This is a genomic window from Arthrobacter ginkgonis, assembly GCF_039540195.1.
Lineage (GTDB): Bacteria > Actinomycetota > Actinomycetes > Actinomycetales > Micrococcaceae > Zafaria > Zafaria ginkgonis.
Genome location: NZ_BAABEO010000018.1, coordinates 1 through 57,671 on the forward strand (window position 1 = coordinate 1; position 57,671 = coordinate 57,671).

Consider the following 57,671-nt stretch of genomic DNA (forward strand, 5'->3'; position numbering starts at 1 on the left):
ATCCCCGGCGAGGGCCACCGGGCGGCCGAACTGAACGGCCACGGGCCCATCGACGACGCCTCCGCCCGCCGCCTGGCCGCCCAAACCCCCACCTGGACCCGCCTCTACGCCACACCCGGATCCCTGGCCGTGGTCGGCATGGACCACCACCGCTACCGCCCCACCCCCGCCCAGCGCCGCGCCCTCTGGGCCGCCGACCAAACCTGCCGCTTCCCCGGCTGCCGCCGCAACGCGCTGGCCTGCGAACCCGACCACGTCCACGAACACCACCACGGCGGACCCACCGAACTGGGCAACCTCGCCAGCCTGTGCCGCAAGCACCACACCTACAAGACCCTCGGCCTCTGGAAAACCCGCATCGGAGCGGACCGCACCCTCGAATTCACCTCACCCGCAGGACGCACCTACCGCACCGACCCACCCCTGCCCTGGCAAGACACCGGCCACCACCACGACCCACCCCAGGACACCCAGCCCCACGATGCGCCAAAACATCACCAACCCCCAACACGGCAGCACCACGCCACCACGTCACGGCACGAGAGTGGAGACTTCGCCCTCCCCGGCGAGCGCCCATCCGCTCAAACCGCCACCCCGCGGCCCGCACCCCGAACCGCATCCCGCCGCACCGGATGGGACTCCCCCGACACCGACGACGGCAGTGCCGAGACGCCACCGTTCTGAACTCATCAGGGTTGGAAGTGGCAGAAAAACGACGGAAACGGCGCCGCCTGCAGGTCCGCGCAATGGCGGGCCGGCGAAACTCGGTGTTCGGGGAGGCTGCGTCAGGAAGCAACCTTCACGATCCGGTTGAGCAGGGCGGCCGCACCGTCTGGGTCCTCCCCGGGGCCGATGAGGAAGGCGACATCGCACAACGCAGTGCCCGGGTCATTGGATCTGCCAGGCTTCTCGGCAACCACGGCACTGGCGTGGACGTCGTAGCGTACGCCGTTGAGCCGAATGACGTTGGTGAGCAAGACGCTGAACCTGCTGCAGGTGGCGTTGACCTCATGTGCCGGAATGAACATGAAGAACCCCTCGTCCACGAACCTGCCAAGCACCTGCCCGGACGGGCTGATCACCTTGCCGGCGAGCGTGCCGCCAAACGCCAGACCGCCAGCTTCGAAGGCGCCGAAGCCCGTGACGGTGAACCGTGCCTCGAGCCTGCCGCCATTGTCGGCGGTTGCGGTGGCCGGTCCCGTTTTCACGATGGCCTTCGCCGAGGGCTTGTTCACGGAATGGCTCGAGGCGGATGCGCTCGATGGGTGGGTGGACGGGGACGACGCGGCGGCGGCCGGAGCGACGCCCAAGGCAAAGGTGATGGCGAGTGCGGCAACGGTGGATGCGCGTTTCCTGGGCATGTCTTCCTCCTGCGGAACCGGCGCGTCACCGCGCCTGAGAGTGCCAGAAAGTTCACGATGGATGACACAGGCCAATTGCGTCGGCCTGGAATTGCCCGACGGGTGGATACGTTAGGACGCAGGCGAGCGGTCGGCGCCATCGAAGGCTTTGATGGTTCCTTTCAGCAAGGGCTCCGCGGTAGCGCCAAAACACAGCCCGGCCAGGTCTTCGCGGCTGAAGGTCTCCTCGATCCGCAGAATGGCGCTGGCGCTTTCCCAAACCCCATCATTGTCCAGGTCGGTGGATATCACGTGGATCGAGGTGGGGACCTTGCTGTTCTTCACCCATCCAATGACATTTGCCGTGCCGATTCTGGATCCGGATCCCTTGACTACGGAGACACACAGGATCTCGGCGGATCCGTGCTTGCCGGTCTTCCTGCCCTTGTAGTCCAGGATGTCGTAGCGCAGGGAGCCCTGCGCATCGACCACCCTGCCAATCGGGGTCCTGTCCCGGGCCTCGATCTTGAAGCGCGCCGTGAATTGCCCGGCAGGCGCGCCTGCCCGGTTAACGAAGGTTTCAATGACCGCATCATTGGTTTTTATCGCATCGAAGCTGGCTCCGGATGCCGGCACCGCCGCCGGTGCGATGAGAGCGACGACGGCGCCAACTGCGGCGAAGATCTTGCGCATGCCCTACCCCTCACTTGCGGACTGTACCTCGGGTGAAAGTGTCCACAAGCTATCCGCAGGTACCGGCGGCCACCAGAGTGGCCGCTACTCTAATCGCCTGCAGTTATCCGGTCGTTCCCGCCCACACGTCGTCGACGGACACGACGAGCGACGCCGGACTCGCGCCGCTGCTGAAGTAGCTGTAGAACCCCATCGTTCCCGCGGCCTGGAGGCCCGCGGTGGAGTCGGTCGTGGTGATCTGCCATGTGGTCGGCTCGGGCGTGCCGAGCTTCCACACCTTCGCCCGGATCGTGGTCGGCGACGCACCGACCACCTGGAGTCGGAGGCGCAGCCGGTTGCCGCTCGCGAAGGCGAGCCCCGGCACCGTGATGGCGCGCAGCGTCGTCGTGCTTCGCCGCACCTGCAGCTGCACGCTGCCGCCCGACGCGACGACGGCCCTCGCGCCATACTCCGCGGTCCCGACCCGCCGCCCGAGAACCCCGAAGTAGAGGCTGCCGCTGGCTGGCCGGGCAAAGCTGACGGTGGCGCTCAACTCGGTGTCCTGGCTGGAGACGCCGTTGAGGAACGCGTATCGGGTGGCGCCGGCAGGCGTTGTGACCCTGGCGCTGCCGCCGTTGACGGCGAAGTTCGCCGCGGTCCCGGAAAGTGTCCACGCGCCGCCCGTCTCCGCCGCGCCCAAACCGTTGGCGACCGTGCGGCCGAAGGAATCGGACGCGAGGAGTCCGCTCAGCTTGGCGACCTCGGACGCGGCGAGCGCGAACGCACCGACGCAGTACGCGATGGAGATCGTGGTGCTCGGGGCGGCCGGAGCCTCGCCCACTCCCTGGCAGTTGGAGACGAACCCGGTGCTCTTGAGGGAGATCGTGCTCAGCCCTGTCCAGGCCCGTGTCACGACGGGCAGGTAGGTGTCCCGGTCAAGTACCCCGGTGCGGATGCCATAGGCCATCGCGTAGACGAACAGGGCCGTTGCGCTGGTCTCTGGCGCGGGGTACAGCGACGGACTGAGCAGGCTGCTGCGCCACATGCCGTCGCTGCCCTGCAGCGGCACGAGCCGGGCCGCCATTTTCTGCAGCATCGATCGGTATTCGGCGTACTGCGGGTCCGCGGGCGGGACAGCCATGAGCATCCGGGCCATCGCGCCGATCACCCAGCCGTTGCCCCGCGCCCACAGCACCTTATGGCCGAGTGCGTCGCGCTGGGCCACGTACCTGCAGTCCCGCCACCACAGGTTCTCGGTTGGGTCGAAGAGCCCGTTGGCCGTGCATCCGGGCCGGACCGGCGTCTCGCCGTCGTTCTTGAGGAACGTGTAGAACTGTGCGGGCTTGGCCTGGTACGCGGAATTGCCGGTGCGGTTCGCCCACCGCGGCCACAGCGGGAGCCCCATGAACATCGAGTCCACCCACCAGTAGCGGTTCGCGGGCAAGGCGAGATCCTGGCGCATGAAGGCATCGGAGGGCGCGAGGTTGGCGCTGACCCCGAGGTCGACCGAGTCGTACCAGACCTGGATCGCCGCGCGGCTGTCGGGGTTGGAGGTGGGGCTCTCGGGGGCGTCCGCGATCCACCCGTTGCGATCTCCCCAGGATTGCAGCCACTGACGGTACTTCGGGTCCGCGGTCTGTCGGTAGAGCGCGTCGACACCCATGAAATACGGGGTCCACCTCCACCCGGCATCCGCGGTCGCGCCGCCGCCGTTCGCATAGAAGTAGTCGATCGCCGACCTGGCCGCCTGCACGACTGACGAGCGCGAGGGCAGGGCCGTCGCGACGGCCGGGGACGCGGCGCCGACGGCCGGCATGCCTCCCAGCAGCAGCGCCGCGGAGGCGGCAAGGACCACGAACCCCCGGAAGGCCGATCGTCCCTTCCGGAGACGGCTGGACTTTTCCGGGACGGACACCGGCCGGGTCGGTGGCATGGTGGTCGGTGTCAGGGCGGATGAGGACGGGTGCGAGCGATGGCGCATGACTTCTTCCTTGCAGCAGGAACCAGCGGACCAATGGGCTTGAATGTCGTGCATTTTCCCCAGACGGGCACCACCCTAGGAAGCCGGATCGGTCCGCACAATGCCGCCAGCTTCCCGGCGGTCAGTGGCAGGTGTCCTGGTTTCCTGTCGCAGGGGTGCGTATCGGGGCGGGCGAAAGGTTCTGCCCCGGACACGGAGTCGGGCGCCGCGTCGGCTCGCGCTCGTCATGGCCGGTTTGGGCCGCCCTAGCGTACGGTCGCGGCCGCCCCTAAGGTAAAGCCAAGTCTCCGCGGGAAGGAGGGCATCTCATGGTTCAGGTGGGTCTGGGGCCACTACCCGCAGGGCCGCCGGAAGATCGGTCCGAGGCGCGGCGGAGACGGTGATCCTGCCCAAAGGATCCGCCCCCGGGAGCGCTTCGGGGTCGCCCCGTCCAGCGCCGTCCGCCGTCGCCGCCGGGCCCGTCCCCGGGCCGGCGCACCCGGGCAAGGAGCGGTGGGCGAAGCTCATCGTGTGGGTCTACGCCTTGGCCTGCGTGCTGTCCGTGGCGCTTTGGGCGGCGCATCTGCTGCGCCCCTCCTTCGCCTACTGGCCGACAGTGGTGCTGGGGGCGCTCAACGTCCCGGTGAGCCCCTCGCTGGTCTCGGTGGTGGTGCTGGTCCTGCTCACCGGGGCGCTGCTGAGGCGAAAGCGGGTTGCCCTGGTGGTGGTGGCCCTGTTCGAGGTGGTGGGGCTGCTGGTTTCCGCCGGGGTCCTTGCAAGGGTGTGGGGTTTCGGCCTGGAACCGGCCCCCACCCCGCCGTTGGACGCCTTGGACGTGGCCCTGGAGGTCCTGGGCGTGGTGGTTGCGTTGGCGGCCCTGTGGCTGTGCTGGTGGGTGCGCGAGGCGTTTCCGGCCCGCAGCAGGCCCGGCGCCGGTGCCGCCGCCGCGCTGACCCTGCTGGGCGGGACCGTGGTGTCGGTGGCCCTCACCCACGTGCTGCTTCTTGCCGCCACCGACACCGCCGTGGAGGACTGGACGGTGCTGGGCGGGGCCCTGTTGCGGGCGCTGGGAGTGCGGCCGGAGGGCGCGGGATTCCACCACGCGGTGCCGGAGTGGATCCCCGTGCTGGCCTCGCTGCTGCTGGCGACGAGCCTGGTCGCGGCCGCCTACGTCTTCCTGCGCCCGGTCCGGCGCAACCAGGGCTGGTCCTCCGAGGCGGAGGTCGCCCTTCGAAGGCTGCTGGCAGGCTACGGAGAGCAGGACTCCCTGGGGTACTTCGCGACCCGCCGGGACAAGGAATTGGCCTTCTCGCCGGACGGGCGCGCGGCAGTGGCCTACCGGGTGCTCTCCGGAGTGTGCCTGGCCACCGGGGACCCGGTGGGCGATCCGGCTTCCTGGCCGGGCGCCGTGGCGGCGTGGAAGGCCCGCGCGCGCCTCTACGGGTGGGTGCCGGCCGTGCTGGCGGCCTCCGAAGCCGGGGCCCGGGCCCACGCCGCGACCGGGTTGGCGGTGACCGCCCTGGGGGACGAGGCGGTGCTTCACACCGACCGGTTCTCCCTGGCCAGCACCTCGATGACCGACGTGCGCCGGGCGGTGCGCCGAGCCCGGCGCAGCGGGCTGAGCGTGCGCATCCGCCACCACGGTGAACTCGAGCCCACCGAACTGGCCGCGTTGGGGGAACTGGCCGACGCCTGGCGTGGCGGAGAGCCGGATCGGGGGTTTTCCATGGCCCTGAACCGTTGGGGGGATCCGGCCGACGAGCAGTGCGTCGTGGTGACCGCCCACCAGGAGGACGGCACGGCGGTGGGGTTGCTCTCCTTCGTGCCGTGGGGGCGGCAGGGCCTGTCCCTGGACGTGATGCGCCGGTCCCCCACCGCTCCCAACGGCACCACCGAACTGATGGTCGCCGGACTCATGGACCATGCCCCGGGGCGCGGGATCCGAGCCGTGTCACTGAACTTCGCCGCGTTCCGCAGGGTCTTCGCCGACGCCGAACGCCTGGGGGCCGGCGGCATTACCCGGCTCAACAGGTCATTGTTGGGCTTCTTCGAACGGTTCTTCCAGCTCGAGAGCCTGTACCGCTCCAACGCCAAGTACGCCCCCGAGTGGGTGCCGCGCTACCTGTGCTTCGACGGCGCCTTGGCCCTGGTGCAGGTCGGCATCGCGGCCGCACAGGCCGAGGGCCTGCTCCCCTACCCGTTCGCCCCGCGCCCCACCAGCCACCGCCTCGACGAGGGACGGCTGGACCGGGTGCGCGCCCTGGAAAGCCTGGTGCCCCCGGAAGTTGCGCCCGGTCCGCGCCCCACCCAGCAGACGCGGCACCGGATCCTCCATGCCCGGATGCTCGAAGACGCCGGGCTGGATCCCTACCCGGTGGGCCTGCCCGCCGCCGTCCCGGTGGCCGACGTCGGCACCGCGAACGGCCCCGCAGGTCCCGTGCGGGCCTGCGGGCGAATCCGGGCCCTGCGCAACCACGGCGGCGTGCTGTTCCTGGACCTAACCGATGCCGGAACCACGGTCCAGGCCGTGCTTGAGCGCCAGGCGGTGGGCGCCCGGCAGCTCCGGCTGCTGTCCCAGGCCTTGGACACCGGCGACCTCGTCGTCGTCGACGCCACCCGGGGCAGTTCCCGCACCGGAACCCCGTCCCTGCTGGTCCACCGGCTGACCGTGGCGGCCAAGGCCCTGCACCCGGTGCCGTTCGCCGGGTTCCGGGATCCGGAAGACCGGTCCCGGCGCCGTGCCGGGGACCTGCTGGCACGCACCAAGGCCCTGCAGGTGCTCGTCCAGCGGTCCCGGGCCGTCGCCGCGGTGCGCGCGTTCCTTACCGAGCAGGGCTACCGGGAGGTGGAAACCCCGATGCTCCACACCGTCCACGGCGGGGCCTCCGCCCGCCCGTTCCACACCTTCATCAACGCCTACGGGACGGACCTGACGCTGCGCATCGCCCCGGAGCTGCACCTGAAGCGGCTGCTGGTGGCCGGGGCCGGGCCGATCTTCGAGATCGGGCGCAACTTCCGCAACGAAGGTGCCGATGCCACCCACAACCCCGAATTCACTTCCCTGGAGGCCTACCGCCCCTTCGCGGACTACCGCGACATGCGTGTCCTGACCGAGCGGCTGATCAGGACCGCCGCCACGGCCATCCACGGAACGGCCCGGTTGCCCTTGCGGGACGTCCACCACCCGACGGCGTCCCCGGTGCCCACCGACATTTCCGCGCCCTGGCCGGTGGTCACCGTCACCGAGGCCGTTTCCGCAGCGCTTGGCCGGCCGGTGTCGGTCGACACCGACTTCGACGAGTTGATCGAGCTGGCCCGGGAGCACGGGGTGCGGATCGGCCCGGGCATGGGCCCCGGGGCGGTCCTGGAGGGGCTCTACGCCAAACTGGTGGAACCGGCCACGATCCATCCCACCTTCTACACCGATTTCCCCGCCGAGACCTCCCCGCTCACCGCCCCGCACCGCCGCGCCCCCGGGCTGGCCGAACGCTGGGACCTGGTGGCCAACGGCATGGAGATCGGCACCGCCTACACCGAACTGACCGACCCGGTGGAGCAGCGCCGACGCCTGACCGCCCAATCGCTGAGGGCCGCGGCCGGGGACCCGGGGGCCGCGGAGGTCGACGAGGACTTCCTCCACGCCTTGGAGACCGGAATGCCTCCCTCCGGCGGGCTGGGCATCGGGATGGACCGGCTGGTGATGCTGCTGACCGGCACCACCATCCGCGACGTCATCGCCTTCCCGTTCGCCCGCCCCGCCCGCCACCACGACTGAGGGCGGGCGGGACGGTACGGCTAGCCGAGCGTGAAGGGGGCCTTGGCGGGCAGCGGGTGCTTCTGCTTGAGCGCGGACGGGTCCGCATACGGGGCCACGCCGATGGAGAGCTTGGTGACGTCCAGGTCCGCGTCCTTGATGCAGACCTTGACGGCGGCGACGGCCTTGGCCGGTTCCGGCGAGAGGATGCGGATGTTCAGCTTGCGGGGGGCGAAGTCGGTGGATTCGACGGTGCCCAGGCCGCGCCAGCCCAGGAAGCCGCGCAGCGCCTCGGCGGCCTTGGCCTCGAGGTAGTGGTCGCGCTGGGTTCCTTCCACAGACTTCAGCGCGAACTGGGCGATGACCCAGTGCTGGTCCTCGGGGCGGATCTCGGCGTAGCCGTCCTCGAGGCATTGCTCCACGAAGGCATCCAGCAGGGTCTCACCGGCGTCGGCTGCCACGTCCTTGACCTCCTCGGTCTTGGACTGGTGGCCGGCAATGCCGCGGTTGACGACGAACTGGCCGGTGGCCTCGCCGTCCTCGACGTCGAACCAGGCTTCGCGGAATTCAAGGACGCCTTCGGCGTCGCGGCGGTACAGGCGGGCAATGCTCACGGTGTCTCCCGGATGGTGGGTTGGCTGGTGGGGGGAATGGGGTGATTCTGGGTCTGGGCGCGGCCGGCGGCGAACCAGGCGGCCGCGGTGCCGGAGGAATTCCCGGTGCCGCGTGGCGTTTCGGGGCTGTCCAACTGCTCAGGGCTGTCCAACTGCTCGATGCCGTCGAAGGGGGCCGCCCCGGCGGCCACCCAGGCGTGGACGTCGGCGCAGGCCGCGCGCATGGCCTCGACCAGCGCATCGGGATACTGCTTGGCCAGGATGTGCGCGGCGAACTCGTCCTCGTCGTCGACGTAGGCCTCGCCCCCGGCGTAGAGCAGGACGTCAAGGTCCATGTCGATGGAACTGGCCTCCCACCCGGCCGGGCTCAGCGCACGCCAGCCGAGGTCGGTGGCGATGTCCACGTACACGCGCAGGTTCCGCGGGTGCCCTGCGTCGTAGAAGGTCGCCACCCAGTCCCCGTCGCGCGGGAAGAGGCAGACGGCGTCGGACGCGGCCAGGAAGGCGTGGCCCGGACGGGACACGAGCGATCCGCGCGGCTGGAAGACCCAGTCGCCGTGCCGGTCGGCACCCAGGTACCGGCCGGGCACCACCCAGTGCGCGCCGCCGTCGTACTTCCACGCGCGGGCCACCACCAGGTCCCCCGGCCGCGCACCGGCGGGCTCGCGCGGCAGGCCGCGGGGCGCGCTCACAGCCGCGGGATCTGGCCGGTGGGCGTTTCCTGCCCCGGCAGCGGGCGCGCGAACGGGACCTTGGTGCCGAGCACCTGGGCGACGGTGTCCTGGGCGATCCGCTGGGCGGTGAGGCCAACACGCGCGAGGACCTGGTTGCGGGACCCGTGCTTGAGGAACTCCACGGGCAGGCCCACCTCGTTCAGGGCCGTGTCCACGCCGGCCTCGCGCATCTCCTGCCGGATGCGCGAGCCCACGCCGCCGGCCTTCACGCCGTCCTCGATGCACACCACGATCCGGTGGCGCGCAGCCAGGCCCACGATCGAACGCGGCACGGGCAGCACCCAGCGCGGGTCCACCACGGTGGAGCCGATGCCCTGGGCCATCAGGCGCCCGGCGACGTCCAGCGCCACGGCGGCCATGGAACCGACGCCGACCAGCAGCACGTCCGGATCGCCTTCGCCGTGGCGGGCCAGGACGTCGACGCCGTCGTGGAGCCGCTCCAGGGCCTCGATCTCGTCGCCGACGGACCCCTTGGAGAAGCGCAGCACGGTCGGCGCGTCGGAGATGGCGACCGCTTCGCGCAGTTCCTCGCGCAGCCGGGTGGCGTCGCGCGGGGCGGCCAGGTGCAACCCCGGGATGATCTGCAGCAGCGACAGGTCCCACATGCCGTGGTGGCTGGGCCCGTCCGGGCCGGTGACCCCGGCGCGGTCCAGGACCACGGTGACGCCGGCCTTGTGCAGGGCGACGTCCATCAGGAGCTGGTCGAAGGCGCGGTTCAGGAACGTCGCGTAGACGGCCACCACCGGGTGCAGGCCCCCGAAGGCCATCCCGGCGGCGCTGGCGAACGCGTGCTGCTCGGCGATGCCGACGTCGAAGACGCGCTCGGGATGGCGTTCGGCCATCTCCTTCAGGCCCACCGGGATCAGCATGGCGCCGGTGATGCCCACGATGTCGGGGCGTTCGTCGGCGATGTCGGCGATCTCCTGGCCGAAGACGCTGGTCCAGGACTGCGCGTCCGGGCGCTCCACGGACTCGCCGGTCTCCGGGTCGATGACGCCCACGGCGTGGAACTGGTCGGCCTCGTCGGCCCGGGCCGGCGCGTAGCCGCGCCCCTTCTCCGTCAGGGCGTGGACGATCACGGGACCCGAGTAGCTGCGCGCGTGGGCCAGCGCCTCCTCGACGGCGGCCATGTTGTGCCCGTCGATGGGGCCGATGTACTTCATGCCCAGGTCCTCGAAGAGGCCCTGGGGGGCCCACCAGTCCTTGATGCCCTTCTTGGCCGCATGCAGGCTCTTGTAGGCGAAGCGGCGGGCGGGACCGCCGCTTCGCAGCCTGGCCTTCCACCAGTCCAGGGCGCCCTCGTAGGCGCGGTGGGTGCGGACCTTGTCCAGGGTCTGGCGCAGCCCGGCCAGCTGGTCGGCCAGCCCGCCGATGGTGGGCGCGTAGGAGCGGCCGTTGTCGTTGACCACGATCACGACGCGGCGGTCCTTGTCGGCGGCGATGTTGTTGACCGCCTCCCAGGCCATGCCGCCGGTGAGCGCGCCGTCGCCGACCAGCGCGACGACGTGGCGGTCGCCCTCCCCGGTCAGCCGCCGGGCCCGGGAGACGCCGTCGGCCCAGGACAGGGAGCTGGAGGCGTGCGAGCTTTCGAGGATGTCGTGCACGGATTCCGCGCGTTCGGGGTAGCCGGCCAGCCCGCCCTGCTGGCGCAGCGTGGAGAAGTCCTGGCGGCCGGTGACCAGTTTGTGCACGTAGGACTGGTGGCCGGTGTCGAAGATGACGGAGTCGCTCGGGGAGTCGAAGACCCGGTGGATGCCCAGCGTCAGCTCGACGACGCCGAGGTTGGGGCCCAGGTGCCCGCCGGTCCGGGACACGTTCGCGACCAGGAATTCACGGATCTCCTGTGCGAGGTCCTGCAGTTGGACCATGCTCAGCCCGCGCAGGTCGCGCGGCTCGTGGATGGTCTCAAGCAATGGCACAGGAAGGGTCCTTTCGATCCGTGAAGCGATGGTTAATCCTACCGCCTGCCCGCGGCCGGTCTCCCCGCGGACGCCGCAGGGGCGGGCGGCCGGTGGTCCGGCCGCCCGCCCCTGCGGGTGGTGATCGACGCCTAGGAAGCGGAGATCTGGCGCAGCACGTACTGCAGGATGCCGCCGTTGCGGTAGTAGTCGGCCTCGCCCGGGGTGTCGATGCGCAGGACCGCGTCGAACGTGGTGGCGGTGCCGTCCTCGGCGGTGGCGGTGACCTTGAGCGTCTTCGGCGTGGTGCCGTTGTTCAGCTCGGTGACACCCTCGACCGCGAAGGTCTCGGTGCCGGTCAGGCCCAGGGTCGCGGCGGACTGGCCGGCCGGGTACTGCAGCGGCAGGACGCCCATGCCGATGAGGTTGGAGCGGTGGATGCGCTCGTAGCTCTCGGCGACGACGGCCTTGACGCCCAGCAGCGCGGTGCCCTTGGCGGCCCAGTCGCGGGACGAGCCGGAGCCGTACTCCTTGCCGGCCAGGACCACCAGCGCGGTGCCGGCGGCGGCGTAGTTCTGGGCCGCGTCGTAGACGTAGGCCTGCGGGCCGCCCGCCTGGGTGAAGTCGCGGGTGAAGCCGCCCTCGACGTTGTCCAGGATCTGGTTCTTGATGCGGATGTTCGCGAACGTGCCGCGGATCATCACCTCGTGGTTGCCGCGGCGGGAGCCGTAGGAGTTGAAGTCCTTGCGGTCCACGCCGTTGGCCAGCAGGTACTGGCCGGCCGGGGTGTCGGACTTGAAGGAGCCCGCCGGGGAGATGTGGTCGGTGGTGACCGAATCGCCCAGCTTCAGCAGGACGCGGGCGCCCTGGATGTCCTTGACCGGGTCCGGCTGCGCCTTCATGCCCTCGAAGTACGGGGGCTTGCGGACGTAGGTGGAGTCCTCGGCCCAGGCGAAGGTGTTGCCGGCCGGGGTGTCCAGCGCGCGCCAGCGCTCGTCGCCGTCGAAGACGCCGGCGTAGCCCTTGGTGAACATCTCCTCGTCGATGGAGGAGTCGATGGTCGCCTGGACCTCAGTCGGGTTCGGCCAGATGTCCTTCAGGAAGACGTCGTTGCCGGCCTCGTCCTGTCCCAGCGGGTCGGCCTCGAAGTCGAAGTCCATGGTGCCGGCCAGGGCGTAGGCGATGACCAGCGGCGGGGAGGCCAGGTAGTTCATCTTGACGTCCGGGTTGATGCGGCCTTCGAAGTTGCGGTTGCCCGAGAGCACGGCGGTCGCGGCGAGGTCGTTGGCCTGGATGGCCTCGGAGATCTCCGGCTCCAGCGGGCCGGAGTTGCCGATGCAGGTGGCGCAGCCGTAGCCGACGATGTAGAAGCCGAGCTTCTCCAGGTACGGGGTCAGGCCGGACTTCTCGTAGTAGTCGGTGACGACCTTCGAGCCCGGGGCGACGGAGGTCTTGACCCACGGCTTGGAGGTCAGGCCCTTCTCGACCGCGTTGCGGGCCAGCAGTGCGGCGGCCAGCATCACGGACGGGTTGGACGTGTTGGTGCAGGAGGTGATCGAGGCGATCGACACCAGGCCGTGGTCGAGCGTGAATTCGCGGCCGTCGGCCATCTTCACGTCGATGCCCTTGGACGGACGGCCCAGGCCCAGCGCGTCGGCGTCGCCCGGGGCGTAGGTGTGGATGTCCTTGCGGAACTGGTCCTTGGCCTTGGTCAGCTCGATGCGGTCCTGCGGGCGCTTCGGGCCGGCGATGGAGGGCACCACGGTGGACAGGTCCAGCTCGAGGAACTCGGAGAAGCGCAGCTCGCGGGACGGATCGTGCCAGAGGCCCTGTTCCTTGGCGTAGGCCTCGACGAGGGCGATGTTCTCCTCGGAGCGGCCGGTCAGGCGCAGGTAGTCCAGGGTGATGCCGTCGATCGGGAACATGGCGGCGGTGGAGCCGAACTCCGGGCTCATGTTGCCGATGGTGGCGCGGTTGGCCAGCGGCACCTGGGCGACGCCCTCGCCGTAGAACTCGACGAACTTGCCGACGACGCCGTGCTTGCGCAGCATCTCGGTGATGGTCAGCACGACGTCGGTCGCGGTGGCGCCGGCCGGGATGGAGCCGTTGAGCTTGAAGCCCACCACGCGCGGGATCAGCATGGAGACCGGCTGGCCGAGCATCGCGGCCTCGGCCTCGATGCCGCCAACGCCCCAGCCCAGCACGCCCAGGCCGTTGACCATGGTGGTGTGGGAGTCGGTGCCGACGCAGGTGTCCGGGTAAGCGCGCAGCTTGCCATCGACCTCGCGGGTCATAACGGTGCGGGCCAGGAATTCGATGTTGACCTGGTGCACGATGCCGGTTCCCGGCGGGACGACCTTGAAGTCGTCGAACGCGGTCTGGCCCCAGCGCAGGAACTGGTAGCGCTCGCCGTTGCGCTGGTACTCGATCTCCATGTTGCGCTCGAGCGCCCCGGCGTTGCCGAAGGCGTCGATCTGCACGGAGTGGTCGATGACCATTTCGGCCGGAGCCAGCGGGTTCACGCGCGTCGGGTCGCCGCCGAGGTCCTTCACGGCCTCGCGCATGGTGGCCAGGTCGACGACGCAGGGAACGCCGGTGAAGTCCTGCATGATGACGCGGGCCGGGGTGAACTGGATCTCCGTGTTCGGTTCCGCGTTCTCGTCCCACTGGGCCAGTGCGCGCACGTGGTCCGCGGTGATGTTCGCGCCGTCTTCGGTGCGAAGCAGGTTCTCCAAGAGAACCTTGAGGCTGTAGGGAAGGCTTTGCGCGCCCTCCACGGCGTTCAGCCGGAAAATCTCGTATTCGTTGCCATTGACGTCCAGTACGCCCTTGGCCCCGAAGCTATCCACATTGCTCACAGTGGGACTCCTCTCGCCAGATTCACATCTTTGTTGCCCGTCCGGACGCACCGCCAGTTAGGCGGGCCTTAGCGGCAAGCGTCCGGTTTGGATTGCGGCAGAGCTGTTGCCAGTCTAGCCGCGCACCCTTTTTGCGGACCCCCGCAGGAGGGGATCTCTTGACATCAAAATTTATTATTACCGTACTTTCCATATATCTTGATGTCAAGATACCGTGGTCCGGACGGGACCAACATGAAGGATCAACGGGACATGGAGCGGCGCATGGATGCGGTGGACGAGATCATCGACGGGTGGCAGCGCGCGATGCCGTCGGAGGACGTCGAACCGATGGGCGTCTTCAGCCGCATCGGCCGCCTGGCCCAGCGCTTCGAGGCCCTGCGCCGCAACGCCCTGGCGGTCCACGGCCTGCAGCTCGGGGACTTCGATGTGCTCTCGGCCATCCGGCGCTCCCCGGACGGCGCGCTGACCGCCGGACAGCTGGCCAAGGAAAACCTCGTCACCTCAGGCACCATGACCAACCGCATCGACCGGCTGGTGGCCCGGGGCCTGGTGGGCCGCTCCGCGGACGTCGCCGACGCGCGCATCGTCCGGGTGCAGCTGCACCCGGAGGGGCGGCGGCTCGTCGACGCCGCGTTCGTCGAGCTCATGCGCATCGAGCACGAGCTCCTGGACTCGATCCGCAACGCCGACCGCCAGCCGCTGGTGGACCGGCTGCGCGAACTGCTCGCGCGGATCGAGGCCTAGCCGCCCCTTCCGGGGGCGGTTAGGCGCGCACCAACAGGCCGACGGTCTCCATGTGGTGGGTGTGCGGGTAGAGGTCGAGGACGCGGACCTTTTCCAGCCGGTAGCCCTGGCGGCCGAAGTCGGCCACGTCGCGCGCGAAGGACGCCGGGTCGCAGGAGACGTAGCTGATCCGCGCCGGGCCGGCCTGGGCGATCTGGCGCACCGCCATCTTGCCCGCACCGGTGCGCGGCGGATCCAGCACCACCCCGTCCAGCCGCCCGCCGGCTTCGGTCCCCTCCGCCAGGGCGCGCTCTTGCAGGGACTTGGCCAGGGTCTTTTCCACCCGGCCCTGCAAAACGAGCGCCTGCGGGACCCCGTGGAGATTGCGGCGGGCGTCGCGGCTGGTGCCCGGGGCACCCTCGATGGACAGGACCAGCCCCGCGTCGCCGACCGCATCGGCCAGCGGGGCGGTGAACAGCCCGGCGCCGGCGTAGAGGTCGGCCAGCCGCTGGCCCGGCCGCGGATCCAGGTCCTGCAGGACAGCGGCGGCCAGGGTGTCCGCGGCCAGCCGGTGGATCTGCCAGAAGCCCTCTCCGGTGACCCGGTAGGCGTGCCCCGCGGCCCGCTCCCCCAGCCAGGTGCGCCCGCGCAGCCGCCGCAGCGTTCCGCGCCCGTCGGAGGCCGAGCCGCCCTTCTGCGTGATGGCCGCGGCGGAGACCCCCTCGGCCAGGCGCTTGGCGGCGCGGTCGGCCAGGCCCGGGGTCCCGCCGTCGTGCTCGACGAAGAGCACCAGCGGCGCGCCCCCGTCGGAGGGGACGGCGACCTCCACGCGGGCCAGGCCGCGCAGCGGCAGCTCCCACAGACGCAGCGCGTTCACCGCGTCGACGGCCAGCGGCATCTCGCGCACCGGCACCAGCTCGTTGGAGCGGAACGCGTTCATGGCCAGCCGGCCGGCGTCGTCCACGGAGAAAGCGGCGCGGGTGCGCCAGCCGAGGCCGTCGGCGCGTTCGCCGTCAGGGACCTCGACGCCGGCGAAGCCTGCCGCGTCGGGATCGGTGCGGCCGAGCCGGACGAGCTGTTCGCGGAAGATGCGCCCCTTGAGCTCGCGCTGGTGGCCCAGCTCGGCGTGGCCGAACTCCGCCCCGCCCACGGGCGCCCGCCCGGCGGCGGCCGCCGCCAGGGCGTCCGCCGCGGCCCAGAAGTGCGCAACCCGGTGCTCGGAGGCCTCCAGCACCTCGACCGTGTCGGCCCGCCAGAAGCGGGCCTCCTCGGCGCACTCGGTCAGCCGTGCGCGCACCAGTTCCCCGGGCAGGGCGTGGCGGACGAAGACGACGCGCCCCTCGTGCCGGGCGACGCAGTGGCCGCCGTGCGCGGGCGCGCCGATCCGCAGTTCGACGGTGCGCGGGTCGGCCACGCGCGGGTCGATGGTGGTGTGGGTCATTCAAGGGCCTTTCGCCGGTTGGGGGCGGGGACGCGCGCGGCGCCCCCGGCGGGTTCGGCCACGGCGTCCGCGCTGGAGGCCAGGCGCCAAGGCACGCTGGCGACCACCACGCCGGGCTCGAAGTGCAGCCGCGCCTTGATGCGCAGCGCCGTCTGGTTGTGGACCAACTGCTCCCACCAGCGGCCCACCACGTATTCGGGGATGTAGACGACCACCAGGTCGTGCGGGGATTCGCGCCGGATGGCCTTGATGTGGTCCACGATCGGGGCGGCGATCTCGCGGTAGGGAGAGGCCAGCACGGTGACCGGCACGGGCAGCTGGAGCCGGTCCCACTCCTCGAGCGTCCGGGCGGTCTGCTGCGCGTCGATGTCCACGATCACCGCGTCCAGCTTGGACGGGCGGCTGGCCCGGGCGAAGGCGACGGCGCGCAGCACCGGCTTGCGCAGCGTGGACACCAGGATCAGCGCGTGGACCCGGGAGGGCAGGGCGGTCGCGGCGGAGTCGGGGTCGATCGCCAGTTCGCGGTCGACGGCGACGTAGTGCCGGTGGATGGAGTCCATGGCCAGGTAGAGCACGCCGATGCCGAGCACGGCCAGCCATGCCCCGTGCGTGAACCGGGTGACCAGGACGATCACCAGCACGATCGCGGTCAGGACGAAGCCGGCCAGGGTCAGCACCCGCGAGCGCATCAGCCGCAGCCTGACCCGGCGGTCGGCGGTGGCGTTCAGGGCCACGCCCCAGTGGCGGAGCATGCCGAGCTGGCTGAGGGTGAAGGAGACGAACACGCCCACCACGTAGAGCTGGACCAGCGAGGCGACGTTGGCCCCGAAGGCCAGGACCAGCGCCAGGGCGGCGATGCCCAGCGCCACGATCCCGTTGCTGAAGCCCAGCCGGTCGCCGCGGGTGCGCAGCTGGCGCGGCATGAATCCGTCGACGGCGAGGTGGGAGGTGAGGTTCGGGAAGGAGGTGAAGCTGGTGTGGGCGGCCATCAGCAGGACCAGGACCGTGGCGAGCACGATCAGGTGGAAGGCGGGGCTGCCGGCGCCGAACACCGACTGGGCCAGCTGCCCGAGCACCGGGTTCTGGATGTAGTCCGCCGGGATCGGTCCACCGTCCAGGCGCAGGTTCTCGGCCGGGTCCTCGACGACGTGCACGCCGGCGGCGCGGGCCAGGAACATGGTGCCCAGCGTCAGCACGGCGGCCACGGCGCCGATCATCACCAGGATCCGGCCGGCGTTGCGGGCCCGCGGCGGGGCGAGCGTGGGCACGTTGCTGATGGGCGCCTCGATGCCCGTCAGCGCCGCGGAGCCGGTGGAGAACGCGCGCAGCACCAGCAGGGCCCCGAAGAAGCCGGTCAGTCCGGCCTCGAAGCCCTCCTCCGGGACGATCTCGAAACCCGCGCTCGGGGCGCGTCCGAGGGTCCCCGCGGCGGCCGCGATGCCGCCGACGGCGATCATCACCAGCAGCGCGCCGACGAAGAAGTAGGTGGGCAGGGCGTTGCCGAGGCGGGAGCGGCCCAGGCCGCGCAGGTTCAGCAGCACCAGCAACACCACGCCCGCCCCCGCCAGCAGCCTCTCCTGCCCGGCCAGGCCGGGCAGCGAGGCGACCACGTAGTGGGCGGCCGAGGAGACGGACACCGCGACGGTGAGCACGAAGTCCACCAGCAGGGCCGCCGCGACGGTGGTGCCGGCGGCCGGGCCGAGGTTGACGGAGGCGATCTCGTAATCGCCCTTGCCGGACGGGTAGGCCCGCACTGACTGGCGGTAGGAGGCGATGATGACCAGCATCACGGCCATGACGGCGACCCCGACCAGCGGCGAGAGCGAGATCGCGGCGACGCCGGCGATCGCCAGCGTCAGCAGCACCTCGTCCGGGGCGTACGCCACCGAGGACAGCGCGTTGGAGGAGAGCAGCGGAAAGGCCAGCCGCTTGCGCAGGGGTGCCTGCCTGAGGCGTTCGGTGCGGAACGGCCGCCCGACCAGGACGCGCTTGAGCGCGTCGAGAAACGTCAACACCGAACCACGGTACCCGCGCGGTGCGTCCGTGTCATACTCCGGCACCCGCCGGCACGCCGCCCGGACGTGCGCGTTCCATGGGAGACTGGGAAGCGGACCGAAACCGATCCGGCATCAGGGCCGGGCACCTTCCTTGCACGCATTGGGGGCCGACAATGGCGCACTTCGTCATCATGGGTTGCGGACGCGTCGGCGTCACGCTCGCCCACACGCTGGACGACGACGGCCACACGGTCGCGATCATCGACCAGGACGAGCGCGCCTTCCGCCGGCTGCGCCGCGGCTTCGCCGGGCGCAAGGTCACCGGCGTCGGCTTCGACCGGGACACCCTGGAACGCGCGGACATCGGCAGCGCCTACGCCTTCGCCGCGGTGTCCAGCGGCGACAACTCCAACATCCTGGCCACGCGCGTGGCCCGCGAGACCTACCACGTTCCGCACGTGGTGGCGCGCATCTACGACCCCGGACGCGCGGAGATCTACCAGCGCCTGGGCATTCCCACGGTCGCCGCCGTCCGCTGGAGCGCCGACCAGGTGCTGCGCCGAATCCTTCCCGAGCAGGGCATCAAGGGCGACTTCCGCGAGGCCTCCGGCCGCCTGATCCTGGGCGAGGTGGGCGTGCACGACGGCTGGTACGGGCACAGCCTGGGCGAGATCGAAGCGGCCGCCGGGATCCGCGTGGCCTACCTGACCCGGTTCGGCGAGGGCATGCTGCCGACCCCGGAGACCCGACTGCAGCAGGGGGACGTCCTGCACGCCATGATGCCGGTCGCCGCGACCGGGGACATCGACCGCATCCTCTCCGGCGCCCCCGCCCCCACCCCCGAACCGGCATGAACGCCGCGCCCCTGACGAATACGGAGCAGCCATGAAGGTCATCATCGCCGGCGCGGGAAGCGTCGGATCCTCGATCGCCAAGGAGCTCCTGGCCCACGGGCACGAGGTCCTGCTCATCGACGAGAAGCCCGAGGTCGTCGGGCGCAGCGGGGTGCAGGGGGCGCGCTGGCTGTTCGGCGACGCCTGCGAACTGAGCATCCTCAAGGACGCGCACATGGACGAGGTCGACGTCGTCGTCTCCGCCACCGGCGACGACAAGGTCAACCTGGTGGTGTCCCTGCTGGCCAAGAGCGAGTTCGGCGTCGGCCGCACCGTGGGCCGGGTGAACAACCCGAAGAACGACTGGATGTTCGACGACGCCTGGGGCGTGGACGTCGCCGTCAGCACTCCGCGCCTGATGACCGCCCTGGTCGAGGAGGCGGTGGAGATCGGCGACGTGGTGCGCCTGCTGACCCTGCAGACGGGCGTGGCCTCGCTGGTCTCCTTCACGGTCCCCCAGGACGCCCGGCTGATCGGACGCACGATCGGGCAGGTTCGGTGGCCGGCGGACGCCACGGTGGTGGCGATCCTGCGCGACGAGGCGCCGATCACCCCCAGCCCCGACGACGTGATCGAGGGCGGGGACGAGCTGTTCTTCATCTCCACGATCGCCGCCGAGGACGAACTCCGCGCGGTCCTGCGCCCTGAGGGCGCCCCGCACTAGGAAAGCGGCACCGGGACACGACACCGGCCGGCCACCCGCGCGGGTGGCCGGCGTCGTGCGCTCTGCCGCTCAGCCCTGCAACGCCGTCCGCACCTTCTCCAGCCGCGCGGCGGCCTCGGCGCGGGCGGCGAGCGCCTGGTCCATGGTGACCTCGTCGAAGTGGGTCACGGTGCCGGGGGCGGCCCGCGCCAGCAGGTCCATGTCCGCGGAGATCACGGTGCCGACCATCGCGTAGCCGCCGCCGGAGACCGCGTCGCGGTGCAGCACGATCGGCTGGGTGCCTCCGGGGATCTGGATCGAACCGACCGCGTAGCCGGCATCGACGATGTTGGAGGGGTCCGAGCCGGCGCCGAAGGGCTGTTCGCGCGGCTCCCAGGCCACCCCCGGCCCGTTGTAGCGCAGGCCCATCCGGTCCGCGACCGGGCTGAGCGTCCAGGCCTCGCCGAGCAGGTTCGCCCGCCCGCCCGCGGTGAGCCGGTGGTCGTAGAGTCCCATCAGCACGCGGAGGCGCTGCTCCTTGGCGAAGGCCGGGCGCAGGTCCTCGGGGATCGAGTCGCCGGCGGGCAGCTCGGCCGCCGCGTGCCCCACGGGCAGCCGGTCCCCGGCTTTCAGGGCCCGGCCCTGGAAGCCGCCGACCGCCCCGATGACGTAGGTGGACCGGGAGCCGAGCACCTCGGGCACGTCAATGCCGCCGCGCACCGCCACGTAGAAGCGGGTGCCGCCGGAAATCACCCCGAAGCCGACGCTGTCCCCGGCCGCCAGCTCCAGGCGCCGCCACTGCCCGCGTTCCTCGCCGTTGACCAGCACGCCCACCGGGGCGCCGGTGACCGCCAGCACGGTGGGTTCGTCGACGGTGAAGGCCGGGCCCATGTACGTGCACTCAAGCACCGCCTCGGCGCCGGTGTTGCCCACCAGCAGGTTGGCCAGCTCGGCCGAGTACTGGTCCATGGACCCGCCCTGCGGGATGCCGACGTTGTAGTGCCCGGTGCGCCCGCGGTCCTGCACCGTGGTGGAAAGCCCCGGCTTGGTGATCTCAATGCCCATTGAGTGCCTCCAGAATCTCGCGGTTGTACCCCTCGGGGTCGGCCAGGGCGGCGGTCAGGTCGAAGGTGACCGGCGCCTGCCGGTAGCGGAAGGTGCCGTCGGCCACCTCGTCCTTGATCCGGCGGTATTCGGCCTCGTCTACCGGGCGGAACTTGACCAGGTCCCCGGGGCGGAAGAAGACCATGAAGTCCGCGAAGTCCGCCAGCCGCTGGGCGGGGTCGAAGATCGGGGCGGCCACCACCCCGAACATCTGGTAGCCGCCGGCGCCGCGCACGGAGTAGATGCAGGAGAAGCAGCCGCCGTGCCCCAGCGTCAGCTCGGGGGTGTCGGTGCGCGGGCTCAGGTACTTGGGCACCTGCAGCTGTTTCTCCTGCTCCACCAGCTGGAACAGGAACGGCAGCCCGGCCACGAAGCCGACCATGGAGGCCATCCACGGCTGCTCGTGGTGGCGGCGGATGAACTCGGCGGCATCGGCGAGTCCGTTGACCTTCGCCGCGTAGTCCAGGTCGCTGCCTCCCGGTTCCTGGTGGTAACCCTCGCGGAAGCGCTCGGCGACTTCGGCGGTGTAGGGGTCCTGGTACCAGACCGGGATCTCGATGATGCGGGTCTCCAGGCGCGCCTGCTCGGCGTCGCCGAGCCGCGCCTCCAGCTCCCGGACGCGCAGCTGGAGCTCCTCGGGTCCGAGCAGGTCGGGGTTGAAGCGGATCAGCAGCGAGGCGTTGGCGGGGCAGATGTCCACCACGCCCTCCAGCGCCGCGTCGGTCAGGGCGCGGGCCAGCGACATCACCTTGAAGTTGGCCGCCAGGCTCATGGCCTCGGCGATCTCGACGAAGAGGAACTCGTCCCCGCCCCAGGTGTAGCGGGCGGGGCCAAGTTCGGCGACGGTGGTGCTCACAGTGCCTCCAGCAGTCCGGGGGTGGTCTCGATGAACTTCGAGTGGTGCTCCACCGCGGCGAACTCGGGGCGGGCCAGGAGCGCCTGGTGCAGCGGGACCGTGGTCTTGACCCCCTCGATGTGCACCTGCTTCAGGGCCGCGAGCATCGCGGCGATCGCTTCCTCGCGGGTCCCGGCGCTGACCACGAGCTTGGCCAGCATCGAGTCGTAGAACGGGGCCACGACCGAACCGGCGTCCACCCCGGTGTCCACGCGGATGCCTTCGCCCTCGGGCCACTGCAGCGCCGAGATGGTGCCCGGGGAGGGGAAGAAGTTGTTCGAGGGATCCTCGGCGTTCAGCCGCACCTCGATCGCGTGGCCGGTGAAGGTGATGTCCTCCTGGGTGACCGAGAGCCCCTGGCCGGAGGCCACCCGCAGCTGCTCGCGCACCAGGTCGACGCCGGTGATGGCCTCGGTGATCGGGTGCTCGACCTGCAGCCGGGTGTTCATCTCGATGAACGCGGCCTCATGGGCCGCCGGGTCGTAGAGGAACTCGACGGTCCCGGCGCCGGTGTAGCCGCATCGGCGGGCCAGTTCCACCGAGGAGCTGCGGATCCGCTCGCGGACCTCGTCGGGCAACGCCGGGGCGGGAGCCTCTTCGATGACCTTCTGGGAGCGGCGCTGCATCGAGCAGTCGCGGTCGCCCAGGTGCACGAACACCTCGCCGTCGGCCAGCACCTGCACCTCGACGTGGCGGGCGTGGGGCACGAAGCGCTCCATGTAGACGGTCGGATCCCCGAACACCGAGCCGGCCTCGCCGCGGGCCATCTCGATGGCCGCGAGCAGTTCCTCCTCGGTGTCCACGAAGCGGATGCCGCGCCCGCCGCCGCCGGCGGAGGCCTTGACCGCGAGCGGGAAGCCGATCCCGCGGGCGATGGCCAGCGCGTCGTCCTCCTCGCGCAGCGGCCCGTCGGTGCCGCGCAGCACCGGCACCCCGGCCTCGCGGGCGGCCTCGCGGGCCCGGGACTTGTTGCCCATCATCTCGATCGCCTCCGGCGGGGGGCCCACCCAGGCCAGTCCGGCGTCGATGACCTTGCGGGCGAAGGCCGCATTCTCGGAGAGGAAGCCGTAGCCCGGGTGCACGGCGTCGGCGCCGGTCTCCAGGGCGGCGGAGATGACCGCCTCGTGGTTCAGGTAGCTGGCGGTGGCCGGAGCCGGGCCGATCAGCACCGCTTCGTCGGCGGTGCGGGCCGCCAGCGAGTCCTTGTCCGGCTCGCTCACCACGACCACGGTGGCGATGCCCATCTGGCGGGCGGTGCGGATGATCCGCACCGCGATCTCGCCGCGGTTGGCGATCAGCAGTTTCTTCATCGCGCTCAGGCCTCGGTGATGGTGACGATGACGTCGCCCGGGTTGACCATCCCGGCGTCCTCGATGGCGAAGGAGGCCACGACGCCGGCGACGTCGGACTGCACCTCGGTGAACTGCTTCATGATCTCGACGATGCCCACGGTCTGGCCGGCGGTGACCGTGTCACCGACCTGCACGAACGGGTCCTTGCCCGGGCCGGGGCAGCGGTAGAACACGCCGGGGATCGGGGAAATGATGTCGGACATGGGGCGTACCTCTTTCGGTTCTGTTTGTTCGGATGGGTGGGGGCGGACGGGGGTCAGGCGCTGCGCGATTCGACGGCGCTGCGGGGTCCGACGGCGGCGCGCACCGCGGCGGCCACCTGGGGGGAGTTCGGGGCGTCGGAGTGGACGCAGATGCTGCTGAAGGAGATCTCCAGCTCGGTGCCGTCGGTCGCGAGCACCGGCTTGCCGCCCAATGCCCGGGTGACGCGCTCGGCCGCGGCCGCGGGGTCGGTGATCTCGGGACGGCGCTGGATGATCAGGGCGCCGTCGGCCGCGTAGTTCAGGTCCACGTACAGCTCGCCGATGAAGTCCACGCCGAGCCGCTCGCAGACACGCTGGTGGGCGGTGCCGGCCAGCCCGTAGAAGGGGACCCCGTACTGCCTGGCCACGCCGGCGGCCGCTGCCATGAGCTCCTCGTCGGCGGCGAGCATGCCGTAGAGGGAACCGTGGGGCTTGATGTGGTTCAGCTCCAGCCCGTACTTGCCGAGGAAGGCGGTCAGCGCGCCGGTCTGGTAGAGGATGATCGATTCGACCTCGGCGGCGCTCAACGCCATCCGGCGCCGGCCGAAGCCGACCAGGTCGGGAAGGCCCGGGTGGGAGCCGACGGCCACGCCATGCTCGGCGGCCAGGGCCACGGTCCGGTCCATCTCGTCGGGGTCGCCGGCGTGGTACCCGCAGGCGACGTTGGCAACATCGATCAGCTTCATCAGCTCGGCGTCGTTGCCGAAGCGGTGCAGCCCGATGCCCTCGCCCATGTCCGAGTTGACCAGAATCTTCGAGGCGGGTGTGGCCCCGCTTACGTCTGTGGATCGCATGGTTGAAACGGTATCCCCCGTCACACCGCAATGTAATTGTGCAATATGCTGAATCTCGAAGGACAAATAATGAAGACTGCACGAAAAGGAAGCGGGCCATGCGCGTCCTGGACCTCCTCGACGACCCCGAACTGGGGCTTGTCCCCCATGTCACCGGCGACCCCGGACGGCTCGAGCGGCAGGTGACCTGGTGCGCGCCGACCGAGCACATGGATCCCACCCCGTTCCTGACCGGCAACGCGCTGGTGCTCACCACCGCCATGGGGCTGAACTTCCGCGACCACCGCACCTGGGACGCCTACGTGGAGCGGCTGTGCGCGGTGCCGATCTCCGGGCTGGTGGTCGGCCTGGGAGTGGCGCACCAGCAGATGCCCGAAGGGCTCGTGGCGGCCTGCAGGCAGCACAACCTGCCGCTGCTGGAACTGCCGGGAGCGATCCCGTTCGTGGCCCTGATCCGCGCGGTATGGCAGCGGCTGGGCGCCGAGCGGTTCGCGGAGGTCCGCTCCGGCTGGGACCTCGCCGACGAGTGCACCCGACTGGCGGCCGGGGGCGCCTCCCTCAAGGCGGTGCTCGAGCGCATCGGCGCGGCGGTCGATGCCCGCGTGACGATCCTGGATTCCGGCGGCTACGCCCTGGTGAGCGCGGGGACGCCGGGGGATTCCCCGTCCCGCACCCGGCTGGCGCTGCCGGCCGGGAACACCAACCGGTTCCGCCTGCTGATCGAGGGGATGGACCAGACCACCGTGGTGCAGCCGCTGCTGGGCCCGGTGGCGGCCGTGCTGGCGATGCAGTTGGCCCACACCCTGGGCTCGGGCTCGCCGCTGCACTCGCAAGAGGCCGCCCGCTTCATCGAGGCGCTCTACCGGCGCGATGCGTTCAGCGAGCGGGCGCTGGCCCTCCTGGCCCGGGAGACCGGGTTCGACGACGGGCCCGGGTGGGGCGCGGTGGTGATCGCCTCCACCGCGCCGTCCGCCGGGGCGGCGACGCCGGACCCGTCCGTGTTGCGGGCCAGCGCCTGGCGGACGCGGGTGAGCCTGGGCGGGATCTACGCCACGGTGCGCTTCATGGAGGAGGGCGGGCGCACCACGATCGTGCTGCAGCACCCGCACGACGCGGACGAGTTGCTGGCCCAGGTGCGCCGCTGGCTCTCCGACTCCCCCCAGTGGTCCGTGACCGTGGCCACCGCCACGGACCTGGACGAGCTGTCCCTGATGCTGCGCATGGCCCGGCGCCGCCGCGAGCCCGGCGTGCACCAGGCCCCGCGGATGGATTTGTTCTCGGTGGTCGACGGGCTGCCCAGCAGCGGGCTGGAGGCCATGGCCGCGAGGCTGCTGGGGCCGCTGCGCGAGGAGTCCGCCGGGTCGCTGGTCGAGACGCTGCGCGCGTACCTGCACCACAGCGGCAACACGCGGGCCGTGTGCGAGGAGCTGTTCATCCACCGCAACACGCTCAGCTACCGGCTGCGCCGGATCGAGGAGCTGCTCGGCGCCGACCTCTCCGACGGCCGGCTGCGCGCCACCTTGCTGCTGGCGCTGGCGATCACCGAACCCGGGGGCACGCCCGGGTAGCCGGGCCCCGGGAAGCACAAGGCCTTGTGCAGGCTGCACGGCGGCGGGGCGGCTTTCTGTCCAACCGGCGCATGTTCGGGGTGTGACCGATTTCACTAGGCTCAACGCTCGGGCCCACAGCCCCGCTCCCGTTTCCCGGCCGTCCCCCGGCCCCGGGAGCGCCGACATTCCCCGCATTCTGCCCCAGGAGCCTGCCGTGCCCTACTCGAACCTTGTCCTGCCGCGCTCCGCGCGGGTCCCCCGCTGGTCGCTGAGCATGGCCTGGTGGGCCCTGTTCTCGGCGATGTTCTGGATCTACGTCGCCGTCGCCTCCGCCCAGGCGGTCGGCACGGCCAACACCGTCATCGGCATGGTGCTCACCGTGGCCAGCTACGGGCTGATCAACCTGGTGCTCTCCCGCTACGCCGCGCGGACCGGGCTCACGGTGGCGCTGCTCTCGCGCACCCTCTTCGGGGTCGTGGGCTCCGCCCTGGCCTCCCTGATCTTCGCCGCCACGGCCATCTATTACGCGGTCTTCGAGGGCTCGATCATCGCGGTGGCGCTGCAGAAGTTCTTCGGCGGCGAGATGCTCATCTGGTACGCCGTGGTGGTCGTCTACGCGCTGCCGCTGGTGGCCGGCGGGGTGCAGAACTGGCTGGACAAGCTCAACGGGTGGCTGCTGCCGCTGTACGTCGCCGGACTCGTCGCCGTCGTCGTCGCCGCCACCGTGCACCGCGGAGTGCCCACGGCGCTGCCGGCCGCACCCGTCGGCCTGGCCGTGCCCGGCTGGCTGACCTCCTACTTCATCTACATGGGCGTGTGGATCATGATGATGTACACGTTCGACTACGCCCGGATGGGCCGCGAGGAGGACCAGCGCTTCCACGGGACCTTCACGTTCGGCTGGGTCTTCTACTTCTTCACCTTCATGGTCAACGGCCTGGTCGGCATCTACATCATGAGCGCCTGGGGCTACGAGGGCACCGAGACCGGCGTCGTGGACGCGTTCCTGTCCTCGCTGGGAGTCTTCGGGCTGCTCGTCATCCTGATCTCGCAGACCCGGATCAACACCGCGAACTACTTCCTGGCCTCCTCCAACCTGGAGGCGTTCGCCCAGCGGGTGTTCGGGCTGGGCCTGCCGCGCTGGGTCTGGGTGATCGCCTGCGGAGGGATCGCCTACCTGCTCATGCTCACCGACGTGCTCTCCTACCTGCTCAAGGCGCTGGCCTGGCAGGGGGTCTTCGTCACCGCCTGGGTCGCGATCGCACTCGTACACATCTTCCTCACCCGGCGGGACCGGGAAGAGGTCCCGGAGATCCGCCGCGAACGGCTGGGCGCCTTCAGCCCCGGGGCCCTGGCCTGGGTGGGTGCCTCCGCGCTGGGGATCCTCGCCACCGAACAGGCGGCCTGGCCGCTGGTGAGCCAGTTCGCGCCGCTGGCCACCGTGCTCGTGGCTGGCGGCGGCTACGCCGCGGCCTACCGCTGGCGGCGGCCGCCGACCATGGCCCTGGACGAGGACATCCGCCTCGACGCCGAACTCGTGGGCTGACCCGCGGGCCTCATCAGTACGCCTGGGGCCCGCGGCGCGGGTCCTAGGCCGGGGGCTCGTCCGCGGCCCCGGCGACCGGGCGGGAGATCAGCCAGGCCAGCCACAGTCCCATCGCGTACAGCGGCAGGCCCATCACCAGCCGGGCGGCGCCGAGCGCCTGGACCTGGTCGGCGAAGTACAGCGGCAGCTGCACGGCCAGGCGCAGCGCGAACACGGCAATGATCGCCCAGGTCGCTGCGGCGTAGGCGCGCTGGCGGCGGCGGTCCTCGCGCCAGTGGGTGCCCTCGCCGCGGATGAATCCGAAGACCAGGCCCATGAACGGCCAGCGCACCGCGATCGAGAGCAGCAGCGCCGCGCCGTAGGCGGCGTTCGTGTAGAAGCCGGGGACGTAGTAGTCCTTCGCCTCCCCCGTGGTGCGGGCAACGAAGGCGCAGACGACGACGCCGGCCAGGCCGGCCAGCGCCTGCGTCAGCGGCGTGCGCTGGGCGAGCCGGGCCACGGTGAAGGCGGCGGCAACGGCAACGGCGGCCACCAGCGAGGGGTTCAGGGCCTGGGTGACGGTGAAGACGCCCAGGAACACCACGCCGGGAACGATCGCCTCCACCAGCCCGCGCACGCCGCCGACCGTCCTGAGGACATCGACCTGTCCGTCCTCGGTGCGGTGGAATCCCGCCGCGGCGCGGCGGGCCAGGTCCTCGGCGCCGCCGTGTCCCTCGCTGCCTTGCGCCGAACCGTCCCGCCCCGTGCTGTCCTGCCCCGCGTTGTCCTGTCCCGTGTTGTCCGGCCCCGGATCCCCGCTCGCGTGGGGTCGATCGCTCATGCCTGGGTCTCCGGTTCGTCGGTTTCTGGAAGGATTTCGTAGCGCGGGTTGAAGATGGTGGGGATTCCGTCCACGGGGGCCACGGTTCCCGCGAAGCGCAGCCGGGTGCCGGCGACGACGCCGGGCACGCGGCGCTGGCCGAGCCAGACCAGCCGCACGCGCGGGACCGGCCGGCGCCGCCCGCCCGGCGGGGCCGGGGCGTCGACGACGCTTGCCGCGTAGGCGGGAGCCTGGCTGGCCGGCAGGATCTTGATGTTCTCCACGTACCCGACAGCGCGGATCCGGCCGCGCGGGGGCATCACGTCCAGCGATGGACAGTCGATCGGGGGGCCTTCAGGCACCGCGCTCAGCCGATCTCGGCGATCTCCGGGCCGCGCTCCGGGGCGGCCAGGGGATCCCCGGCGGGTTCCTCGCGACGGGCCACGGCGCCGGAGGGCACGGTCAGCGGCAGCAGCTCCGCCGGCGGCATCGGCTTGTCCCCGCGTACCACGACCAGCCGGGCGATGCAGTCCTCCAGGCGCTTGGCCGCGGCCGCGTCCAGGGTGGCCGGGCCGCCGACGACGCCGCGCAGGAACCAGCGCGGGCCGTCGATGCCGATGAAGCGGGCCACCATGTACCCGGCGGTGCCGTCGGGCGCCTGGGAGGGAACGCGGGCGATGAGCTCCTCGCCGAAGCGGCCGGGAACCCGTTCGGTCTTCCCGCCCTGCTCGGCGATCGAGTTGGCGATCTGCGTGGAGATGCCCGGCCAGAGGTCCTCGGACTTGGACGCCGCAAAGACCTGCAGCTGCAGGCGGGAGCCGTCCAGTTCCAGCGCCACGGCGATGACCCGCTTGCTGCGGTCCTCCACCTCGAGGCGCAGCTGCATGCCCTCGACGGGTTCGATCAGCAGCGCGCCCAGGTCGACGTAGCCGGTGCGGTCGGTGACGTCGTCCGCGTCGTAGGGCCCCTCGCCCTGCGGCGTGCGGGCCTCGTCCGCGATGGGGGTTTCCGCGGCCGCCTCGGCGGGCGCGGTGGACTTGCGGCGCTTGAAAATCATCGGTTTCTCCTTGCGGAACGGGCCGTCAGAGGACGGTGGGGGCGGTGGCGAAGCCGCCGGTGGAGCCGAAGCCGCCGGCCCCGCGGACCGAATCAGGCAGCTCGTCCACGGGCACGAAGCGGGCGGTTTCCACCCGCTGGATGACCAGCTGGGCGATCCGGTCGCCCCGGCGCAGCACAATGGGCTCGGTCGCGTCGGTGTTGAGCAGCGTCACGCAGATTTCGCCGCGGTAGCCGGCGTCGACCGTTCCGGGGGCGTTGACCACGGTCAGGCCGTGGCGCACGGCCAGGCCCGAGCGCGGGTGCACCAGTCCGACGTACCCGAACGGCAGGGCCAGCGAGACGCCGGTCGGCACCAGGGCGCGTTCTCCCGGGGCCAGCGTGACGTCCTCGCGGGCGCGCAGGTCGGCGCCGGCGTCGCCGGGCTGCGCGTAGCTGGGCGGTTCCAGTCCGGGATCGAGCATCTTCAGCTGGACGTCCAACGTGGCGTGGTGCTGCTCAGACATGTGCGTGGGGTTCTCCAAAGCGATCGCGGACGGACTTGCCACAACTCTAGCCGCCGAAGCTGGGAGGCCCCAACGTGAAAACGCCGGCCCGCACCCCATAAGCTGGGAGGCATGCCCGAACCGCAGCCCCTTTCCGACCCCTCCCCGCTCTTCCAGGAACGCCTCTGGCCGGCCTGGTGGATCTGGCCCATCGTGCTGGGGACCGGCGCCGCCGGGTTTGTCGCGCTGGCACCGATCAGCATTCCCGCCGGCCTCGCCAGCGGCATCGTCGTGGCGGCCGCGCTGGCGGTGGCGCTGCTGGTGAACAGCCCCGCCATCACCGTCACCGCGGACACCCTGCGCGTGGGGCGCGCCTCGATCGAGCGCCGTTACGTCGGCGCCGTTGACGCGCACCGCGGCGAGGCCGCCACGTACCAGCGCGGCCGGGGCCTCAACGGCACCGCCTACCTGTGCCTGCGCGGATGGATCGACCCGGTGGTGCGGATCCGGATCACCGACGAGCACGACGCCACCCCGTACTGGCTCGCCTCCACGCGCCGCCCGGAGGAGCTGTCGGCGGTCCTGGGCGGCAAGGCGGAGGCCGCCAGCGAGGCTCCCGCGGCTCAGGCCTAGCGTCCCCAACACACGCAAAACGACGGCGGGGCCGCACCTTTCCATGGAAAGGTGCGGCCCCGCCGTCGTTTTGCGTGTGGGCCTAGCCCTCGCAGTCCTTGCAGTAGAACAGCCCGTTCTTCTCCCTGGCCACCTGCGAACGGTGGCGAACCAGGAAGCAGTTGGCGCAGGTGAACTCGTCGGCCTGGGCCGGGAGCACCCGAACCAGCAGTTCCTCGCCGGACAGGTCGGCACCGGGCAGCTCGTAGCTGTCCGCGGCTTCCGCCTCATCCTCGTCAACGACGGCGGACTGCTTGTCGGAGCGCCGGCCCTTCAGCTCCTCGAGGGAATCCTCGCTAAGCTCATCTTCATTCTTCCGCGGCGCATCGTAGTCGGTCGCCATAGTCTCTCAATCACGCTCCGGTGGTAGCTGCTGTTTGTTCCGGGCAAGTCGACCCCGGTCGGTTTGCGTCCGGGCGGCCTGAATATTTCCCAAGGATGCGGCGGCCTGCGCTGCGGGCGCAGCGGGTGCCTCCGAAACCCTTCGACGTTCAACGCCGAGGCGGGCCGTTTTGTGCCCGTGACGCACAGATTGTTCACCATGGGCGTGAAAAAATCCAATCCTTTCTTCCCTCTGTGGCGCCCGTCTCCCCCGCCGGACGGACCGATCCGCGCCACACCAAGCAATGCCGTAGGAAATCGGCGGCCGGGATGGCAGAGTCTCCACCAGTACAAGACGGACGTGGTGGAGGGAATCATGCGGCAACTCCGGCTGGTGGGTGTCCACGAGGATGGCGAGCAGCTGCTGTTGAGCGGCGAGGACGGCGTCAGCTTTGCGCTGCGCATCGACGAAGCGCTGCGCTCCGCGGTGGTCCGTCCGATCGGCCGTCCCGCTGCCGGACAGCCGGCCCAGCACCTCTCTCCGCGCGAAATCCAGGCCCGCATCCGTGCCGGCGCAACGGCCGAGGAGGTCTCCGCCACGTCCGGGGTGCCGCTGGCCAACGTGCTGCGCTACGAGGGCCCGGTGCGGGCCGAGCGCGAATTCGTGGCCGAGCAGGCCCGCGCCGTCGAGGTCAGCGGCCCGCAGGGGCACGAGGGCTACCGTGCCGCGTTCGGCGAGGAGCCGGCGAACCTCGGGGAGATGGTGGCCTACCGGCTGCGGTCCTTCGGAGTGGAGCCGGCCGCCATCGAATGGGACGCCTGGCGTGCCGCCGACGGGACCTGGGAGGTGGTGGCGGCCTTCACGCTCTCCGCGGAGGACAGCCGGACCAACATCGGCGAGGAGCCGCCAGCCCGCTGGACCTATCATCCGGCGCGCAAGGCGTTGCAGAACCGCAACCGCTGGGCCCAGGTGCTCAGCGAGCTGGAGCCGCTGGACCTGCCGCTCTCCGGACGCCGGCTGACCGCCGTGGCCGACCGCCCCTTCGACTTCGAAGTGGACGCCGACGAGGAAGCCCTTCAGGTGCCGGGCCTGGACCCCGAGGAACTCCTTGAGGTCCTGCGGGCGCGCCGGGGCCAGCGTCTGGGCACCGATGAGGAGGCCGACGACGCGCTGGCGATGCTGCTGGCCCAGGGCGGCATCCCGGCGGCGCATCCGCGCGGGGGCTCCGAGGAGGATTACCCCGAGGAAGGGGCCCGCTTCGGCTTCGTCCCCACGGACCCGGAGGGCGCGGAAACGACGGACCCTGCCTTGATGGACCCTGCGTTGATGGACCTGGCCGCCGCCGAGCTGGACGACGACGGACTCCCCCACCTGTATGACGGGGTAAGCACCCGCACCAGCGAATTCACCGTGCTGCCGGGGCTGCGCGCGGTCCCCCCGCACGTGGACGACGAACTGCTCGACGAGCTCGCGGAAAACGGCCCCCAGGCCGACCAGGATCCGCAGCCGCGCAAACCGCGGGTCAAGCGGTCCTCCGTCCCCAGCTGGGACGAGATCGTTTTCGGCCGCAAGCAAGACTAGCGGCCGAGGGCCCCGCCCCGAGCGAAGCGAGGGAAGAGAGCGGCCAGGGGTCCCCGCGCGCGAAGCGTGTGGGGCAGGCCGCGAACGAGGAGGCCGACTACAGCTAGCGCGGCAGCGCGAGCGTCAGCAGCGGGACCTCGCGTTCGGCGCGGGTCATCGACCCGTGCTGGCCGACCATCTCGAACGCCTGCGGGGCGGCCCGGCGCCCGTCGTAGAGGGCGATCTCCGCGGAGGCGAGCACCAGCAGGTCGCCGATGCGGGCCTTGATGTCCGGATCGGTCCTGCCGAAGAGGCCGTGGGCGATCGCCTCGTCGCGGGTCAGGACCCAAGCGCGGGTGCCGAATTCGGCCTTCCAGCGCTCGGCGACCCGGGCACGCACCTGGGGCCCGGCGTCGGGCGCGAAGTGCAGCTGCACCGCACGGGGCTCCCCCGCCGTCAGTTCGATGCCCTCCAGCAGCTCCGGCATGGTGGAGTAGTCGATCCGCTGGCGCTCGGCGACATCCACCATGCCGTGGTCGGCGGTGAGCAGCAGCAGCGTGCCGGCGGGCAGGCGGCCGGCCAGCGTGCGCATGGCCGCGTCGAGCTCCTCGAGCTGCTCGCCCCATTGGCGCGAGCCGGCGCCGTAGCGGTGCCCCACCTTGTCGAGCTCGTTCCAGTACAGGTACATCAGCACCTTCTCGTGGCGCGGCAGGATCTCCTGCGCCGCGCGCACGCGGGCCTGCGGGGTCTGCGCGCCAACGAACTCCCCGCCGCGCAGCGCGGCGGCGGTCAGCGAGGAGCCTTCGAACTGCGGCAGGGAGACCGTGGCGACGTGCACGTGCTCCTGGGCGCGTTCGAACACCGTGGGATGGGGCTGCCAGGCTGCGGGGTCCAGGTCCTCGGGCCAGCCGCCGAGCATGTTCACCACGCGGCGCTCCCGCGGGTCCACGGCGTCGTAGCCGACGATCCCGTGCATGCCCGGGGGCAGGCCGGTGCCGAGCGAGGCGATCGACGCCGCCGTCGTGGTCGGGAACGCGGCCGAGAGCGTGCGCGAGCCCGCCGACATGCGGCGCAGGAACGGGGCGTGCCCGCCGCGCGACTTCAGCAGCGACTTGCCGAGCCCGTCGACCATGACCACGCAGATGCGGCGGGCGGCGGGCAGGCCCAGCGAGTTTTCGAAGCCGGGGACGCCGAGCACCGCGGCGGCGCTGGGCAGCAGTTCGGCCAGGGTCCCGCTGCCGTAGGACGGGGCGGCGGGCAGCGGCTGGGCGTTCGGCCGGGCGGGACGGACGGTCGCGGCCACCGGTCAGCCCTGGTGGTGCCCGCGGATGAAGCGGGGGGCCACGCGTGCCGGACGGGTTTCGGGCTGCCAGCGCGGCTCGGCCGGGTTTCCGGTGCTGAGCTTGCGCAGGGCGCGGGCGAAGTGGCGGGCGTCGTCGACGGCCTGCATCCCGTCGGCCTCGGCGCTGATGCGCAGCACCAGGTCCTCCTGCTGCAGGGTGCCGGTGTAGCCGTGGTCGGAGTCGCACTGCGGGTCGGCGCACCCGGCCGGGGCCAGGTCCATGCGCTGTCCCCCGGACCAGGCGATGCCGAGGCTGACCTCGCGGACCTTGTCGGTGGAGCGGTAATTCTGCGGCTGGTGGTACATGTAGCTGAGCACCACGGAGCCGATCCGGGCGACCGGCACGGTTTCGGTGGAGACCTGCGCCATCATGTCCTCGCCGATTTCGTCCAGCTGCTGGTCGTCCACGTGGGCGATCACCAGCGCGTCGGTGGTGAGCACCAGCGCGGTGACATGCCGGTGGACCTCGGTGCGGTCGAAGTGCGTTTCGAGGTGGATCAGGTGGGCCAGCGGCTCGCGCCCGTCGAGGGCGTCCTCAAGGACGTCCGCCACGAGGCGGGGATAGAATCCCGCCCGGTCGAGTGCACTGTGGAGGTCGCGGCCGGTGGCCGAGGCGCGGGAGATCATGCCTCCAGTCTACCGACGCCCGGGACCGCGGGCCGCCGCACGGCCGCGTGCGTCGGCCCGAACCCCTATGCGGCCCCCGGAACGGGGCCGCCCCAGGCGGACATGGCCCGCCGGGCGCTGTCCGTGCGGACCTCGGGGTTTCCGAGCCTGACGTCGGCGGAGAGCACCGTGATCCCGTCGCCGGAGACCATCACCGGATTGAACTCCAGCAGCGCGACCTCCGGGTGGTGGTCCTTGAGCGTGGCGACCCGGTTGATCAGGTCCTCGAGCGCGGCGATGTCCACCGCGGGCAGTCCCTGGTAGCCGAACAGCTTGCGGGCGGCGCGCGGGGAGCGCACCAGTTCGGCCAGGTCCGTGGTGGACAGCGGCGGGATCGCGTGGGCCCAGTCACCGAGCAGGTTCACCGCGTCCCCGGCCAGGCCGAAGGAGAGCAGCGGACCCAGCAGCGGGTCCTCGAGTCCGCGGACCACGCACCCCTGCCCGGAGGGGGCCATGGCCTGGACCTCCAGCCCCTCGGCTCCGGCGGCGGCCAGCATCTGGCGCATGTGGCGGATGTTTCCGCGCAGCGCGGCCTCGTCGATGATGTTCAGCCGCACCCCGCCCAGGTCCAGGCGGTGGCGCAGGTGCTGGTCGGTGGTCTTCAGCGCCACCGGCCACCCGAGCCGCTCGGCGGCGGCGACCGCCTGGTCCTCGGTCTCGAACGGCACCGACTCCAACACGCGGATGCCGTAGCAGGCCAGCAGTTCGGCGGCGCCGGCCGCATCCAGGGTGAGCAGCTCGGCCCCGCTGATGCGCGCCAGGTGGGCGTCGACCAGGTCCTCCGCGCGGTCCTTGTCGATGCCGGCCGGTTCCACCGTTTCGCCGAAGTCGCGCCGGCGCCACTGCGCGTAGCGCACGACGGCGGCCAGGGCGGCGACCGCGTTGCCCGGGCTCGAGTAGGCCGGCACTGCCGCATCGATACGGGGGCCGGATGCCCCGGTTCCGGGATCGGCGGTTCCGGACTGAGAGATTCCGGGCGCCGCTGTTTCGGGATCGGCGGTTCCGGGTTCGGTGTCGACCCGGAAGAGTCCCTCGGTGGGGACGGAGGCGTCGAGGATGCCGGCGAACACGGCCAGGACCGGCTTGCCCGCCCGCGTCCCGCAGCGGCCCACCGCGTCGGCGAGCGCCTCGACGGTGGTGCCGCGGGCCGGGAGCAGGATCACGACGGCGGAGTGGACATCGGGGCGGGCGAGGACCTCGTCCAGCAGCGCGCCCAGCCGGGGCAGCGCCCGGGACTGGCCGTCCTCCAGGTCCAGCCCGGTCTCCAGCGCGGCGACGGCGAGGCCATTGCGTTCGGCGTTGTCCGCCAGCACGCGGCCGAGCGCGGCTGAATTGGCGACCAGGCCCACGCCGCGGCCGGCCGGCAGCGGCTGGCTGGCCACGATCTGGGCTACGTCCATCAGTTCCTCGTTGGTCGCGACGCGGATGACTCCGGATTGCTGCAGCATCGCGTCCACCGCCTCGCGCGGAGCCTGGGTGGTGCGCACCGCGTGGCCCGGCGGCAGGCGCAGGCCGGTGACATCGGACTTGGCGACGATGACCGGCTTGTTGCGGGCCAGCCGGCGGGCGATGCGGGAGAACTTGCGCGGGTTGCCGAAGGATTCCAGGTACAGGCCGATCGCAGAGGTGGCGGGGTCATCCTCCCAGAACTGCATGGCGTCGTTGCCGGAGACGTCGGCGCGGTTGCCGGCGGAGACGACGCTGGAGACCCCGAGGTTGCGCCGGCTGCAGGCGGCGTAGAGCAGCACCCCGATCGCGGCGGACTGGCTGAACAGGCCCAGGGTCCCGCGCTGGGGCATGCCGGGGGCGACGGAGGCGTTGAGGCTGACCGCGGGATCGGTGTTGATCAGGCCCAGCGAGGCGGGGCCGATCACCCGCATGCCGTTGGCGCGGGCGGCGCGGACCAGTTCGCGCTGGCGGGCCAGTCCGTCGCCGCCGTCGGAGAAGCCCCCGGTGATCACCAGCAGGCCCTTGACGCCGGCCGCTGCGCAGTCGGCGACGACGCCGGGGATCTCCTCCTTGGGCACGGCCAGGACCGCCAGGTCAACCGGGCCGGGCACCTCGGCCAGCGTGGCGTAGGAGCGCATCCCGGCGACCTCGAGGGCCTCGGTGTTGACCCCGTAGACGGCCCCGGTGAAGCCGCCCTCGAGGATGCCGGTGAGCACGGTGTTGCCGATGCTCCCCCAGGCACGGCTCGCCCCGATGACGGCGACCGAGCGCGGGGCCAGCAGGTCCGCGAGGCTGCGGGCCTCGGCTCGGTGCTCGCGCGATTCCATTACGGCGCGGGAGCGGTCGGTGGGGTCGATGGCGAACTCGACCATCACCACGCCGTCGTCGAAGTGCCGGCGGACCTCGTAGCCGGCCTCGGCGAAAACGGTCAGCATCTTGCGGTTCTCCGGCAGCACCTCGGCGCTGAAGCGTTCGACCCCGCGCTCGCGGGCGGCGGCGGCGAGGTGTTCGAGCAGGATCGAACCGACGCCCATCCCCTGGTACTGGTCCGAGATGTTGAAGGCGACCTCCGCCTCTTCCGGATCCTCGAGCCGGTCGTAGCGGCCGACGCCGACGATCGCGCCGCTGCGTTCGACGACGAGCGCCACCCGGTCCACGTGGTCGACCTCCGTGAAGCGCTTGAGCTCCTTCGGGGTCAGCCGGGACTTGTAGGTGAAGTAGCGCAGGTAGATCGAGGTCTCCGACTGGCCGGCGTGGAAACGCTCCAGCGCCGGGGCGTCCTGGGGCCGGATCGGGCGCAGGTGCGCCGTCGAACCGTCCCGCAGCACGACATCTGCCTCCCAGCGGGCCGGATATTCGCCCCGAACGCGTCCATCCACCATAGGCTTAGCCTAACGGCCTCCCGGCTTCGCCGACCGCCCCTCCGTTCCCGGGCGGCGCGGCGCGGCCCACCAGGCCCGTCCATCCGCCGGATGGACGACAACGAATTTTCGAGGACCCGATACCAAGCATGGCCCGCAGGCAGAACACCCCGCCCCCCGCAGACTTCACGGAAAACATCGTCGACATCGACGTGACCAACGAGATGGAAGAGTCGTTCCTGGAGTACGCGTACTCCGTGATCTACTCGCGTGCGCTGCCCGATGCCCGTGACGGGCTGAAGCCGGTGCAGCGGCGCATCCTGTACATGATGACCGAGATGGGACTGCGCCCGGACCGGGGCCACGTCAAGAGCGCCCGCGTGGTCGGCGAGGTGATGGGCAAGCTGCACCCGCACGGCGATACGGCCATCTACGACGCGATGGTGCGCCTGGCCCAGGACTTCTCGCTGCGGCTGCCGTTGATCGACGGCCACGGCAACTTCGGTTCGCTCGACGACGGCCCCGCCGCCCCCCGCTACACCGAGGCCCGCATGGCCGCCCCGGCGGTGGCCATGACCGACAACCTCGGCGAGGACGTCGTCGACTTCGTCCCGAACTACGACAACCAGCTCCTTCAGCCGGACGTGCTGCCCGCCGCGTTCCCCAACCTCTTGGTCAACGGCACCACGGGCATCGCCGTGGGCATGGCCACCAACATGGCCCCGCACAACCTCGGCGAGGTCGTCGCCGCGGCCCGGCACCTGGTCGCCAACCCGGACGCCACGCTCGAGGACATCATGGGCTTCGTGCCCGGGCCGGACCTGCCCACCGGCGGCACGATCGTGGGGCTGGACGGGATCCGCGACGCCTACGCCACGGGGCGCGGGTCCTTCAAGACCCGGGCGAAGGTGGCGCTGGAGCAGATCAGCGCCCGCCGCAGCGGCCTGGTGGTGACCGAGCTGCCCTACATGGTCGGCCCCGAAAAGGTCATCGAGAAGATCAAGGACGCGGCGAACTCCAAGAAGCTGCAGGGCATCGCCGACGTGGTGGACCTCACGGACCGCAAGAACGGCCTGCGCCTGGTGATCGAGCTGAAGAACGGCTTCAACCCGAACGCGGTCCTGCAGCAGCTCTACAAGCTGACCCCGCTGGAGGATTCCTTCGGCATCAACAACGTGGCGCTGGTGGAGGGCCAGCCGCGGACGCTGGGCCTGCTGGAGCTGCTGCGGGTGTACGTGGGCCACCGCCTCGACGTCGTGCGCCGGCGCACCGCCTACCGGCTGGGCCGGAAGAAGGACCGGCTGCACCTGGTCGAGGGCCTGCTGATCGCCATCGTCGACATCGACGAGGTCATCCAGATCATCCGCAACTCGGACGAGTCGGCGGCCGCGCGGGAGCGCCTGATGCAGGTCTTCGACCTCACCGAGATCCAGGCCAACCACATCCTGGAGTTGCGCCTGCGCCAGCTGACCCGCTTCTCCCGGATCGAGCTGGAGAAGGAGCAGGAGCAGCTGCGGCAGGACATCGCCGAGCTCGAGTCGATCCTGGGCTCGGACACGCTGCTGCGCCAGCTCGTGTCGTCGGAGCTGGCGGAGGTCGCCGAGCGCTTCGCGACCCCGCGCCGGACCGTGCTGCTGAAGGCGGACGGGGCCGCCCCCCTGAAGGGCACCGTCATGCCGGCGCCGGAGGGCAACGGCGCCAAGGCGCCGCTGGCGCTGGAGATCGCCGACGATCCGTGCTGGGTGCTGCTCTCCGCCTCCGGGCAGCTGGCCCGCACCGCCACGCGCGACCCCCTGTCCGACGCCGGGGCGCGCGTCAAGCACGACGTCCTGGTGTCCGTGGTGCCCACCAGCGCGCGCGGCGAGATCGGTGCGGTCACCTCCGCCGGGCGCATGCTGCGCCTGCAGGTCGTGGACATGCCGTTGCTGGCTCCCGCCTCCGGCTTCCCGCTGCTGGCCGGCGGGGTGGCGGCCGGCGAATTCGTCCAGCTGGCCAAGGGCGAGACGGTCGTGGGCATGGTGCCGCTGGACGCCGTCTTCGCGCTGGGCACCGCGCAGGGCATCGTCAAGCGCGTGGCCCCGGACTATCCGCTGAACCGCGACGAGTGGGAGGCCATCACGCTCAAGCCCGGAGACAGGGTGCTGCACGCGGCGGTGGCTCCCGACGGGACCGATCTGGTGTTCGTCTCCGCCCAGGCGCAGCTGCTGCGCTACGCGGCCTCCGTGGTGCGTCCGCAGGGCCGCACGGCGGGCGGCATGGCCGGCATCAAGCTGGCCGCCGGCGACGAGGCGATCTCCTTCGGGGTGACGGCCGCGGAGGACCCGGACGCCGTGGTGGTCACCATCGCCACCGGCGCGGAGACCCTCACCGGCACGGCCGCGGGCACCGTCAAGGTGACCCCGCTCTCCGAGTACCCGGCCAAGGGGCGGGCCACCGGCGGCGTGCGCGCCCACCGCTTCCTCAAGGGCGAAGAGAAGCTCACCCTGGCCTGGGCCGGCCACGGCCCGGCCAAGGCGGCGTCCGCCGCCGGCGTCGCCCGGGCCCTGCCGACCGAGCACGGCCGGCGCGACGGGTCCGGCGTGCCGCTGGCGCAGTCCGTCGCCGCCGTCGGTCCGGCCCTTGGGGCCCCGGCCCTGCCCGCGGCCCCCTCCGCCGCCCCGAAGGCGTCCGCGCCCCAGGCCGCCCGGGTGGCGCCGGATCCGGAGACCGAGGCCAAGCCGTTCAGCCTGGCCGCCGACACCACTTCCGGCGACGGGACGCTCTTCGACTGAGGTTCCCCGCGGCGCCCGTGAGCCGGTTCAGCTCACGGGCGCCGCGGTCGCCTGGCCGGACAGGTGCAGCACGGCGTCGGCGCGCTCGGCGAGGCGTTCGTCGTGGGTCACCAGCACCACGGCCCGGTCCGCGAGGGCGGCCCGCAGGTCCTCGACCAGGTCAACGGCCTCGTCCTCGCCCAGGTGGGCCGTCGGCTCGTCCAGCAGCACCACCCGGGCGCGGGCAACCAGGGCCCGGGCCACCGCGACGCGCTGGCGCTGGCCCCCGGAGAGCTTGTGGCCTCCCGGGCCGATCCGCGCGGCCAGGCCCTCCGGGAGCGTCCCGAACCAGGGACCCAGGCCCACGGCCCGGAGCGCGTCCGCCATCTCCCGCTCCGTGGCGGGGTCCTCCGCGGGCCGGCCCAGGCCCAGGTTGGCCGCCAGGGAGGAGTCGAAGAGGTGCGCCTCCTGGGGGCACCAGGCGATCTGGGCGGCCAGCGCCGCTCCCCGCGCCCGGTTCCCCGGCGCCCACGGATCGACCGTCCCGTTTCCGTCCGGGTCGGCACCCTCCAGCAGTTCCAGCGTCCCCGCGCGCGGGCGCAGGACGCCCAGCAGCGCGGCCAGCACGGTGGACTTGCCGGCGCCCGAGGGCCCGGACACGGCCAGCCAGCGCCCGGGCAGGACCTCCGCGTCGACCGGCCCCACGACGTCGGGCCCGCCACACCAGCCCAGCGTCGCCCCACGCAGCCGCATCCCGCCCAGCGCTTCGCCGTCCGCCGGGACGTCGTCCCCGGCGGCCAGCGGGGTGTCCTCGTCCGCGGTCCCCAGCAGGTCCCCGACCCGGCGCAGCCGGTCCTGGAGGACCGGCAGTTCGCGGACGGATTCGGCCACGGATCCGAAGGGCTCGGCCAGCGCAAGCAGCAGCAGGGCCGCAACCGCGGCCATCTCCCCCGCCATCGGTCCGGACGGGACCAGGGCGACCGCCCCCACGGCGGCGGCGCCGGTGATGAGGGCGGTGGCGGCCTGGCCCGCGCCGGAGCCTCGGGCGGCACGGCGCAGCGGCACGGAAGCGCGGGCGTCCGCGGCGCGGAAGCGGCGCAGGACTTCCGCCCCGGCGCCGTTGGCGGCCAGGTCGGGGGCGGCGGCGAAGAGGCCGGCGACGCGTTCGGTCAGCCACGAGCGCTGCGCGGCGGCCGCGACCCCGGCGCGGCGTTCCACGCGCAGCACCAGCAGCGGCAGCGCCAGGAAGCCGAGCGCCCCCGCGGCCAGGGCGGCCGGAAGCGCGGCCGGTGCCACCCAGTGGATGGCGAGCGCCGTGGCGGCCCACGCGAGCAGTGCGGCCGGGAGCGGCACGACGGCGCGCGGGGCGGCGTCGCGGACCTCGTCGATGTCGCCGACCAGGTGCCCCAGGGCGGCGCCGCCGCGGGCCAGCCGGCCCCATTGGGAGGGCCGGCACGCCAGGGCGTCCCACACCCGCGTCCGCAGGTCGGTGGACCAGCGGAACACCGCGTCGTGGACGGCGAGCCGTTCGACGTAGCGCAGCAGGGCGCGGCCGATCCCGAAGAAGCGCACCCCGACGATCGCGACCATCAGGTGCAGCACCGGCGGCTGGTGGCTGGCGGAGACGATCAGCCAGCCCGACACCCCGGACAGGCCCGCCGCGGCCAGCGCCGCGGCGGCGGCGAACAGCACCCCCCGAAGCAGCCCGCCGCTGCGCAGGCCGCCGGTGAGCCATGGCAGGGCGGCCAGCACGGAGCGCAGGGACCCGGAGCCCGGCGATCCGGCGGAACCGTCCGCGGCGGGCACGGCGGTCCCGCCGGCACTGGCGGACCGTTCGCCGTCGGACACGGCAGGCACGGTGCTCTCGGTGGAGTCGGCGTTGGTGGGGTCCTCCAGCATCCGGGCCAGCGCCGAGTCGTGGCTGGAGGCGAGCACGGCCACCCGGCCGCGCACCGCGGCCAGGGCCTGCCGCACCGCCTGCGCGGAGACCGGGTCCAGGTGGGCGGTGGGTTCGTCGGCGAGCAGCAGGTCCACGGCCGGGTCGGTGGCGACCACCACCAGGGCGCGGGCGACGGCGGCCCGGCGCAGTTCGCCGGGGCTGCAGTCCGCGATCCGCGCCTGCGCCAGGTGGGCGCCGTTCACCCGCTCCAGCGCGGAGGCGATCGCCGCGGCCGTCTCCCCGGCACCGCCGGCCGTATGGGGTGCGCCGCAGGCCGCCGCGTACAGCGCGAGCTCTTCCCCCACGGTGGCCTCGGAGAAGGCAGGGTGCTGGGGGATCCAAGCGGTGCGGGAGCCGGGGCGGCGGCGCACCGTGCCGGCCACCGTGGCCCGGGAGGCGGCGTCCATCCGCTCCGGGTCCAGCTGGCCCGCCACGGCGCGCAGGATGCTCGTCTTGCCGGTGCCGCTGGGGGTGGACAGCACGGCCGCGGCTCCGGCGGGAAGCGCCAGCGAGAACCCGGCGACGGCGGGGGCGGGCGAGCCCGCGTAGCGCACCTCCAGGTCCTCCACCATCAACGCCAAGGTGCCCGATTCTCCGGTGCCCGCGTCCCCGACTCCATCATGTCCAGCGCCGGAGGCCTCCAGGATCCGGCGGGTGCGGTGCAGGGCCTCGACGCCGTCCTCGGCGGCGTGGAAGGCGGAGCCGACCTCGCGCAGCGGCATGAAGCACTCCGGGGCCAGCATCAGCACCAGCAGGCCCGGAGCGAGGGCCATGTCCCCGTGGACCAGGCGCAGGCCGATGAAGACGGCCACCACGGCCACCGAGATGGTGGCGATCAGTTCCAGGGCCAGTCCGGAGACGAAGGCCGTGCGGAGCGTGCCCAGCGTGCCGGCGCGGTAGGCCTCGGAGACGTCGCGCAGGGCACGGCGGCGCTGGCCCGCGCGGCGCAGCCCCACCAGCGCGGGCAGGCCCCGGGCCAGTTCGACGAGGTGGTTGGAGAGCCGGTCCAGCCCGGCGGCGGCCTGGGCCACGCGCTCCTCGGTGTGCTTTCCGATCAGGACCATAAACACCGGCACCAGCGGCACGGTGAGCACGATCACCAGCGCGCTGACCCAGTCCGCGAAGAGGATCCGCAGGCCCACGGCCGCCGGCACGACGGCGGCGGAAACCAGGGCGGGCAGGTAGGTCGCGTAGTGGTTGTCGAGCGCGTCCAGGCCGCGGCTGGCCAGCGCGGCCACCGCTCCGAGCCCCTCGGGCCCGCCGCCGCCCCTGCCCGGTCCGCCCTTCAGCCGGCCCTCCAGCGCGGCCGCCAGCAGCTCCCCGCGCAGGCGTTCCTTGGCGCCCAGCGCCGCCCGGCGGGCGAGCGTCTTGGTGCCCCAGGCCGCCACGGAGCGCAGCACCGCGCCGGCCAGGCCAAGGGCCAGCAGCCGGGTGGTGTCCGCGGCGCCGCCCGCCGCCAGCTGGGCGACCGCGGTGGCGATCGCCTCCGCGATCAGCACCAGGGCGACGGCCTTGAGCGCGGCCAGCGCGGCGAGTCCGGCAAGGGATGCGCGGCCGGCGCGGTCGGCGGGGAGCTCGGGTTTCACGGGTGGTGTCCTCCCTGGGCGGAGCCGGGTGGGTGGGGGCCGGGTTCGTGGGGGCCGGAATCAGACGACCGGGCCCACGGCGTGGGGCTCGGGGATGTTCCGCTCGGTGAGGCGGCGGCGGAAGACCCAGTAGGTCCAGGCCTGGTAGGCCAGGACCATCGGCACGCCGAACGCGGCCACGATGCTCATCAGCCGCAGCGTGTACGGCGAGGAGGAGGCGTTGGCCACGGTCAGGTTGAAGGCGGCGTCCAGGGTGGAGGGCAAAACGTTCGGGTACACGGCCAGGAAGATGGCGGCGACCCCGAGGACCAGGAACAGCCCCAGGGCGATGAAGGTCCGCCCCTCGTGGTGGGCGCGGGCGGCCGCCCAGGCCCAGCCGGCGGCCAGCACCGCGGCGGCCAGCAGCAGCCAGGGCAGCGTCTTGCCGTTGCCGGCGGCGACCAGCAGGGCCCAGGCAGCCATCGGCAGCAGCGCCACGGGCAGCCAGCGCGCCAGCAGCCGGCGGGCCCGCACGCGGGTCTCTCCGTCGGTCTTCAGGGCCAGGAAGGCCAGCGCGTGGACCAGGGCGAACAGGACCACGGCCAGGCCGCCGAGCACCGCGTACCCGTTGAACCAGGCGAAGGGCCCGCCCACGCGGTCCCCGTTCGCGTTCAGCGGCAGTCCGGTGGTGGTCAGGGCCAGCATCGCCCCGACGCCGAAGGCGGCGACGAAGGAGCCGAGCGCGATCGCCCAGTCCCAGAGGTCGCGGGAGGACTGCCGGTGGGCCTTGCCGCGATATTCGAAGGCCACGGCCCGGAAAATCAGAGCCAGCAGCACCAGCACCAGCGGCAGGTAGAGGGCGGAGAAGAGGGAGGCGTACCAGTGGGGGAACGCGGCAAACGTCGCGCCGCCGGCGGTCAGCAGCCAGACCTCGTTGCCGTCCCAGACCGGGCCGACGGTGTTCAGCAGCACGCGGCGCTGGCGCTCGTTGCGGGCCATGAGCTTCATGAGCATGCCCACGCCCAGGTCGAAGCCCTCCAGGAACAGGTAGCCGACCCACAGCACGGCGATCAGCACGAACCACAGGTTGGGGAGAAAATCCATCGTCAGTCCTTTCGATCCGGTCCGTCAGTAGGCGAAGGCGAGCACGTCGCCGTCGTCCTTGCCGCCGGGGGCGCCGTCGTCGTGCGCCGCGAGTTCGGGCATGGCCGCCGGGACGCCGCCGCGGATGTACCGCGTCAGCATGGTCACCTCGACCACCAGCAGGACCGCGTACACCGTGGTCAGCGCGATCGTGGAGAAGAGCAGCTCGCCCGCGCTTACCCCCGGGGACACGGCCGCGGCCGTGAACATAAAGACCTGGTCGATGCCGTCGAAGGTCGGGTTGGGGGCCACGACGAAGGGCTGGCGGCCCATCTCGGTGAAGATCCAGCCGGCCGAGTTGGCCGCGAAGGGGGCCAGGATGCCGAGCACGGCCAGCCGCGAGATCCACTTGTTGTCCGGAACCGTGCCCTTGCGCGTCATCCACAGCGCCACCAGCGCGGCGAACGCGGCCAGGCCGCCGAAGGTGATCATCAGGCGGAAGCCCCAGTAGGTGACCTCCATCAGCGGCAGGTAGTTGATCTCCTCGCCGGCCCGCTCCCCGTACATGGGGTCGTCCGGCAAGTGCGTTCCGTACTTCTCCTGGTACTCGGGCAGCAGCGTGTTCACGCCCTTGACCTCGGTGGTGAAGTTGCCGTTGGCCAGGTAGGACAGCAGGCCGGGGATCTCGTACACGCCCACGACGTCGTCGCAGGTGGTGGCGCCGTCGGCGTTCAGGCTGCCCAGCGACAGCACGGAGAAGCCGGTGCCGTCGTGGCAGGCGGCCTCCGCGGCGGCCATCTTCATCGGCTGCTGCTCGAACATCAGCTGCGCCTGGTGGTGGCCGCTCAGCGCCACCCCGGCGAAGGACACCATCGCCACGACCGCGCCGATGCGCAGGGACTTGATCCAGACCAGGTAATCGGTCCGGTCGCGGCCCTTGCCGTGCCGGGGATCCTCGCCGACGACGACGCGGCCCTGCGCGTCCACGGTGTCGATGCCCCGGGCGCGGCGGCGGTACAGGTGGTACCAGGCCAGGCCCAGCAGGAAGCCGCCGGCCACGGAGAACGCTCCGAAGATGGTGTGGGGGAACGTCACGAGCGCGGTGTTGTTGGTGAACACCGCCCAGGCGTCCGTCATCACGGCCCGGCCGTCAATGAGTTCGACGCCCACCGGGTGCTGCATCCACGAGTTGGCCACCAGGATGAAGTAGGCCGAGAGGATCGAGGCCAGCGAGGCCATCCAGATGCAGCCCAGGTGGAGGATCCGGGGCAGCCTGCCCCAGCCGAAGATCCACAGGCCCAGGAAGATGGATTCGACGAAGAAGGCCAGCAGCGCCTCCATGGCCAGCGGCGCGCCGAACACGTCCCCGACGAAGCGGCTGTATTCGCTCCAGGCCATGCCGAACTGGAACTCCTGGACGATGCCGGTGGCCACGCCCATGATGAAGTTGATCAGGAACAGCTTGCCCCAGAACTTGGTCATGCGGAGGTATTCCTCGCGGCCGGTGCGGTGCCACACGGTTTGGAGCACGGCGACGGTCAGGCCCAGGCCGATCGTCAGCGGCACCATCAGGAAGTGGTACACGGTGGTGATGCCGAACTGCCAGCGGGCAATCTCAAGCGGATCCAAACGAGTCCTCCCAAAGGGGGCGGGGCCTGCGGGCCCGGACTTTCTTTTCTACAGGCCGTAGAACACCAAGAAGTCTACCTCCTCGGGCCGAGGTCTTCTACCAGCTGTAGAAAAGCTTCTACCGCTGGTAGAAAATTGGACCAAAGCGCGGTACATTTGATATGGAACCCGGCGGGTCGCTCCGCGAACGCCGCCGGTTCCTCCGCACCACTGTTGGAACACCATAAGGAAGTCCCTTTGGCCACTCTCGGCGAACTCGAACGCACTGTCATGGAACTGCTCTGGGACGGTCCCGATGCGCTGACCGCAAACGACCTGCGCGATCGCCTGGCCCAGGCGGAAGGCGAAGCCGGCAAGGAACTGGCCGTCACCACGGTGCTGACCGTCCTGGCCCGCCTCGAGAAGAAGCACCTGGTCACGCGCGAGCGCAGCAACCGGCCGCACCGCTACCGTCCGGTCATGAGCCGCGAGGAACACACCGTCGACCTCATGAACGAGGCCCTGGGCACCGTGCTGGACCGCGAGGCCGTGCTGACCCGATTCATCGGCGGCATTTCCGCCGACGAGGCCCAGGCGCTGCGGCGCATCCTCAACGACCCGCAGTCGGCCTAGCCGGCGGACGGGGACCGCCCGCCCTCGTGCTCACCGCCTCCTACCTGCTCGCGGCGCTCGCCGTCGTGCTGGCCTGGCCAGCCCCGGTGGCGCTCTCGCGCGCCCGCTGGACGGCGCGCTCCCCCTTCACCGCCCTGGTCCTGTGGCAGGCGATCGCCCTGGCCGGCGGCCTGTCGATGATCGGGGCGATGCTCGTCTGGGGGCTGGCGCCGCTGGGCGACAGCCTCCTGGAGGCCCTCGGCGGGCTGTGGCGGGTCATCTTCGGACTGCCCGGCGCCGCCGGGCTCGGGATCGTCCACGTGTTCGCGCTCAGCGCCGCCGCCCTCCTCGGGGCGCACCTGGTCTTCACCCTGCTGATCACCGCGGCCAAGGTCACCCGCCAGCGGGTCCGCCACCGGCGCCTGCTGAACCTGCTCAGCGACCCGTCCCCCTCGGACCCGAAAACCGTGGTGCTCGAGCACGAGATCCCGGTGGCCTACTGCCTGCCCGGCTTCACCGAACCGGTCACGGTGCTCTCCCGCGGGCTGGTCGATGCCCTCGATGCCGAGGGGCTGCGCGCGGTGCTCGCCCACGAACGCGCCCACCTGGAACAGCACCACGACCTGCTGGTGCTCGCCTTCGAATCCTGGCACCAGGCCCTGCCCTGGCTGCCCACCTCGCGGCTGGCCCGGCTCGCCGTGCAGGACCTGATCGAGATGCTCGCCGACGACGCGGCCCTGGAGCAGGTCAGCGCCCCCGTGCTGCTGCGGTCGCTGCTCACCGCCGCCACCGGCACGGCCGAGGCGCTCTCGACCCCGGGCAGCGTGGCCGCGGCCCCCACCGAGGAGCTGTCCTCGCGGCGCCTCAAGCGCCTGCTCTCCCCCGGCGACGCGCTGCCGGCGCCGGTGCGCGCCGGCGTGCTGTGCGTGGCGCTGCTGCTGCTGTGCATCCCGACGCTGCTGCTGGTCGCGCCCGGCCTGATCGGCTGAACTGGCTGCTCGGCTGAGAGGGCCGCTCGGCAACGGGCCGGGCGCGGCGCCCTAGGCGTCGATGCGCTCGCGGTCCAGAAGTTCGGCACCGCTGACGATGAACTCCTTGCGCGGGGCCACGTCGCTGCCCATGAGGAGGTCGAAGATCCGCTCGGCATGCTCGGCGTCGGCGATGTTCACCCGGCGCAGCGTCCGGTGGCGCGGGTCCATGGTGGTTTCCGCCAACTGTTCGGCGTCCATTTCGCCCAGGCCCTTGTAGCGCTGGATGGGCTCCTTGTACTTGCGGCCGGTGTCTTCCAGGTCCTTCAGGACCCGGCGCAGTTCCGCCTCGGAATAGGTGTAGACCATCTCGTTGGCCTTGGCGCCGGGGTTGACGACCTCGACGCGGTGCAGCGGGGGCACGGCGGCGTAGACGCGGCCGGCCTCGACCATCGGCCGCATGTAGCGGAAGAAGAGGGTCAGCAGCAGGGTCCGGATGTGGGCGCCGTCGACGTCGGCGTCGGTCATCAGGATGACCTTCCCGTAGCGGGCCGCGGACAGGTCGAAGCTGCGCCCGGAGCCGGCGCCGACCACCTGGATCAGGGCGGCGCATTCGGCGTTGGAGAGCATGTCCCCCACCGAGGCCTTCTGCACGTTCAGGATCTTGCCGCGGATCGGCAGCAGCGCCTGGAAGTCGGAGGAACGGGCCAGCTTGGCGGTGCCGAGCGCGGAGTCGCCCTCGACGATGAACAGTTCGGACCGCGCCACGTCGTCGCTGCGGCAGTCGGCCAGCTTGGTGGGCAGCGAGGAGGTCTCCAGGGCGTTCTTGCGGCGCTGGGTCTCCTTGTGCACGCGCGCCGAAACGCGCGACTTCATCTCGCTGACCACCTTTTCCAGCAGCAGGGCCGACTGGGCCTTGTCGCCGCGGGCCGCGGAGTTGAGCCGGGCGGTGAGCTCCTTCTCCACGACGCGGGCGACGATCTGGCGCACCGCCGAGGTGCCGAGGATCTCCTTGGTCTGGCCCTCGAACTGGGGCTCGGCCAGGCGCACGGTCAGCACGGCGGTCAGGCCGGCCGTCACGTCGTCCTTCTCGAGCTTGTCGCTGCCGGCCTTGAGCTTGCGCGCATTCGCCTCGACGACCTTCCGGAAGGTCTTGAGCAGCGCCTGCTCGAATCCGGTCTGGTGGGTGCCCCCCTTGGGGGTGGAGATGATGTTGACGAAGCTGCGCAGGCTGGTCTCGTAGCCGATGCCCCAGCGCAGGGCGATGTCCACCTCGCAGACGCGCTCGACGTCGGTGATGCGGCTGCGTCCGTGCTCGTCCAGCACCGGCACGGACTCCTTGAACGTTCCGGAGCCGTGGATCCGCCAGATGTCGGTGACCGCGGAGTCGGAGGCGAGGAAGTCCACGAACTCGGAGATGCCGCCGTCGTGCTGGAAGACCTCCTCGAAGGGCCCGTTCTCGCCGGGGGTTCCCGGCAGGCCGCGCTCGTCGCGCAGGACGATGCGCAATCCCGGGACCAGGAAGGAGGTCTGGCGAGCGCGCTTCTGCAGCTCCTCGTAGGAGAACTTGGCGTCCGGGGTGAAGATCTGGCGGTCCGCCCAGTAGCGGATGCGCGTGCCCGTCACGCCGCGTTTGGCCTTGCCAACCACCTCCAGCGCCGAGCTGTCCAGGAACGGCTCGAAGTCCGCATCCGGCGCCGGGCGGCCGCCGACGAAACGGCCCGGCTCGCCGTGGCGGAAGCTCATGCCGTACGTCTTGCCGCCGCGGTCCACCTGCACGTCCAGGCGGGCGGAGAGGGCGTTGACGACAGAGGCGCCGACGCCGTGCAGGCCGCCGGAAGCGGTGTAGGAACCGCCGCCGAACTTGCCGCCGGCGTGCAGCTTGGTGAAGACCACCTCGACGCCGGTCAGGCCCGTCTTGGGTTCGGTGTCCACGGGGATGCCGCGGCCGTCGTCGTGGATCTCCACCGACCCGTCCGGGTGCAGGATGACATTGATGTTCTGCCCGAAGCCCGCCAGCGCCTCGTCGACGGAGTTGTCGATGATCTCCCACAGGCAGTGCATGAGCCCGCGCGAGTCCGTGGAGCCGATGTACATGCCCGGGCGCTTGCGCACGGCCTCGAGTCCTTCGAGGACGGACAGGTGCCGGGCGGTGTAGTCAGAACTCGGTGCCACGGATGATGCACTCCTTGGGGAAAGGGGGTGGGGAACCATCTAAGGTTAGTCCCCCGCACCGACAATCCGGGCTTCCGGCCGCCGGGCGGGACGGCCGGGGCGGGTTTTCGCTACGCGTAGAGCGAAAGCGGGCCCTTTCGAAGAAGAAATCGGACCGAAAGCTGGTTTTATTGGATGTACCTGCTTTTGAGGTAGCTGGTTCGACAGAGGGAGGTCGTCATGACAGCGACAGTGGCAACGCGAGAACTGAATGCCTTGGACCGTTGCGATCGCTGCGGCGCACAGGCGTATGTGCGGGCGGTCTTGGGAGCCTCGGGTGGGGAACTGCTCTTCTGCGGTCACCATGCACGCGCCGTGGAGGCGAAGCTCCGCCCCCTGACCATCGAATGGCAGGATGAAACGGGCCGGCTCCACCAGAAGCCGACCTACAGCGACGAGGACTAAGGGCCGGCCCGCGGATGCGGGCCCAGGACCCCGAAAGGCCCCGGCGATTTATCGCCGGGGCCTTTTGCGTGCGGTGCTTCACGTCCTCCGGCAGCCCAGCGGCCAAAACACAGGGCGCCACAAACACCGCGCGCCACAAACGCAGGGGCCGGCATCCCGCTCGGGATGCCGGCCCCTGGCCCGTCAAGCGCGGGGCAGCAGGGTCCCCTGCGTGGCGACGAAGTCGACACGAAAGGGCCGTCCCCCGCAGAGCGCGGGGCAGCAGGGTCCCTGCGTGGCGACGAAGTCGACACGAAAGGGCCGTCCCCCGCAGAGCGCGGGGCAGCAGGGTCCCTGCGTGGCGACGAAGTCGACACGAAAGGGCCTGCCCCGCGCCCTAGTCCAGGTAGTCGCGCAGCACCTGGGACCGCGACGGGTGGCGCAGCTTCGACATCGTCTTGGACTCGATCTGGCGGATGCGTTCGCGGGTGACCCCGTACACCTTGCCGATCTCGTCAAGCGTCTTGGGCTGGCCGTCGGTCAGCCCGAAACGCATGGCGACCACGCCGGCCTCGCGCTCGGAGAGGGTGTCCAGCACCGAGTGCAGCTGCTCCTGGAGCAGGGTGAAGCTCACCGCGTCCGCCGGGACCACCGCTTCGGAGTCCTCGATGAGGTCGCCGAACTCGGAGTCGCCGTCCTCGCCCAGCGGGGTATGCAGCGAAATCGGCTCGCGGCCGTACTTCTGGACCTCGACGACCTTTTCGGGGGTCATGTCGAGTTCCTTGGCCAACTCGTCCGGGGTGGGTTCGCGGCCCAGGTCCTGCAGCATCTGGCGCTGGACGCGGGCCAGCTTGTTGATGACCTCGACCATGTGGACCGGGATGCGGATGGTGCGGGCCTGGTCGGCCATGGCGCGCGTGATGGCCTGGCGGATCCACCAGGTCGCGTAGGTGGAGAACTTGAAGCCCTTGGTGTAGTCGAACTTCTCCACCGCGCGGATCAGGCCCAGGTTGCCTTCCTGGATCAGGTCCAGGAAGAGCATGCCGCGGCCGGTGTAGCGCTTGGCCAGCGACACGACCAGGCGCAGGTTGGCCTCGAGCAGGTGGTTCTTGGCGATCTTGCCGTCGTGGACGATCTGCTCCAGGTCCCAGCGCAGGCGCTTGTCCATGGCGCCGTCGTCGGCCTTGAGCTTCTCCTCGGCGTACAGGCCGGCCTCGATGCGCAGCGCGAGGTCCACCTCCTGCTCGGCGTTGAGCAGGGCGACCTTGCCGATCTGCTTGAGGTAGTCCTTGACCGGGTCGGCGGTGGCGCCGGCCACGAGGACCTGCTGCTGGGGCGCGTCGTCCTCGTCGGAGGTGATGATGAAGCCCTTGGTCGTCTCGTCCTCGGCGGGCGCGGCGGCCGGGGCGGCCGCCGTTTCCTCGCCGGACTCGTCCTCGGTGTCCTCGTCGGAGACCTCCAGGTCCTCGGCGATGTCCACCTCCTCGACGACGACGTCGCCTTCGGGACCGTCGGGCTCGACGTCGTCCTGGTCCTCTTCGACGTCCGTGGCCTCGGTCCCGTCAGTGGCGGAGGCCGACTCGGCCTTCTTCCGCCCGCGGGCGGGCTTCGCGGTGGCCGCATCGCCACCGGCGGCCTTGGCCGCCTTGTTCCGGGCACGCGTGGCAGCCGCCTTCTGCTGCGGCGTCTGCACCTCTGCCTCGTTGTTCTCGGCTGCCGTCGGGCTGGAAGCGGGCACGAATTACCTTTCTCGCGGTTTGTCCGCGGTGCCACCTACCGGTAACACCACTATGACCCTGTCAAGTCCGGGTCCCGCCACACGGCGGGCCGAAAGCAGGGTCCACGTAGTGCAACGCCTGCTTCCGTCCTCTTGTTCCCGACGCCCGAAAGCGCGGAAACCGGGCCGTTCGACCGGCCCCGGGACACGGACCCAACCGGGTCTGCGGCTACCAGTGTCTCACGTTTCCCTCGGCGGAAGCACCATGGGCGCGCGGTGTCCCCGCCAGGCGCGCCCGGGGTCGGGCACCCAGTCCGGCATGCGGCCGGAGCCGACCAGCCGATGCAGCAGGAGCCCCAACCGGTAGTCGGGGCATTCGGCCACGCACGCGTCCAGCAGTGCGCCCGCGGCGGTGCCCCGGCCCCGGGCCCATTCCACCCATGCCGCCAGGCACAGCAGGGCGCAGCGGTCCTCCTCCCGGGCGGCCGGAAGCAGCCCGCCACACAACTCCCGCAGCCGGTCCAGGCGGCCCCAGTCCGGGGTCTCCGGGGCAACGCCAAGCATGAAGTCGGCCATCCGGCGCACGCACCGCGCCCGTTCGGCGCCGCGTTCGATCGCGGCCAGCGCGGCCACCCCGTCCGCGGCCGAGAGCCCTGCCGCCGACGGCAGGCAGTCGCGGACGGCCTTGTCGTGGAGGGCCGCCAGCAGGGCGCCGGTTTCAACCGGGTCCGCGCGCAGCCGCCGCAGGAGGTCCTGGACGTCGCCCGCGTGTCCGCCGTCCCCGTTCCCGTCGAGGAGGCGGCACCAGCCCATCAGCAGGGCCGTGCGGCGCGGCGGATCCGCGCCGTCGAGGACGGCGTGCACCGCGGCGCGGACGGCGGCGGGGTCGGTCCACGGGTCGGCCTCGGCGTCAAGTTCGGGCACCCCCGGCTCGGCGCCGCCGGGGCTGCTGCCGGCCAGCACCAGGCGCAGGTTCGTCTCCGACAGTTCGATTCCGTCCAGGGGCTTGCCCTCCGGCGGGCAGCAGGAGGGGTCGGCGCACAGGTAGGACCGCCACCTGCCGCCCCCGACGTGCCACGCGTCCTGGACCTCGATGCCGCAGGCCTCCAGTTCCCCGGCGAGCGCCGTGACCAGGGTCCGCGACGGCGGCGCGTCCGGCTCCGAGCCGGCAGGCCGGACCGCCGGATCCGAATAGACCACCAGGAAGACCCCGGTGGTGCCCTTGACCGTGCGCAGGAACCCGGCCACGCGGCGCGCCAGCGCCGCCGGTGGCGGCACGGGTGCCGGCAATCCCGGCCGGCGGGCCGCCCTGCCGCCGGGGAGGTCGATGCGCAGCGTCGCGTGCAGGCTGCCGCCGCTGGTGAGGACGCAAACGAGGCTGCCGCGCGGGCGGAAGCCGAGCAGGTGGGGCACCAGGGCCAGGATGCCCTCGGCGTCGTGGACGGGGACCGGGAGGGGATTCGTGGGGATAGCCATGGATCGAGCCTGCCCGGCGGCCGCGGCACGGCGACAGGCCACTCCCCCGGGTGTTGAACCTCCACGGCCGGCCGCGCGGCACGGCCGCCTGTGGAGGGGAAGTCACGTGCGGAGGACCGGCCTCCGAGCGCGGCTAGCTGTACTCGGCGGAAGGGCCGCCGTCGTCCGCCTGGCCGGCGAGGAACGCCTCCGCGGCCTCGGCGAGTTCCTCGCCGCCGGGCAGTTCGGCGCCCGGGTTGATCAGCAGCGACCGCGGCCCGTCCTCGGGCGCGCGGGCATCGAAGCGGGCCTCGAATCCGGCGAGCATCCGCTGCACGTCCGGGGATCCGGCGACCTGCTCGGCGATCTCCGCCTCGACCCGCCGCGCGGACTCCCGCAGCCGGTCGGTGGGCAGCCCCAGGCCCAGCGCGGCCCCGAGGTACTCGAGCGCCGCGACGGCCACCTGCGGGTATTCGGCCTCGGCCAGGTAGTGGGGCACGTGCAGCGAATAGCCCACGGCGTCGCGGCCGGCGTCGATGAGCCTCAGCTCCAGCAGGTGGGCAGCGGCGGCGGGGATTTCCGCGGTCGGCTTCCAGGTGGAGATCCCCTCGATGAGGTCGGGCCGGTTGCCGTGCACGGTCACCCCCAGCGGGCGGGTGTGGGGCACCGGCATGGGCACGGCGCTGAAGGACGCGGCAAGCCGGACGTTCAGGGCCTGGGCCAGCAGCACGACGGCGGACGCGAACCGCTCCCATTGCAGGTCCGGTTCCGGCCCCGTGAGCAGGAGGAAGTCCTGCCCCAGCCCGTCGGTGAGCCGGTACAGTTCAAGCCGCGGCGCCTGGTAGGCGGCGAAGTGGTCGCCCAGGAAGGAGATCTGGGGCCGGCGGTCGCGGTAGTCCAGGAGCTGGTCGGCGTCGAAGGAGGCCAGCAGTTCGGAGTCGAGGCAATCGAGCAGCTCCGCCGCCACCTGGCGCACGACCTGCCCGGCCTCGGCGTGTCCCGTCAGCGCCACGACCAAGCCCAGGCCCTGGTTGCGGACGGCGTCGATGGTCCGCTCATTGAGGGTCAGCAGCGACAGCGGGTCGAGCACAGGGACACTCCTTCCGGGGACGTTCCGCGGGGCGCAGGATGCGCCGGCGGCCACGCAGGTCGTCAACGTGCCCGGCGCCGGTTTTCTTCCCGGCCACCGTTCCCGGTTCCGGAGGTGACCGTCCGGGCTACGATCGGAGGGATCGAACCCTTGCGAACAAACCCCTGCGAAGGGCCCGCCACCGAGCGCGCTTCCGCACCGCACCACCGGGCCGGAGCGCATTAAGGAAACAGCCCCGTGACACCTACCAGCGAACTGAAGCTCTCCGCCGTTGCCCCCGACATCCGGCGCCTGCCGGCAGACGCCGTCGTGGTCGCCGTGGCGCAGGACACCGACGCACCGCGCCTGCTGGCCTCCCCGCTCGCGGCGGAGGAGACCGCCGCCCTGGAAGCCTCGCTGTCCCTGCTGGGGATCACCGGCGCGGCCGACGAGGTCCGCCGGCTGCCCTCCACCGACAGCCTCAAGGCCGAGGTGCTGGTGCTGGCCGGCCTCGGGAAGGTCGACGGCGGCGGCCCCTCCGCCGAGGCGCTGCGCCGCACCGCCGGGGCGGCCGCCCGGCAGCTGGCCGGCGTGCGCAAGGTGGTCTTCGCGCTGCCCGCGCCGACCGTGGAGGCCGCGGCCGCGGTGGCCGAGGGCGCGGCGTTGGGCGCCTATGCGTTCACCGCCCACCGTTCCCAGGCCCCGGAGGCCCGCCAGGTTCCACTGGCCGAGGCCGTCGTGGCGACCGCCGCCAGCACCGAGAAGTCCCTGCCGGCCGCGCTCAAGCGCGCCGCCGTCGTCGGCCGCCGCGTGCGGGCCGTGCGCGACCTGGTGAACACCGCCCCCAACCTGCTCTACCCGGAGTCCTTCGCCGCGGCCGCGCGGGATGCGGCCAAGCCGTGGCCGGTGAAGGTCACGGTGCTGGAGGAAAAGCAGTTGGAGAAGGACGGCTACGGCGGCCTCATGGGCGTCGGTCGCGGCTCCTCGCGTCCGCCACGGCTGGTGAAGGTCGACTACGCCCCCGCCCGTTCGGTGGCGCACCTGGCCCTGGTCGGCAAGGGCATCACCTTCGACACCGGCGGCATCTCGCTCAAGCCGGGGCCGAACATGCACCTGATGAAGTCGGACATGGCCGGAGCGGCGACGGTGCTGCAGACCGTGCTGGCCGTGGCCGAACTGGGCCTTCCGGTGCGGGTCACGGCCTGGCTGTGCCTGGCCGAAAACATGCCTTCCGGCGCCGCGACACGCCCGGGGGACGTGCTGACCATGTTCGGCGGAAAGACGGTCGAGGTGCTCAACACCGACGCCGAGGGGCGCCTGGTCATGGCCGACGGCCTGGTGGCGGCCAGCCGCGAGAAGCCGGACGCGATCGTCGACGTGGCGACGCTGACCGGGGCCCAGATGGTGGCCCTGGGCACCCGCACCGCGGGCATCATGGGCGAGGACGGCCTGCGCGACCGCGTGAAGTCGGCCGCGGACGCCGCCGGCGAGGCGGCCTGGCCCATGCCGCTTCCGGAGGAGCTGCGCGCCACCCTCGACTCGCAGGTGGCGGACCTGGCCAACATCGGCGAACGCCACGGCGGGATGATGACGGCGGCCGTGTTCCTCTCCGAATTCGTCGGCGAGAACGCCGGGCGCCGCATCCCGTGGGCGCACCTGGACATCGCCGGGCCGGCGTACAACGAGGGCGCCCCCTACGGGTACACCCCCAAGAACGCCACCGGCTCGACGCTGCGCACCCTGCTGGCCCTGGCCGAGGACTTCGCCGCCCGCTGAGTCCGGGTCCGTCCCGCCACCCACCGCCGTCCGTCGGCGCCCAGTGACCCCCGTCACGAAGCGCCGACGGGTGCGTCACGAAGCGCCGATCGGTGCGTCACGCTGTGTGACGGGCGGTCCCCGGGAGGGCTAATGTAAAGCTGACACATCACCAGCCCGTATCCGGAATGCGACCAACCCTGCATTCCTGATGCCCAATGTCCGGCGCCCGAAGCGGGCGCCACGAAAATCACGAGGGAGCGTTCACGTGGCCGAATCGGCAGCAGCGCAAGAATTCGACGTCCTCATCCTTGGCGGCGGCAGCGCCGGCTACTCGGCCGCGTTGCGCGCCGTGCAGCTCGGCTTCACCGTCGGCCTGGTGGAGAAGGCCAAGCTGGGCGGCACCTGCCTGCACACCGGCTGCATCCCCACGAAGGCGTTCCTGCACGCCGCGGAGCTGGCGGACAACGCCCGCGAAAGCGCCAAGTACGGCATCAACACCACCCTCGAGTCGATCGACCCGGCTGCCGTGGTGAGCTACAAGGACGGCATCGTCGCCGGCAAGTTCAAGGGCCTGACCGGGCTGCTCAAGATGAAGAAGGTCAACGTCATCGAGGGCAACGGCCGCCTGGTCGGCCAGGACACCATCGACGTCGACGGTGTCCTCTACAAGGGCAAGAACATCGTGCTGGCCACGGGTTCCACCTCCCGCACGTTCGGCCTGGAAATCGGCGGCCGCGTTCTGACCTCCACCGAAGCCCTGAACCTGGACTACGTGCCCAAGAGCGCGATCGTGCTCGGCGGCGGCGTGATCGGCGTCGAGTTCGCCTCCGTCTGGAACTCCTTCGGCGTCGACGTCACCATCGTCGAGGGCCTGCCGAGCCTGGTCCCCAACGAGGACCCGGCCATCATCAAGGTCCTGGAGCGCTCCTTCAAGAAGCGCGGCATCAAGTTCAACACCGGCGTCTTCTTCGAGAAGGTCGAGCAGGACGCGACCTCCGCCAAGGTGACCCTGGCCAACGGCACCGTGCTTGAGGCGGACCTCGTCCTCGTCGCCGTCGGCCGCGGACCGGTCACCGAGGGCCTGGGCTTCGAGGAGCAGGGCCTCACCCTCGACCGCGGCTTCGTGATCACCAACGAGCGCCTGCACACCGGCGTCGGCAACATCTACGCGATCGGCGACATCGTCCCGGGCGTGCAGCTGGCCCACCGCGGCTACCAGCAGGGCATCTTCATCGCCGAGGAGATCGCCGGCCAGAACCCGGTGGTCGTCGAGGACATCAACATCCCCAAGGTCACCTACTGCGAGCCGGAGATCATGTCCGTGGGCTACTCCGAGCCCAAGGCCAAGGAGAAGTTCGGCGACGACCAGGTCGAGATCCAGGAATACAACCTGGCCGGCAACGGCAAGTCCTCCATCCTGGGCACCTCCGGCCTGATCAAGATGGTCCGCGTCAAGAACGGCCCGATCGTCGGCGTCCACGGCATCGGCGGCCGCATCGGCGAGCAGATCGGCGAGGCGCAGCTGATCGTGAACTGGGAGGCGTACCCCGAGGACGTGGCCCAGCTGATCCACGCCCACCCGACCCAGAACGAGGCCTTGGGCGAGACCGCGCTGGCCCTCGCCGGCAAGCCGCTGCACGGCTAGACAGGCATCGCGTGCCGCCCGTGCCCGGTGCCGGGCGGCACGCATCCGCTTCGTTGCCGGCGGCGCCCGTTCCGCACCGCCGGCCCAGAGCACAGAAAGCCCGGGCACGGATGGCCCGAGCACAGATAGACAGCTGGAAACACGAACAGCTGACAACCCAAACAGCTTTAGGAGAACGG

At 71.5% G+C, this 57,671-nt stretch carries 44 protein-coding genes; 15 read left to right on the forward strand and 29 right to left on the reverse strand.

The features are described from left to right. The coding region (locus ABD912_RS12975) for an HNH endonuclease signature motif containing protein (protein WP_345151340.1) at positions 1-684 on the forward strand (684 nt) is incomplete at its 5' end. 101 nt (positions 685-785) lie between these two features. Here ABD912_RS12975 and ABD912_RS12980 read toward each other — a convergent pair. From ABD912_RS12980 to ABD912_RS12990, 3 genes are all read right to left on the reverse strand, one after another. Next, positions 786-1,235, reverse strand: coding sequence for a hypothetical protein (locus ABD912_RS12980; protein WP_345151342.1), 450 nt, complete (start codon positions 1,233-1,235; stop codon positions 786-788). 237 nt (positions 1,236-1,472) lie between these two features. After that, positions 1,473-2,033 carry a hypothetical protein gene (locus ABD912_RS12985; protein WP_345151343.1) on the reverse strand — a complete coding sequence of 187 codons (561 nt, stop codon included), beginning with the start codon at positions 2,031-2,033 and terminating at the stop codon, positions 1,473-1,475. A gap of 103 nt (positions 2,034-2,136) precedes the next feature. Then, entirely contained in the window at positions 2,137-3,993 is a 1,857-nt protein-coding gene (locus tag ABD912_RS12990) for a glycoside hydrolase family 88 protein (RefSeq protein ID WP_345151344.1), read from the reverse strand. Positions 3,994-4,372: 379 nt separating this feature from the next. Between ABD912_RS12990 and lysX the strand changes: the two genes are divergently transcribed. Further along, on the forward strand, positions 4,373-7,747 hold the full coding sequence (gene lysX, locus ABD912_RS12995) for a bifunctional lysylphosphatidylglycerol synthetase/lysine--tRNA ligase LysX (RefSeq protein WP_345151345.1): 3,375 nt from the start codon (positions 4,373-4,375) through the stop codon (positions 7,745-7,747). Positions 7,748-7,767: 20 nt separating this feature from the next. On the opposite strand, the gene ABD912_RS13000 is transcribed toward lysX, so the two are convergent. The 4 genes from ABD912_RS13000 to acnA all read right to left on the reverse strand — a co-directional run bounded on the left by ABD912_RS13000 (position 7,768) and on the right by acnA (position 13,830). Beyond that, a complete protein-coding gene (locus ABD912_RS13000) occupies positions 7,768-8,340 on the reverse strand; it encodes a hypothetical protein (protein ID WP_345151346.1) in 573 nt (190 codons plus the stop codon). Then, the gene (locus tag ABD912_RS13005; protein WP_345151347.1) at positions 8,337-9,032 is read right to left on the reverse strand and encodes a DUF402 domain-containing protein; all 696 of its coding nucleotides are present in this window, start codon (positions 9,030-9,032) and stop codon (positions 8,337-8,339) included. The genes ABD912_RS13000 and ABD912_RS13005 overlap by 4 nt, the downstream gene beginning before the upstream one ends. Further along, the gene (dxs, locus tag ABD912_RS13010; RefSeq protein ID WP_345151349.1) at positions 9,029-10,993 is read right to left on the reverse strand and encodes a 1-deoxy-D-xylulose-5-phosphate synthase; all 1,965 of its coding nucleotides are present in this window, start codon (positions 10,991-10,993) and stop codon (positions 9,029-9,031) included. The genes ABD912_RS13005 and dxs overlap by 4 nt, the downstream gene beginning before the upstream one ends. Positions 10,994-11,124: 131 nt before the next feature. Continuing rightward, a complete protein-coding gene (gene acnA / locus ABD912_RS13015) occupies positions 11,125-13,830 on the reverse strand; it encodes an aconitate hydratase AcnA (protein ID WP_345151350.1) in 2,706 nt (901 codons plus the stop codon). Between the two features lie 234 nt (positions 13,831-14,064). Here acnA and ABD912_RS13020 point away from each other — a divergent pair, with 234 nt between their 5' ends. Then, positions 14,065-14,577 carry a MarR family winged helix-turn-helix transcriptional regulator gene (locus ABD912_RS13020; RefSeq protein ID WP_345151352.1) on the forward strand — a complete coding sequence of 171 codons (513 nt, stop codon included), beginning with the start codon at positions 14,065-14,067 and terminating at the stop codon, positions 14,575-14,577. A gap of 19 nt (positions 14,578-14,596) precedes the next feature. Here the strand turns inward: ABD912_RS13020 and ABD912_RS13025 are convergent, their stop codons facing one another. Next, complete coding sequence (locus ABD912_RS13025; protein WP_345151353.1) at positions 14,597-15,997, reverse strand: class I SAM-dependent RNA methyltransferase; 1,401 nt, start codon at positions 15,995-15,997, stop codon at positions 14,597-14,599. Beyond that, on the reverse strand, positions 15,994-18,012 hold the full coding sequence (locus tag ABD912_RS13030) for an APC family permease (RefSeq protein ID WP_345151354.1): 2,019 nt from the start codon (positions 18,010-18,012) through the stop codon (positions 15,994-15,996). The genes ABD912_RS13025 and ABD912_RS13030 overlap by 4 nt, the downstream gene beginning before the upstream one ends. A gap of 155 nt (positions 18,013-18,167) precedes the next feature. Here ABD912_RS13030 and ABD912_RS13035 point away from each other — a divergent pair, with 155 nt between their 5' ends. Together ABD912_RS13035 and ABD912_RS13040 are read left to right on the forward strand one after the other, a co-directional pair. Further along, positions 18,168-18,848 carry a potassium channel family protein gene (locus ABD912_RS13035; RefSeq protein ID WP_345151355.1) on the forward strand — a complete coding sequence of 227 codons (681 nt, stop codon included), beginning with the start codon at positions 18,168-18,170 and terminating at the stop codon, positions 18,846-18,848. Between the two features lie 31 nt (positions 18,849-18,879). Further along, positions 18,880-19,551, forward strand: a complete 672-nt coding sequence (locus ABD912_RS13040) for a potassium channel family protein (protein ID WP_345151357.1) — start codon at positions 18,880-18,882, stop codon at positions 19,549-19,551. Between the two features lie 69 nt (positions 19,552-19,620). Here ABD912_RS13040 and ABD912_RS13045 read toward each other — a convergent pair whose 3' ends face one another. From ABD912_RS13045 to pxpA, 5 genes are read right to left on the reverse strand one after another with little or no spacing between them, the layout of a single operon-like run. Further along, the gene (locus tag ABD912_RS13045; protein ID WP_345151359.1) at positions 19,621-20,595 is read right to left on the reverse strand and encodes a 5-oxoprolinase subunit C family protein; all 975 of its coding nucleotides are present in this window, start codon (positions 20,593-20,595) and stop codon (positions 19,621-19,623) included. Then, complete coding sequence (locus tag ABD912_RS13050; protein WP_345151361.1) at positions 20,585-21,490, reverse strand: 5-oxoprolinase subunit B family protein; 906 nt, start codon at positions 21,488-21,490, stop codon at positions 20,585-20,587. The genes ABD912_RS13045 and ABD912_RS13050 overlap by 11 nt, the downstream gene beginning before the upstream one ends. Next, the gene (locus ABD912_RS13055) at positions 21,487-22,839 is read right to left on the reverse strand and encodes an acetyl-CoA carboxylase biotin carboxylase subunit (protein WP_345151362.1); all 1,353 of its coding nucleotides are present in this window, start codon (positions 22,837-22,839) and stop codon (positions 21,487-21,489) included. The genes ABD912_RS13050 and ABD912_RS13055 overlap by 4 nt, the downstream gene beginning before the upstream one ends. A 5-nt stretch (positions 22,840-22,844) precedes the next feature. Then, entirely contained in the window at positions 22,845-23,084 is a 240-nt protein-coding gene (locus ABD912_RS13060) for an acetyl-CoA carboxylase (RefSeq protein WP_345151363.1), read from the reverse strand. Positions 23,085-23,137: 53 nt separating this feature from the next. Then, complete coding sequence (gene pxpA, locus ABD912_RS13065) at positions 23,138-23,917, reverse strand: 5-oxoprolinase subunit PxpA (RefSeq protein ID WP_345151364.1); 780 nt, start codon at positions 23,915-23,917, stop codon at positions 23,138-23,140. Positions 23,918-24,015: 98 nt separating this feature from the next. On the opposite strand from pxpA, the gene ABD912_RS13070 reads away from it, so the two are divergent. Both ABD912_RS13070 and ABD912_RS13075 read left to right on the forward strand, forming a co-directional pair. After that, the gene (locus ABD912_RS13070; RefSeq protein ID WP_345151365.1) at positions 24,016-25,485 is read left to right on the forward strand and encodes a PucR family transcriptional regulator; all 1,470 of its coding nucleotides are present in this window, start codon (positions 24,016-24,018) and stop codon (positions 25,483-25,485) included. A gap of 196 nt (positions 25,486-25,681) precedes the next feature. After that, positions 25,682-27,013, forward strand: coding sequence for a purine-cytosine permease family protein (locus tag ABD912_RS13075; protein WP_345151366.1), 1,332 nt, complete (start codon positions 25,682-25,684; stop codon positions 27,011-27,013). 43 nt (positions 27,014-27,056) lie between these two features. On the opposite strand, the gene ABD912_RS13080 is transcribed toward ABD912_RS13075, so the two are convergent. Genes ABD912_RS13080 through dut form a run of 4 tightly spaced genes read right to left on the reverse strand, consistent with a single transcriptional unit; the run spans position 27,057 to position 29,374 of the window. Next, entirely contained in the window at positions 27,057-27,833 is a 777-nt protein-coding gene (locus ABD912_RS13080) for a DUF3159 domain-containing protein (protein WP_345151368.1), read from the reverse strand. Beyond that, positions 27,830-28,174 carry a hypothetical protein gene (locus tag ABD912_RS13085; protein WP_345151369.1) on the reverse strand — a complete coding sequence of 115 codons (345 nt, stop codon included), beginning with the start codon at positions 28,172-28,174 and terminating at the stop codon, positions 27,830-27,832. The genes ABD912_RS13080 and ABD912_RS13085 overlap by 4 nt, the downstream gene beginning before the upstream one ends. Positions 28,175-28,179: 5 nt before the next feature. After that, the gene (locus ABD912_RS13090; RefSeq protein WP_345151370.1) at positions 28,180-28,869 is read right to left on the reverse strand and encodes a DUF3710 domain-containing protein; all 690 of its coding nucleotides are present in this window, start codon (positions 28,867-28,869) and stop codon (positions 28,180-28,182) included. Positions 28,870-28,894: 25 nt separating this feature from the next. After that, positions 28,895-29,374 (reverse strand): dUTP diphosphatase, encoded by a 480-nt coding sequence (gene dut, locus ABD912_RS13095; RefSeq protein WP_345151371.1) that lies wholly within the window; start codon positions 29,372-29,374, stop codon positions 28,895-28,897. A 111-nt stretch (positions 29,375-29,485) separates the two neighbouring features. On the opposite strand from dut, the gene ABD912_RS13100 reads away from it, so the two are divergent. Continuing rightward, the gene (locus ABD912_RS13100) at positions 29,486-29,986 is read left to right on the forward strand and encodes a DUF3093 domain-containing protein (RefSeq protein WP_345151372.1); all 501 of its coding nucleotides are present in this window, start codon (positions 29,486-29,488) and stop codon (positions 29,984-29,986) included. 82 nt (positions 29,987-30,068) lie between these two features. Here the strand turns inward: ABD912_RS13100 and ABD912_RS13105 are convergent, their stop codons facing one another. Then, positions 30,069-30,368, reverse strand: a complete 300-nt coding sequence (locus ABD912_RS13105; protein WP_345151373.1) for a DUF4193 domain-containing protein — start codon at positions 30,366-30,368, stop codon at positions 30,069-30,071. Between the two features lie 354 nt (positions 30,369-30,722). On the opposite strand from ABD912_RS13105, the gene sepH reads away from it, so the two are divergent. Then, complete coding sequence (sepH, locus tag ABD912_RS13110) at positions 30,723-31,928, forward strand: septation protein SepH (protein ID WP_345151375.1); 1,206 nt, start codon at positions 30,723-30,725, stop codon at positions 31,926-31,928. A 103-nt stretch (positions 31,929-32,031) separates the two neighbouring features. Here the strand turns inward: sepH and ABD912_RS13115 are convergent, their stop codons facing one another. The 3 genes from ABD912_RS13115 to ABD912_RS13125 all read right to left on the reverse strand — a co-directional run bounded on the left by ABD912_RS13115 (position 32,032) and on the right by ABD912_RS13125 (position 36,746). Then, positions 32,032-33,210: an alkaline phosphatase family protein gene (locus tag ABD912_RS13115; RefSeq protein ID WP_345151376.1), complete on the reverse strand. Its 1,179-nt coding sequence runs from the start codon at positions 33,208-33,210 to the stop codon at positions 32,032-32,034. 3 nt (positions 33,211-33,213) lie between these two features. After that, positions 33,214-33,876, reverse strand: a complete 663-nt coding sequence (locus ABD912_RS13120) for a DUF5998 family protein (protein ID WP_345151377.1) — start codon at positions 33,874-33,876, stop codon at positions 33,214-33,216. A gap of 65 nt (positions 33,877-33,941) precedes the next feature. Then, positions 33,942-36,746 (reverse strand): bifunctional acetate--CoA ligase family protein/GNAT family N-acetyltransferase, encoded by a 2,805-nt coding sequence (locus ABD912_RS13125; protein ID WP_345151378.1) that lies wholly within the window; start codon positions 36,744-36,746, stop codon positions 33,942-33,944. Between the two features lie 128 nt (positions 36,747-36,874). Here ABD912_RS13125 and ABD912_RS13130 point away from each other — a divergent pair, with 128 nt between their 5' ends. Next, complete coding sequence (locus tag ABD912_RS13130; RefSeq protein ID WP_345151380.1) at positions 36,875-39,496, forward strand: DNA gyrase/topoisomerase IV subunit A; 2,622 nt, start codon at positions 36,875-36,877, stop codon at positions 39,494-39,496. A 27-nt stretch (positions 39,497-39,523) separates the two neighbouring features. On the opposite strand, the gene cydC is transcribed toward ABD912_RS13130, so the two are convergent. From cydC to ABD912_RS13145, 3 genes are read right to left on the reverse strand one after another with little or no spacing between them, the layout of a single operon-like run. Next, positions 39,524-43,000, reverse strand: a complete 3,477-nt coding sequence (cydC, locus tag ABD912_RS13135) for a thiol reductant ABC exporter subunit CydC (protein ID WP_345151382.1) — start codon at positions 42,998-43,000, stop codon at positions 39,524-39,526. A 60-nt stretch (positions 43,001-43,060) separates the two neighbouring features. Next, positions 43,061-44,083: a cytochrome d ubiquinol oxidase subunit II gene (gene cydB / locus ABD912_RS13140; RefSeq protein ID WP_345151384.1), complete on the reverse strand. Its 1,023-nt coding sequence runs from the start codon at positions 44,081-44,083 to the stop codon at positions 43,061-43,063. A 24-nt stretch (positions 44,084-44,107) separates the two neighbouring features. Next, positions 44,108-45,691, reverse strand: coding sequence for a cytochrome ubiquinol oxidase subunit I (locus ABD912_RS13145; RefSeq protein WP_345151386.1), 1,584 nt, complete (start codon positions 45,689-45,691; stop codon positions 44,108-44,110). Positions 45,692-45,928: 237 nt separating this feature from the next. Here ABD912_RS13145 and ABD912_RS13150 point away from each other — a divergent pair, with 237 nt between their 5' ends. Both ABD912_RS13150 and ABD912_RS13155 read left to right on the forward strand, forming a co-directional pair. Beyond that, complete coding sequence (locus ABD912_RS13150) at positions 45,929-46,303, forward strand: BlaI/MecI/CopY family transcriptional regulator (RefSeq protein WP_345151388.1); 375 nt, start codon at positions 45,929-45,931, stop codon at positions 46,301-46,303. Positions 46,304-46,329: 26 nt separating this feature from the next. Next, positions 46,330-47,271 (forward strand): M56 family metallopeptidase, encoded by a 942-nt coding sequence (locus ABD912_RS13155; RefSeq protein WP_345151389.1) that lies wholly within the window; start codon positions 46,330-46,332, stop codon positions 47,269-47,271. Positions 47,272-47,322: 51 nt separating this feature from the next. On the opposite strand, the gene ABD912_RS13160 is transcribed toward ABD912_RS13155, so the two are convergent. Further along, positions 47,323-49,425, reverse strand: a complete 2,103-nt coding sequence (locus ABD912_RS13160; RefSeq protein ID WP_345151390.1) for a DNA gyrase/topoisomerase IV subunit B — start codon at positions 49,423-49,425, stop codon at positions 47,323-47,325. Between the two features lie 219 nt (positions 49,426-49,644). On the opposite strand from ABD912_RS13160, the gene ABD912_RS13165 reads away from it, so the two are divergent. Beyond that, the gene (locus ABD912_RS13165; protein WP_345151391.1) at positions 49,645-49,869 is read left to right on the forward strand and encodes a DUF7455 domain-containing protein; all 225 of its coding nucleotides are present in this window, start codon (positions 49,645-49,647) and stop codon (positions 49,867-49,869) included. A 376-nt stretch (positions 49,870-50,245) separates the two neighbouring features. Here the strand turns inward: ABD912_RS13165 and ABD912_RS13170 are convergent, their stop codons facing one another. The 3 genes from ABD912_RS13170 to ABD912_RS13180 form a co-directional block, all read right to left on the reverse strand. Beyond that, positions 50,246-51,586, reverse strand: coding sequence for an RNA polymerase sigma factor (locus ABD912_RS13170; protein WP_345151393.1), 1,341 nt, complete (start codon positions 51,584-51,586; stop codon positions 50,246-50,248). A gap of 219 nt (positions 51,587-51,805) precedes the next feature. Then, positions 51,806-53,041 (reverse strand): DUF4192 domain-containing protein, encoded by a 1,236-nt coding sequence (locus ABD912_RS13175; RefSeq protein WP_345151394.1) that lies wholly within the window; start codon positions 53,039-53,041, stop codon positions 51,806-51,808. A 133-nt stretch (positions 53,042-53,174) separates the two neighbouring features. Beyond that, complete coding sequence (locus tag ABD912_RS13180) at positions 53,175-54,110, reverse strand: proteasome assembly chaperone family protein (RefSeq protein WP_345151396.1); 936 nt, start codon at positions 54,108-54,110, stop codon at positions 53,175-53,177. A 237-nt stretch (positions 54,111-54,347) separates the two neighbouring features. Here ABD912_RS13180 and ABD912_RS13185 point away from each other — a divergent pair, with 237 nt between their 5' ends. Both ABD912_RS13185 and lpdA read left to right on the forward strand, forming a co-directional pair. Further along, positions 54,348-55,865 carry a leucyl aminopeptidase gene (locus ABD912_RS13185; RefSeq protein ID WP_345151398.1) on the forward strand — a complete coding sequence of 506 codons (1,518 nt, stop codon included), beginning with the start codon at positions 54,348-54,350 and terminating at the stop codon, positions 55,863-55,865. Positions 55,866-56,112: 247 nt separating this feature from the next. Next, entirely contained in the window at positions 56,113-57,492 is a 1,380-nt protein-coding gene (gene lpdA / locus ABD912_RS13190; protein ID WP_345151399.1) for a dihydrolipoyl dehydrogenase, read from the forward strand. Positions 57,493-57,671 lie beyond the last annotated feature (179 nt).

Bases quoted from the DNA above. Each gene is read 5' to 3' on its own strand.
- ABD912_RS13130 (WP_345151380.1), top strand. From the start codon at position 36,875: ATGGCCCGCAGGCAGAACACCCCGCCCCCCGCAGACTTCACGGAAAAC.
- ABD912_RS13040 (WP_345151357.1), top strand. From the start codon at position 18,880: ATGAAGGTCATCATCGCCGGCGCGGGAAGCGTCGGATCCTCGATCGCC.
- ABD912_RS13035 (WP_345151355.1), top strand. From the start codon at position 18,168: ATGGCGCACTTCGTCATCATGGGTTGCGGACGCGTCGGCGTCACGCTC.
- ABD912_RS12985 (WP_345151343.1), bottom strand. From the start codon at position 2,033: ATGCGCAAGATCTTCGCCGCAGTTGGCGCCGTCGTCGCTCTCATCGCA.
- ABD912_RS13060 (WP_345151363.1), bottom strand. From the start codon at position 23,084: ATGTCCGACATCATTTCCCCGATCCCCGGCGTGTTCTACCGCTGCCCC.
- dut (WP_345151371.1), bottom strand. From the start codon at position 29,374: ATGTCTGAGCAGCACCACGCCACGTTGGACGTCCAGCTGAAGATGCTC.
- cydB (WP_345151384.1), bottom strand. From the start codon at position 44,083: ATGGATTTTCTCCCCAACCTGTGGTTCGTGCTGATCGCCGTGCTGTGG.
- ABD912_RS13100 (WP_345151372.1), top strand. From the start codon at position 29,486: ATGCCCGAACCGCAGCCCCTTTCCGACCCCTCCCCGCTCTTCCAGGAA.
- ABD912_RS13120 (WP_345151377.1), bottom strand. From the start codon at position 33,876: ATGATCTCCCGCGCCTCGGCCACCGGCCGCGACCTCCACAGTGCACTC.
- ABD912_RS13080 (WP_345151368.1), bottom strand. From the start codon at position 27,833: ATGAGCGATCGACCCCACGCGAGCGGGGATCCGGGGCCGGACAACACG.
- pxpA (WP_345151364.1), bottom strand. From the start codon at position 23,917: ATGCGATCCACAGACGTAAGCGGGGCCACACCCGCCTCGAAGATTCTG.
- ABD912_RS13175 (WP_345151394.1), bottom strand. From the start codon at position 53,041: ATGGCTATCCCCACGAATCCCCTCCCGGTCCCCGTCCACGACGCCGAG.
- ABD912_RS13070 (WP_345151365.1), top strand. From the start codon at position 24,016: ATGCGCGTCCTGGACCTCCTCGACGACCCCGAACTGGGGCTTGTCCCC.
- ABD912_RS13055 (WP_345151362.1), bottom strand. From the start codon at position 22,839: ATGAAGAAACTGCTGATCGCCAACCGCGGCGAGATCGCGGTGCGGATC.
- sepH (WP_345151375.1), top strand. From the start codon at position 30,723: ATGCGGCAACTCCGGCTGGTGGGTGTCCACGAGGATGGCGAGCAGCTG.
- ABD912_RS13025 (WP_345151353.1), bottom strand. From the start codon at position 15,997: ATGACCCACACCACCATCGACCCGCGCGTGGCCGACCCGCGCACCGTC.
- ABD912_RS13165 (WP_345151391.1), top strand. From the start codon at position 49,645: ATGACAGCGACAGTGGCAACGCGAGAACTGAATGCCTTGGACCGTTGC.
- ABD912_RS13090 (WP_345151370.1), bottom strand. From the start codon at position 28,869: ATGATTTTCAAGCGCCGCAAGTCCACCGCGCCCGCCGAGGCGGCCGCG.
- ABD912_RS13020 (WP_345151352.1), top strand. From the start codon at position 14,065: ATGAAGGATCAACGGGACATGGAGCGGCGCATGGATGCGGTGGACGAG.
- ABD912_RS13045 (WP_345151359.1), bottom strand. From the start codon at position 20,595: ATGGGCATTGAGATCACCAAGCCGGGGCTTTCCACCACGGTGCAGGAC.
- ABD912_RS12990 (WP_345151344.1), bottom strand. From the start codon at position 3,993: ATGCGCCATCGCTCGCACCCGTCCTCATCCGCCCTGACACCGACCACC.
- ABD912_RS13125 (WP_345151378.1), bottom strand. From the start codon at position 36,746: ATGGTGGATGGACGCGTTCGGGGCGAATATCCGGCCCGCTGGGAGGCA.
- ABD912_RS13105 (WP_345151373.1), bottom strand. From the start codon at position 30,368: ATGGCGACCGACTACGATGCGCCGCGGAAGAATGAAGATGAGCTTAGC.